The 54,285-nt window shown below is 72.4% G+C and carries 62 protein-coding genes and 1 tRNA gene (2 of these 63 cut by a window edge); 12 read left to right on the top strand and 51 right to left on the bottom strand.

Annotation, left to right across the window (positions count from 1 at the left end):
- A protein-coding gene (locus ASD10_RS14435; RefSeq protein ID WP_056609590.1) for a hypothetical protein crosses the window boundary here: on the top strand, positions 1-115 show its 3' end. The gene continues 224 nt to the left of window position 1, outside the view; the window shows 115 of its 339 coding nt (coding positions 225-339); its start codon lies off the left edge, out of view; the stop codon is at positions 113-115.
- A 69-nt stretch (positions 116-184) separates the two neighbouring features.
- Here ASD10_RS14435 and ASD10_RS14440 read toward each other — a convergent pair whose 3' ends face one another.
- The 5 genes from ASD10_RS14440 to ASD10_RS14460 are packed head-to-tail and all read right to left on the bottom strand — an operon-like array spanning position 185 to position 5,177.
- Positions 185-1,627, bottom strand: a complete 1,443-nt coding sequence (locus ASD10_RS14440; RefSeq protein WP_056609592.1) for an SDR family NAD(P)-dependent oxidoreductase — start codon at positions 1,625-1,627, stop codon at positions 185-187.
- Between the two features lie 43 nt (positions 1,628-1,670).
- Positions 1,671-2,336 carry a hypothetical protein gene (locus ASD10_RS14445; RefSeq protein WP_056609594.1) on the bottom strand — a complete coding sequence of 222 codons (666 nt, stop codon included), beginning with the start codon at positions 2,334-2,336 and terminating at the stop codon, positions 1,671-1,673.
- Positions 2,336-4,021, bottom strand: coding sequence for a dihydroxy-acid dehydratase (gene ilvD, locus ASD10_RS14450; RefSeq protein WP_056609596.1), 1,686 nt, complete (start codon positions 4,019-4,021; stop codon positions 2,336-2,338). Before ilvD ends, ASD10_RS14445 begins: the two co-directional genes overlap by 1 nt.
- A 41-nt stretch (positions 4,022-4,062) precedes the next feature.
- Positions 4,063-4,605: a hypothetical protein gene (locus tag ASD10_RS14455; protein ID WP_056609598.1), complete on the bottom strand. Its 543-nt coding sequence runs from the start codon at positions 4,603-4,605 to the stop codon at positions 4,063-4,065.
- Positions 4,602-5,177: a hypothetical protein gene (locus ASD10_RS14460; RefSeq protein ID WP_056609600.1), complete on the bottom strand. Its 576-nt coding sequence runs from the start codon at positions 5,175-5,177 to the stop codon at positions 4,602-4,604. The genes ASD10_RS14455 and ASD10_RS14460 overlap by 4 nt, the downstream gene beginning before the upstream one ends.
- 121 nt (positions 5,178-5,298) lie before the next feature.
- On the opposite strand from ASD10_RS14460, the gene ASD10_RS14465 reads away from it, so the two are divergent.
- Complete coding sequence (locus ASD10_RS14465; RefSeq protein WP_056609602.1) at positions 5,299-6,150, top strand: RimK family alpha-L-glutamate ligase; 852 nt, start codon at positions 5,299-5,301, stop codon at positions 6,148-6,150.
- A gap of 21 nt (positions 6,151-6,171) precedes the next feature.
- On the opposite strand, the gene ASD10_RS14470 is transcribed toward ASD10_RS14465, so the two are convergent.
- A complete protein-coding gene (locus tag ASD10_RS14470; RefSeq protein ID WP_056609603.1) occupies positions 6,172-6,612 on the bottom strand; it encodes a hypothetical protein in 441 nt (146 codons plus the stop codon).
- Between the two features lie 111 nt (positions 6,613-6,723).
- Between ASD10_RS14470 and ASD10_RS14475 the strand changes: the two genes are divergently transcribed.
- Entirely contained in the window at positions 6,724-7,608 is an 885-nt protein-coding gene (locus tag ASD10_RS14475; protein ID WP_056609605.1) for an alpha/beta fold hydrolase, read from the top strand.
- A 30-nt stretch (positions 7,609-7,638) separates the two neighbouring features.
- Here ASD10_RS14475 and gatB read toward each other — a convergent pair whose 3' ends face one another.
- The 3 genes from gatB to gatC are packed head-to-tail and all read right to left on the bottom strand — an operon-like array spanning position 7,639 to position 10,956.
- Entirely contained in the window at positions 7,639-9,135 is a 1,497-nt protein-coding gene (gatB, locus tag ASD10_RS14480; protein ID WP_056609607.1) for an Asp-tRNA(Asn)/Glu-tRNA(Gln) amidotransferase subunit GatB, read from the bottom strand.
- Positions 9,132-10,646 (bottom strand): Asp-tRNA(Asn)/Glu-tRNA(Gln) amidotransferase subunit GatA, encoded by a 1,515-nt coding sequence (gene gatA, locus ASD10_RS14485; RefSeq protein ID WP_056609609.1) that lies wholly within the window; start codon positions 10,644-10,646, stop codon positions 9,132-9,134. Before gatA ends, gatB begins: the two co-directional genes overlap by 4 nt.
- Before the next feature lies 1 nt (position 10,647).
- Positions 10,648-10,956 (bottom strand): Asp-tRNA(Asn)/Glu-tRNA(Gln) amidotransferase subunit GatC, encoded by a 309-nt coding sequence (gene gatC / locus ASD10_RS14490; RefSeq protein WP_056609611.1) that lies wholly within the window; start codon positions 10,954-10,956, stop codon positions 10,648-10,650.
- Positions 10,957-11,093: 137 nt separating this feature from the next.
- Between gatC and ASD10_RS14495 the strand changes: the two genes are divergently transcribed.
- A complete protein-coding gene (locus ASD10_RS14495; protein ID WP_056609613.1) occupies positions 11,094-11,933 on the top strand; it encodes an alpha/beta fold hydrolase in 840 nt (279 codons plus the stop codon).
- On the opposite strand, the gene ASD10_RS14500 is transcribed toward ASD10_RS14495, so the two are convergent.
- From ASD10_RS14500 to ASD10_RS14510, 3 genes are read right to left on the bottom strand one after another with little or no spacing between them, the layout of a single operon-like run.
- Positions 11,930-12,355: a GtrA family protein gene (locus ASD10_RS14500; RefSeq protein WP_056609616.1), complete on the bottom strand. Its 426-nt coding sequence runs from the start codon at positions 12,353-12,355 to the stop codon at positions 11,930-11,932. The two genes, ASD10_RS14495 and ASD10_RS14500, sit on opposite strands and share 4 nt — an antisense overlap.
- On the bottom strand, positions 12,352-12,735 hold the full coding sequence (locus tag ASD10_RS14505) for a hypothetical protein (protein WP_157432614.1): 384 nt from the start codon (positions 12,733-12,735) through the stop codon (positions 12,352-12,354). The genes ASD10_RS14500 and ASD10_RS14505 overlap by 4 nt, the downstream gene beginning before the upstream one ends.
- 42 nt (positions 12,736-12,777) lie before the next feature.
- Positions 12,778-14,445 carry an FAD-dependent oxidoreductase gene (locus tag ASD10_RS14510; RefSeq protein ID WP_056609620.1) on the bottom strand — a complete coding sequence of 556 codons (1,668 nt, stop codon included), beginning with the start codon at positions 14,443-14,445 and terminating at the stop codon, positions 12,778-12,780.
- A 32-nt stretch (positions 14,446-14,477) separates the two neighbouring features.
- Between ASD10_RS14510 and ASD10_RS14515 the strand changes: the two genes are divergently transcribed.
- On the top strand, positions 14,478-14,825 hold the full coding sequence (locus ASD10_RS14515) for a DUF2568 domain-containing protein (protein WP_056609621.1): 348 nt from the start codon (positions 14,478-14,480) through the stop codon (positions 14,823-14,825).
- Here ASD10_RS14515 and ASD10_RS14520 read toward each other — a convergent pair.
- The 16 genes from ASD10_RS14520 to ASD10_RS14595 all read right to left on the bottom strand — a co-directional run bounded on the left by ASD10_RS14520 (position 14,813) and on the right by ASD10_RS14595 (position 30,296).
- Positions 14,813-15,646 carry a pseudouridine synthase gene (locus ASD10_RS14520; RefSeq protein ID WP_200938328.1) on the bottom strand — a complete coding sequence of 278 codons (834 nt, stop codon included), beginning with the start codon at positions 15,644-15,646 and terminating at the stop codon, positions 14,813-14,815. The two genes, ASD10_RS14515 and ASD10_RS14520, sit on opposite strands and share 13 nt — an antisense overlap.
- Before the next feature lie 98 nt (positions 15,647-15,744).
- Complete coding sequence (locus ASD10_RS14525; RefSeq protein WP_056609625.1) at positions 15,745-16,359, bottom strand: hypothetical protein; 615 nt, start codon at positions 16,357-16,359, stop codon at positions 15,745-15,747.
- Positions 16,356-16,604 (bottom strand): DUF1272 domain-containing protein, encoded by a 249-nt coding sequence (locus ASD10_RS14530; RefSeq protein ID WP_056609627.1) that lies wholly within the window; start codon positions 16,602-16,604, stop codon positions 16,356-16,358. Before ASD10_RS14530 ends, ASD10_RS14525 begins: the two co-directional genes overlap by 4 nt.
- A 76-nt stretch (positions 16,605-16,680) precedes the next feature.
- Positions 16,681-17,715, bottom strand: a complete 1,035-nt coding sequence (locus tag ASD10_RS14535) for a hypothetical protein (protein WP_056609629.1) — start codon at positions 17,713-17,715, stop codon at positions 16,681-16,683.
- Positions 17,716-17,770: 55 nt separating this feature from the next.
- Positions 17,771-18,703 carry an NAD(P)-dependent oxidoreductase gene (locus ASD10_RS14540; RefSeq protein WP_056610599.1) on the bottom strand — a complete coding sequence of 311 codons (933 nt, stop codon included), beginning with the start codon at positions 18,701-18,703 and terminating at the stop codon, positions 17,771-17,773.
- 45 nt (positions 18,704-18,748) lie between these two features.
- A complete protein-coding gene (locus ASD10_RS14545) occupies positions 18,749-19,132 on the bottom strand; it encodes a VOC family protein (RefSeq protein ID WP_056609631.1) in 384 nt (127 codons plus the stop codon).
- Positions 19,132-21,285 carry an NAD-dependent DNA ligase LigA gene (ligA, locus tag ASD10_RS14550; RefSeq protein ID WP_056609633.1) on the bottom strand — a complete coding sequence of 718 codons (2,154 nt, stop codon included), beginning with the start codon at positions 21,283-21,285 and terminating at the stop codon, positions 19,132-19,134. The genes ASD10_RS14545 and ligA overlap by 1 nt, the downstream gene beginning before the upstream one ends.
- Positions 21,286-21,322: 37 nt before the next feature.
- Positions 21,323-22,219: a ribokinase gene (locus tag ASD10_RS14555; RefSeq protein WP_056609635.1), complete on the bottom strand. Its 897-nt coding sequence runs from the start codon at positions 22,217-22,219 to the stop codon at positions 21,323-21,325.
- Positions 22,216-22,995, bottom strand: coding sequence for an SDR family NAD(P)-dependent oxidoreductase (locus tag ASD10_RS14560; protein WP_056609637.1), 780 nt, complete (start codon positions 22,993-22,995; stop codon positions 22,216-22,218). The genes ASD10_RS14555 and ASD10_RS14560 overlap by 4 nt, the downstream gene beginning before the upstream one ends.
- A gap of 27 nt (positions 22,996-23,022) precedes the next feature.
- Positions 23,023-23,805 (bottom strand): SDR family NAD(P)-dependent oxidoreductase, encoded by a 783-nt coding sequence (locus ASD10_RS14565; protein ID WP_056609639.1) that lies wholly within the window; start codon positions 23,803-23,805, stop codon positions 23,023-23,025.
- Positions 23,802-24,779 carry a nucleoside hydrolase gene (locus ASD10_RS14570; protein WP_056609642.1) on the bottom strand — a complete coding sequence of 326 codons (978 nt, stop codon included), beginning with the start codon at positions 24,777-24,779 and terminating at the stop codon, positions 23,802-23,804. Before ASD10_RS14570 ends, ASD10_RS14565 begins: the two co-directional genes overlap by 4 nt.
- 4 nt (positions 24,780-24,783) lie before the next feature.
- Positions 24,784-25,728: an ABC transporter permease gene (locus tag ASD10_RS14575; RefSeq protein WP_056609644.1), complete on the bottom strand. Its 945-nt coding sequence runs from the start codon at positions 25,726-25,728 to the stop codon at positions 24,784-24,786.
- Between the two features lie 2 nt (positions 25,729-25,730).
- Entirely contained in the window at positions 25,731-26,813 is a 1,083-nt protein-coding gene (locus ASD10_RS14580) for an ABC transporter permease (RefSeq protein WP_056609646.1), read from the bottom strand.
- The gene (locus tag ASD10_RS14585) at positions 26,810-28,351 is read right to left on the bottom strand and encodes an ABC transporter ATP-binding protein (protein WP_157432615.1); all 1,542 of its coding nucleotides are present in this window, start codon (positions 28,349-28,351) and stop codon (positions 26,810-26,812) included. The genes ASD10_RS14580 and ASD10_RS14585 overlap by 4 nt, the downstream gene beginning before the upstream one ends.
- 8 nt (positions 28,352-28,359) lie before the next feature.
- Entirely contained in the window at positions 28,360-29,403 is a 1,044-nt protein-coding gene (locus tag ASD10_RS14590; RefSeq protein ID WP_056609648.1) for a BMP family protein, read from the bottom strand.
- Between the two features lie 68 nt (positions 29,404-29,471).
- On the bottom strand, positions 29,472-30,296 hold the full coding sequence (locus ASD10_RS14595; protein ID WP_082556221.1) for an alpha/beta fold hydrolase: 825 nt from the start codon (positions 30,294-30,296) through the stop codon (positions 29,472-29,474).
- 161 nt (positions 30,297-30,457) lie between these two features.
- On the opposite strand from ASD10_RS14595, the gene ASD10_RS14600 reads away from it, so the two are divergent.
- The 5 genes from ASD10_RS14600 to ASD10_RS14620 are packed head-to-tail and all read left to right on the top strand — an operon-like array spanning position 30,458 to position 34,241.
- Positions 30,458-31,141: a GntR family transcriptional regulator gene (locus ASD10_RS14600; RefSeq protein WP_056609652.1), complete on the top strand. Its 684-nt coding sequence runs from the start codon at positions 30,458-30,460 to the stop codon at positions 31,139-31,141.
- A gap of 13 nt (positions 31,142-31,154) precedes the next feature.
- Positions 31,155-31,739: an amino acid synthesis family protein gene (locus ASD10_RS14605; protein ID WP_200938278.1), complete on the top strand. Its 585-nt coding sequence runs from the start codon at positions 31,155-31,157 to the stop codon at positions 31,737-31,739.
- Entirely contained in the window at positions 31,736-32,293 is a 558-nt protein-coding gene (locus tag ASD10_RS14610; RefSeq protein ID WP_056609656.1) for an amino acid synthesis family protein, read from the top strand. Before ASD10_RS14605 ends, ASD10_RS14610 begins: the two co-directional genes overlap by 4 nt.
- A gap of 24 nt (positions 32,294-32,317) precedes the next feature.
- Positions 32,318-33,238, top strand: coding sequence for a polysaccharide deacetylase (locus ASD10_RS14615; RefSeq protein ID WP_056609658.1), 921 nt, complete (start codon positions 32,318-32,320; stop codon positions 33,236-33,238).
- 4 nt (positions 33,239-33,242) lie between these two features.
- Positions 33,243-34,241: an asparaginase gene (locus ASD10_RS14620; RefSeq protein ID WP_056609660.1), complete on the top strand. Its 999-nt coding sequence runs from the start codon at positions 33,243-33,245 to the stop codon at positions 34,239-34,241.
- Between the two features lie 6 nt (positions 34,242-34,247).
- On the opposite strand, the gene ASD10_RS14625 is transcribed toward ASD10_RS14620, so the two are convergent.
- From ASD10_RS14625 to ASD10_RS14645, 5 genes are all read right to left on the bottom strand, one after another.
- The gene (locus ASD10_RS14625; protein WP_056609661.1) at positions 34,248-35,222 is read right to left on the bottom strand and encodes a methionine synthase; all 975 of its coding nucleotides are present in this window, start codon (positions 35,220-35,222) and stop codon (positions 34,248-34,250) included.
- Between the two features lie 123 nt (positions 35,223-35,345).
- Positions 35,346-36,434, bottom strand: coding sequence for a tRNA 2-thiouridine(34) synthase MnmA (gene mnmA, locus ASD10_RS14630; RefSeq protein ID WP_056609663.1), 1,089 nt, complete (start codon positions 36,432-36,434; stop codon positions 35,346-35,348).
- A complete protein-coding gene (locus ASD10_RS14635) occupies positions 36,431-37,636 on the bottom strand; it encodes a cysteine desulfurase family protein (protein WP_056609665.1) in 1,206 nt (401 codons plus the stop codon). Before ASD10_RS14635 ends, mnmA begins: the two co-directional genes overlap by 4 nt.
- Positions 37,637-37,689: 53 nt before the next feature.
- Positions 37,690-38,736 (bottom strand): Gfo/Idh/MocA family protein, encoded by a 1,047-nt coding sequence (locus tag ASD10_RS14640; RefSeq protein WP_056609667.1) that lies wholly within the window; start codon positions 38,734-38,736, stop codon positions 37,690-37,692.
- A complete protein-coding gene (locus tag ASD10_RS14645) occupies positions 38,733-39,836 on the bottom strand; it encodes an LLM class flavin-dependent oxidoreductase (protein WP_056609669.1) in 1,104 nt (367 codons plus the stop codon). Before ASD10_RS14645 ends, ASD10_RS14640 begins: the two co-directional genes overlap by 4 nt.
- Positions 39,837-39,860: 24 nt before the next feature.
- Between ASD10_RS14645 and ASD10_RS14650 the strand changes: the two genes are divergently transcribed.
- On the top strand, positions 39,861-40,298 hold the full coding sequence (locus tag ASD10_RS14650; protein ID WP_056609671.1) for a hypothetical protein: 438 nt from the start codon (positions 39,861-39,863) through the stop codon (positions 40,296-40,298).
- Between the two features lie 18 nt (positions 40,299-40,316).
- Here the strand turns inward: ASD10_RS14650 and ASD10_RS14655 are convergent, their stop codons facing one another.
- Positions 40,317-40,562 carry an RNA-binding S4 domain-containing protein gene (locus ASD10_RS14655; RefSeq protein WP_056609673.1) on the bottom strand — a complete coding sequence of 82 codons (246 nt, stop codon included), beginning with the start codon at positions 40,560-40,562 and terminating at the stop codon, positions 40,317-40,319.
- A gap of 23 nt (positions 40,563-40,585) precedes the next feature.
- Here ASD10_RS14655 and ASD10_RS14660 point away from each other — a divergent pair, with 23 nt between their 5' ends.
- Positions 40,586-40,951 carry an RNA-binding S4 domain-containing protein gene (locus tag ASD10_RS14660; protein ID WP_056609675.1) on the top strand — a complete coding sequence of 122 codons (366 nt, stop codon included), beginning with the start codon at positions 40,586-40,588 and terminating at the stop codon, positions 40,949-40,951.
- Here the strand turns inward: ASD10_RS14660 and ASD10_RS14665 are convergent.
- The 17 genes from ASD10_RS14665 to ASD10_RS14745 form a co-directional block, all read right to left on the bottom strand.
- Positions 40,948-41,574, bottom strand: coding sequence for an alpha/beta hydrolase (locus ASD10_RS14665; RefSeq protein ID WP_056609677.1), 627 nt, complete (start codon positions 41,572-41,574; stop codon positions 40,948-40,950). The two genes, ASD10_RS14660 and ASD10_RS14665, sit on opposite strands and share 4 nt — an antisense overlap.
- A gap of 10 nt (positions 41,575-41,584) precedes the next feature.
- On the bottom strand, positions 41,585-42,001 hold the full coding sequence (locus ASD10_RS14670; RefSeq protein WP_056609679.1) for an NUDIX domain-containing protein: 417 nt from the start codon (positions 41,999-42,001) through the stop codon (positions 41,585-41,587).
- Positions 41,998-42,588, bottom strand: a complete 591-nt coding sequence (locus ASD10_RS14675; RefSeq protein ID WP_082556223.1) for a TIGR00730 family Rossman fold protein — start codon at positions 42,586-42,588, stop codon at positions 41,998-42,000. The genes ASD10_RS14670 and ASD10_RS14675 overlap by 4 nt, the downstream gene beginning before the upstream one ends.
- 131 nt (positions 42,589-42,719) lie before the next feature.
- Positions 42,720-42,793 (bottom strand) — tRNA-Pro (locus tag ASD10_RS14680).
- Positions 42,794-42,927: 134 nt separating this feature from the next.
- On the bottom strand, positions 42,928-44,253 hold the full coding sequence (gene der, locus ASD10_RS14685) for a ribosome biogenesis GTPase Der (protein WP_056609681.1): 1,326 nt from the start codon (positions 44,251-44,253) through the stop codon (positions 42,928-42,930).
- Positions 44,246-44,947: a 1-acyl-sn-glycerol-3-phosphate acyltransferase gene (locus ASD10_RS14690; RefSeq protein WP_056609683.1), complete on the bottom strand. Its 702-nt coding sequence runs from the start codon at positions 44,945-44,947 to the stop codon at positions 44,246-44,248. The genes der and ASD10_RS14690 overlap by 8 nt, the downstream gene beginning before the upstream one ends.
- Entirely contained in the window at positions 44,944-45,606 is a 663-nt protein-coding gene (cmk, locus tag ASD10_RS14695; RefSeq protein WP_056609684.1) for a (d)CMP kinase, read from the bottom strand. Before cmk ends, ASD10_RS14690 begins: the two co-directional genes overlap by 4 nt.
- 77 nt (positions 45,607-45,683) lie before the next feature.
- Positions 45,684-46,775 carry a prephenate dehydrogenase gene (locus ASD10_RS14700; RefSeq protein WP_056609687.1) on the bottom strand — a complete coding sequence of 364 codons (1,092 nt, stop codon included), beginning with the start codon at positions 46,773-46,775 and terminating at the stop codon, positions 45,684-45,686.
- Entirely contained in the window at positions 46,772-47,500 is a 729-nt protein-coding gene (locus tag ASD10_RS14705) for a pseudouridine synthase (protein ID WP_056609689.1), read from the bottom strand. Before ASD10_RS14705 ends, ASD10_RS14700 begins: the two co-directional genes overlap by 4 nt.
- A complete protein-coding gene (gene scpB, locus ASD10_RS14710) occupies positions 47,493-48,206 on the bottom strand; it encodes an SMC-Scp complex subunit ScpB (protein WP_200938279.1) in 714 nt (237 codons plus the stop codon). The genes ASD10_RS14705 and scpB overlap by 8 nt, the downstream gene beginning before the upstream one ends.
- The gene (locus tag ASD10_RS14715; RefSeq protein ID WP_056609691.1) at positions 48,199-49,089 is read right to left on the bottom strand and encodes a ScpA family protein; all 891 of its coding nucleotides are present in this window, start codon (positions 49,087-49,089) and stop codon (positions 48,199-48,201) included. Before ASD10_RS14715 ends, scpB begins: the two co-directional genes overlap by 8 nt.
- The gene (locus ASD10_RS14720; RefSeq protein WP_235501895.1) at positions 49,086-49,445 is read right to left on the bottom strand and encodes a hypothetical protein; all 360 of its coding nucleotides are present in this window, start codon (positions 49,443-49,445) and stop codon (positions 49,086-49,088) included. The genes ASD10_RS14715 and ASD10_RS14720 overlap by 4 nt, the downstream gene beginning before the upstream one ends.
- Positions 49,442-50,290 carry a ParA family protein gene (locus tag ASD10_RS14725; RefSeq protein ID WP_235501897.1) on the bottom strand — a complete coding sequence of 283 codons (849 nt, stop codon included), beginning with the start codon at positions 50,288-50,290 and terminating at the stop codon, positions 49,442-49,444. Before ASD10_RS14725 ends, ASD10_RS14720 begins: the two co-directional genes overlap by 4 nt.
- A 129-nt stretch (positions 50,291-50,419) precedes the next feature.
- Entirely contained in the window at positions 50,420-51,349 is a 930-nt protein-coding gene (gene xerD, locus ASD10_RS14730) for a site-specific tyrosine recombinase XerD (RefSeq protein ID WP_056609697.1), read from the bottom strand.
- Entirely contained in the window at positions 51,346-51,954 is a 609-nt protein-coding gene (locus ASD10_RS14735; protein ID WP_056609699.1) for an NUDIX domain-containing protein, read from the bottom strand. The genes xerD and ASD10_RS14735 overlap by 4 nt, the downstream gene beginning before the upstream one ends.
- Positions 51,951-53,639: a CTP synthase gene (locus ASD10_RS14740; RefSeq protein ID WP_056609701.1), complete on the bottom strand. Its 1,689-nt coding sequence runs from the start codon at positions 53,637-53,639 to the stop codon at positions 51,951-51,953. Before ASD10_RS14740 ends, ASD10_RS14735 begins: the two co-directional genes overlap by 4 nt.
- Before the next feature lie 127 nt (positions 53,640-53,766).
- On the bottom strand, positions 53,767-54,285 hold the 3' portion of the coding sequence (locus ASD10_RS14745; protein ID WP_056609703.1) for a copper transporter. It continues 357 nt past the right edge of the window; only the last 519 of its 876 coding nucleotides appear in the window; its start codon lies off the right edge, out of view — the gene reads right to left on this strand; it ends in the stop codon at positions 53,767-53,769.

Here is a 54,285-nt window from a genome sequence, read left to right on the forward strand (position 1 = left end):
CGACTACAAGCCCACCGACGAGGACACCAAGGCGCAGGGCGACGCGGCCACCGAGATCGGCAAGTGCATCACGCCGAGCACGCCGGCCCCGTCGGCCACGACGCCGGCCCCGTAGCCAGACCCCAGCACCGACACGACGGCCCGGCGAGCACGCTCGCCGGGCCGTCGTGCGTCCGGCCGCGGCTCACCAGGGCGAGGCCGCGTAGTCCTTCAGGAAGACGCCGTGGACGTCGTCGCCCGCCTCACCGCGGATGATCGGGTCGTACACGCGCGCGGCCCCGTCGACCAGGTCGAGCGGCGCCTTGAAGCCCTCCTCGGCCAGGCGCACCTTGGTCGGGTGCGGGCGCTCGTCGGTGATCCAGCCCGTGTCGACGGCCGTCATCAGGATGCCGTCCTGCTCGAGCATCTCCCCCGCGCTGGTGCGGGTCAGCATGTTGAGCGCGGCCTTGGCCATGTTGGTGTGCGGGTGGCCCGGCCCCTTGTAGCGGCGGCTGAACTGGCCCTCCATCGCCGAGACGTTGACGACGTACGTGCGGCGCGCCGCGGCTGCCGCCATCGACGGCCGCAGCCGGCTGACGAGGATGAACGGCGCCGTCGTGTTGCACAGCTGCACCTCGAGCAGCTCCAGGGCGTCGACCTCGTGCACGCGCTGCGTCCAGCTGTTGACGTCGACGGTGTCGGGCACCAGTCCCCCGGCGTCGATGCGCTCGAGGTCGGCCGAGCCCGCCGCCATCGCCAGCGACGTCAGCTCGTCGGCGGTGTAGGCGTCGCCGGCCAGGACGGGGTGCGCCGACACCGATCCCACCAGCGCGGCGGGGTGCGCGTCGCTGGTGTGGCCGAACGTCAGCAGCTCGGGCAGGGGGCCGTCGGGCAGCGGCGCCGACTCGGCCTCGGCCAGCGGCGCGTAGGCGCCCGGCGTGCGCCGGACGGTCTGCGCGGCGTTGTTGATGAGGATGTCGAGGGGACCCTGCGCCGCGACGGAGTCGGCCAGGCCCACGACCTGCGCCGGGTCGCGCAGGTCGATGCCGACGATCCGCAACCGGTCGATCCAGTCGGCACTGTCGGGCATCGCGGTGAACCGGCGCACGGCGTCGTGCGGGAACCGGGTCGTGATGGTGGTGTGGGCGCCGTCGCGCAGCAGGCGCAGCGCGATGTACATGCCGATCTTGGCGCGACCGCCCGTCAGCAGGGCGCGCTTGCCCGTCAGGTCGGTGCGGGCGTCGCGCCGGGCCCGGTTCAGGGCGGCGCAGTCGGGGCACAGCTGGTGGTAGAACGCGTCGACGACGGTGTACTTCTGCTTGCAGATGTAGCAGGGCCGGGGCACCAGCAGGGTGCCGGCCGATGCGCCGGCGGCGTTCGAGACCAGCGGGATGCCCTCGGTCTCGTCGTCGATGCGGGTCGGCGAGCCCGTGGCCGTCGTGGCGACGACGGCGCGGTCGGCGGCGGCGACCTCGGCGCGCTTGGCGAGCCGGCGCTGCTTCTTGACGTCCTTGTAGAACTTGCCGCAGGCGTGACGCAGGGCGACGTAGGCCGCGTCCTCGTCCTCGAGGAACTGGGCCTCGCCAAGGACCTTCAGCGCGGTCGCGAGCTCGTCCTCGGTGAAGGACGCGGGACGTGGAGATGGCATTCCTCCATTGTCCCCGAGGCCCCGTGACAGGGCCCGCGCGGGCTCAGCGGCGCCAGAACCGCGTCCGACGGCGGGGCCGCAGCACGTGACGGTCGCCGATGGCGGCCCGGACCTCCTGCGGCACCGACGCCAGCGGCAGCACGCGGACCGTGACGACGGCCAGGTCGGCGGGCCCGGCGGCGGTCAGGAGGGCCGTCTCGAGCGCCCGCCCGACGGCGGACGGGTCGGCCGACCCGTCCGCGACCCACGCGAGGCAGCCGATCGGCGGGCTGTCGTCGACCGTGTACATCAGCGCGTGCAGCTCGCGGACGCCCTGCTCGTCGGCCGCCTGCGCGACGGCTGCCAGAGCGCCGTCGGGGATCTCGTCCCAGGTCGTGACGCGGACGGCCGCGTCGACCGGGAACGGCTCGGCGAACCGCCGGATGCCGGCCACGTAGGCGGCGGACGCCGTCATGCCGGACGTGCGCTCGGGGTCGACCTGGACGCCGACTCCCGCCGGCAGCAGCGGCAGGAGGTCACGGACCAGGATCGGCCGCAGCTCCCACGACTCGACGTGCAGCGCCTGCTCGGCGATCTCGGCGCTCGTCCACACCGCGACCATCTGCTGCCCCGGCGCCGGCTCGCTGCCCGAGAACACCCCGGTCGTCCGGTCGACGCCGATCAGCACCGACGCGAACAGGAAGTCCCACCGGGTGGCGAACGCCTGCATCAACCGCAGACGGCGCCGTCGGCGGCCGAGCTGACGAGCTTGCGGTACTTCGCGAGCACGCCCTTGGTGTACTTGGGCGGCAGGGGCTCCCACCCGACCCGGCGGGCCTCGAGCTCGTCGGCGTCGACCGCGACGTCGAGGCGCTTGTTGGCCACGTCGAGGGTGATCTGGTCGCCGTCCTTGACGAACGCGATCGGTCCCCCGTCGACGGCCTCCGGCGCGACGTGCCCGACGCACAGGCCGGTCGTGCCGCCCGAGAACCGTCCGTCGGTCATGAGCAGGACGTCCTTGCCGAGGCCGGCGCCCTTGATCGCGCCGGTGATCGCGAGCATCTCGCGCATGCCGGGACCACCCTTGGGGCCCTCGTAGCGGATCACGACGACGTCGCCGGCGACGATCGTGCCGTCCTCGAGGGCGTCCATCGCCTTGCGCTCGCCGTCGAAGACACGGGCCGTGCCGGTGAACACGTCGGAGTCGAAGCCGGCGCTCTTGACGACGGCACCCTCGGGGGCCAGCGTGCCGTGCAGGATCGTGAGGCCGCCGGTCTTGTGGATCGGCTGGTCGAGGCCGCGGATGACGTCGCCGTCGATGCGCTGCTCGATGTGCGCCAGGTTCTCGGCCATGGTCTTGCCGGTGACCGTCAGGCAGTCGCCGTGCATGAGACCGGCGTCGAGCAGCGCCTTCATGATGACGGGGATGCCGCCGACCTTGTCGACGTCGTTCATGACGTAGCGGCCGAAGGGCTTGAGGTCGCCGAGGTGCGGCACCTTGTCGCCGATGCGGCTGAAGTCCTCGAGCGTCAGGTCGACCTCGGCCTCGCGCGCGATCGCCAGCAGGTGCAGGACCGCGTTGGTCGAGCCGCCCAGCGCCATGACGACGGTGATGGCGTTCTCGAACGCCTCCTTGGTCAGGATCTGGCGGGCCGTGATGCCGCGGCGGAGCAGCTCGACGACGGCCTCCCCGGACGCGATCGCGTACTCGTCGCGGCGGCTGTCGATCGCGGGCGGGGCCGATGAGCCGGGCAGGCTCATGCCGAGGGCCTCGGCCGCCGACGCCATCGTGTTGGCGGTGTACATGCCACCGCAGGCCCCCTCGCCGGGGCAGATCGCGCGCTCGATCTTGTCGACCTGCTCGCGGGACATCTTGCCGGCCAGGCACGCGCCGACGGCCTCGAAGGCGTCGATGATCGTGACGTCCTTGCCGTCGACGTTGCCCGGCATGATCGATCCGGCGTAGACGAACACGCTGGCCAGGTCGAGGCGGGCGGCGGCCATCAGCATGCCGGGCAGGCTCTTGTCGCAGCCGGCCAGCAGGACCGATCCGTCGAGGCGCTCGGCCATCATGACGGTCTCGACCGAGTCGGCGATGACCTCGCGGCTCACGAGCGAGAAGTGCATGCCCTCGTGGCCCATCGAGATGCCGTCGGACACCGAGATCGTGCCGAACTCGAGCGGGTAGCCGCCGCCGGCGTGCACGCCCTCCTTGGCGCGCTTGGCCAGGCGGTCGAGCGACAGGTTGCAGGGGGTGATCTCGTTCCAGCTGGACGCGACACCGATCTGGGGCTTGGGCCAGTCGTCGTCGCCCATGCCGACGGCGCGCAGCATGCCTCGTGACGCGGTGGCCTCGAGGCCGTCGGTGACGGTGCGGCTGCGCGGCTTGATGTCGATCTCGTTCTCGGGGGCCATGGCCACAGATTACGACTTCGTCCGACCAGCCCGGGCAGCGGTCAGGCGTCGAAGGACACGCGAGCCGCCTCGAGGGGTGCGAACCCCGTGGCCACGTAGGCGCACAGAGCCGCCCACAGGACGCTGACGAGGGTGCCGATGATGAAGCGCTCGGCGGTGGCCGGTCGGTCGCCGCTGCGCAGCTCGGGGTAGCGGCCGAGGCCCTTGACGGCCAGGGTCAGCGCGACCCCCGACGGCATGCCGGCCACGAGCGAGCCGAACACCGCGAGCCGCTCCAGCGCCCCGACCCACGTGCCACCGCGCAGGATGTGGCCGGCCGCCTCGAGCGACTCGGTGCGATCGGTCGAGCGGTCGTCGATGACGTCGAACACCGCCGTCGTGACGACCGATCCGCCGGCCACGGCCAGCACGGACGCGACGATGCCGAGGACGCCCTGGTCGACCGAGACGCTCGCGACCACCCGGACGATCACCGCGGCGGCCAGCAGGACGGTGGCGACGGCCGCCGCGAGCACGCGGTGACGACCGGTCCAGCCGGCGACCACGGGCACGAGGGCCGCCGCGACGAGGACGAGCAGGATCATCGGGCCGCCTCCAGCAGGTGGGTCACGAGGGCACGTCCGCGCCGCTCCTCGACATAGCCTGCCACCCGGAGCCGACGGTTCATGGCCTGCGGCGAGATGCCGAGCGATGCCGCGGCTCCGGCCTGGGTATCGGCGGTCGCCATGGCGTCGACGGCCTGCCAGCCGGCGTCGCTGCGACGGTCGACGATGCCGGCGACGAGCAGCAGGGCGGTCTCGGCGTGCTCGCCACCGGACGACTCGGCCTCGACCGCGACGTGCAGGGGTGACGACTTGGCCCGCTCGACCGCCTGGCGCGCCGCGACGAACGCCGGTCCGCGGTTGGCCCTGACCGAGTCGGCGAGGGGCCGCTCGACCTCGCCGACGCCGATGCCGATCGACCATCCGCCGTCCCGCGCGAGCGTCAGCGCCATGTCGACGACGGCCTCGGGGTCGTCGAGGAGGCCCTGGACCTCGTCGCCGGCCGTGCGCTCGAACGGCCGGACCGTGCGGTCGGACGGCAGGAGGAGGTCGAGCGCCGGCACCGCGTCGGGCTCGGACCGGCTGCGCCGCTGATCGATCGTCATGACGAACATGACGGCAGGGTATCAACTTCCAGACGTTGATACCACATAATCAACGACTCATCATTGATGTGACGGGATCAGGCCCACGGCGTTGATCTGCGAGGGCGAGGCCCCGTGCCACGATGGCAGTGTGACCATCGCACTCGCCACCAGCTCGACCGCCCGCGACGTCGACGCCGACCTGCCGCTCGTCGTGGAAGCCGCCGCCGCACGCGGCACCACCGCCGAGATCGTGGTCTGGGACGACCCGACCGTCGACTGGAGCGCCTACGACACCGTGGTCGTCCGGTCGTGCTGGGACTACACGACCCGGCGCGACGAGTTCCTCGCCTGGGCGCGATCGGTGCCCACCCTGCAGAACGACGCCGCCGTCCTGGCGTGGAACACCGACAAGACGTACCTCCGACAGCTCGAGTCGGCCGGCGTCCCCATCATCGAGACGCAGTGGGACGTCGCCCCGGGAGACGACATCGGCGAGCACGACGAGTGGGTCGTCAAGCCGACGATCTCCGCGGGCTCGAAGGACACCGCCCGGTGGGGCACGCGCGACGAGGTGTGGGCGCACAGCGCAGCGCTCGTCGCGGCCGGCCGCACGTCGATGACGCAGCCGTACATCTCGTCGGTCGACGACGAGGGCGAGACCGCGATGCTGCTCTTCGCGGGCACGTTCTCGCACGCGATCCGCAAGGGTCCGCTGCTGGAGAGGGGCGAGGGCGTCCGGCAGGACCGCGACAGCCGCGAGAGCATCACGCCGCGCACCCCGAGCGACGCGCAGCGCGAGGTGGCCGAGCGAGCCGTGGCCGCCGCGTGCGACGCGATGGGCGTCGACCGCGCCCCTCTGTACGCGCGCGTCGACCTCGTGACGGCCGCCGACGGCTCGCCGTTGGTGATCGAGCTCGAGCTGACGGAGCCGAGCCTGTTCCTCCCCCACGCCGACGGCGCGGCGGGTCGCCTCGTCGATGCGGTGCTGGCGCGCACCTGATCCCTAGCGGCCGTCGCAGAACTAAGTCGTCTCCGCGGCACCATCCGGCAGGCATCGCCCGTCCACGAGCTGCCGTCGCCCGACGGGATCCTCGAGATCGACGACGTAGGGCAGCGCGCGGTTGCCCGGGCAGCGGGCAGCGCCCGGCTCGCCCGGCGTCACCTGGAACGTGACGACGATCCGGGTCCGCGACGTCCTCACGACGGGGTCGACCACGTCGCCGGTGACGCCGTCATTGCAGCCGAGGCGGGTGACGAGGGCCGTGAACGAGGTCGAGGTCGTGCTGATGGGCTGACCCGGCCCGAGCGCCCACACAGCGTCGGCGGCGCCCTCGACCTCGTGCCCCCACGACCTCGTGCCGTCCGAAGCCGCGTCTCCCTGCCCGTCCGGTGCCGCCGTGCACGACGCGACCGCGACCGCGGCGATCAACGCCGCGACCGCACGGGTCAGGAGACAGGGCATGCCGTGAACCTACAACGGCGGTGAACCGTCCCGACAGTCTTCGCGTGCCGGCGGCCACCGCCCGACGCGATTGGCATTGCAGACCCCCCGCGCCCCGTGGACAATCGGCGCGTGACCACACCGACCGCGGCCCTCGTGCGCTACTACGACGTGACGAGCGCCGACGGCACCCGCATCCGCGCCTGGACCAACGACGGCGACGGCCCCACCGTGCTGGTCTCCAACGGCCTCGGCACCAACCCGCACGCGTGGCCCTCGCTGCTGCGCGCCGGCAGCGGCGTCCGCGTGATCGGCTGGAACCACCGCGGGACGGGCGGGTCCGCGCGCCCCGACGACGGCCGCGTCGACCTCGAGTCGTTCATCGAGGACGCCATCGCCGTGATGGACGACGCAGGCCTCGACCGCGCCGTCGTGGCCGCCTGGTCGACCGGTGTCACGATCGCCTTCGAGCTGGCCACCCGTCACCCCGAGCGCGTCGCCGGCATCCTCGCCGTGGCCGGCGTCCCGGGCAACACGTTCTCGACGATGCTCGCTCCCCTCCACGTGCCGCCGCCGGTCGCGCGGGCCCTGATGGTGGGCCTGGCCCACTCGGCGACCGTCACGGGTCACGCCCTGGCGCCCGTGACCCGCAAGCTGCCGTGGACCAACTTCACGACGGACCTGGTCCGCCGGGCCCGCATCATCTCGCCCGCGGCCGACACCGCCGAGCTGCGGACGCTCCTGCAGGAGTTCTTCACGACGCACCCCGCCTGGTACGCCAAGCTCGCGCTGAGCGTGGCCGAGCACGCCCGCGTCTCGCTCAGCGACCTCGACATCCCGGTCACGTTCGTCGCCGGCCGGTGGGACGTCTTCACGGGCGCCCGCGACATGCTGACGGCCTCGCAGCGGGTCAGGGGTTCGCGTTACCGCGAGCTGCGCGGCACGCACTTCATCCCGGTGGAGTTCCCGGACGTCGTGCGCGAGGAGCTGCTCGACCTGCTGGCCCGCGTCGGCTGAGCCGGCGGTCGCCCGGCCGGCCCAGCCGGGCTACGACAGCTTCTCGAGGATCAGCTCGCGGACGCGGCCCGCGTCGGCCTGTCCGCGCATCTCCTTCATGACCGCACCGATCAGGGCCCCGGCCACGCCGAGGTTGCCGGCGCGGATCTTGGCGGCGGCATCGGGGTCGCCCTCGATCGCACGGTCGACGGCCGCACCGAGTGCGCCGTCGTCCGAGACGACCTCGAGCTTGCGCGAGACCACGACCTCCTCGGGCGTGCCCTCACCGGCGATGACGCCGTCGAAGACCGACCGCGCGAGCTTGTCGTTGATGCGCTTGGCGTCGATCAGCCCCTGGATCTCGGCGACCTGCTGCGGCGTGATGCCCAGCGCGTCGAGGTCGTGCCCCGACTCGTTGGCGCGACGCGCCATCTCGCCGAGCCACCACTTCTTGGCGGCCTGCGGCGTGGTGCCGGCCTCGACCGTGGCGACGATCAGGTCGAGCGCACCCGCGCCGATCGTGTCGCGCATGTCGAGGTCGGAGAAGCCCCAGTCGGCCTGCAGGCGCGCGCGGCGGACGGCCGGCGGCTCGGGCAGCGTGGCCCGCAGCTCCTCGACCCACTCGCGCGACGGCGAGACGGGCGCCAGGTCGGGCTCCGGGAAGTAGCGGTAGTCGTCGGCGTCGGACTTCTCACGGCCCGAGAGCGTCGTGCCGGTGTCCTCCTGGAAGTGCCGGGTCTCCTGCACGACCCTGCCCCCGGCGTCGAGGATGCCCGCGTGACGCGAGATCTCGAAGCGGACGGCGCGCTCGACCGACCGGAACGAGTTGACGTTCTTGGTCTCCGAGCGGGTGCCGAGCGTCGTGGAGCCCTTGGGCTTGAGCGACAGGTTGACGTCGGCGCGCAGCGATCCCTGGTCCATGCGGACGTCGGAGACGCCGAGGCCGCCGATGAGGTCGCGGACGTGCGACACGTAGGCGCGGGCGACCGCGGGCGCCTTCTCGGGCGGCACCTCGATCGTGCGGGTGACGATCTCGATCAGCGGGATGCCGGCCCGGTTGTAGTCGACCAGCGAGAAGTCGGCGCCGTGGATGCGTCCGGTGGAGCCGCCGACGTGCAGGGCCTTGCCGGTGTCCTCCTCCATGTGGGCGCGCTCGATCTCGATGCGGAAGGTCTCGCCGTCCACCTCGACGTCGACGTACCCGTCGAAGGCGATGGGCTCGTCGTACTGCGACGTCTGGAAGTTCTTCGGCATGTCGGGGTAGAAGTAGTTCTTGCGCGCGAAGCGGCACCACTGCGCGATCTCGCAGTTGAGCGCCAGGCCCATGCGGATCGCGGACTCGACGGCCTTGGCGTTGACGACCGGCAGGGCGCCGGGCAGGGCCAGGCACACGGGGCAGACCTGCGTGTTGGGCTCGGCGCCGAACTCGGTCGGGCAGCCGCAGAACATCTTGGTCGCGGTGTTGAGCTCGATGTGGATCTCGAGCCCCATGACGGGGTCGTAGCGGGTGAGGGCTTCCTCGAAGGGAACCAGCGTCTCGACGGTCATCGGATGGCCTCCAGCTCGGGTGCGCGGGACAGCAGCGTGCCGCCCCACTTCTGCTCGAGCAGCTGCTCGAGTGCGGCCGCCGCGTTGTAGAGGCGGTCGTCGGCCTTCTGGGGGGCCAGGAACTGCAGGCCCACCGGCAGGTCGTCCTCGTCGGCCAGGCCGACCGGCAGCGACAGGCCCGGGATGCCGACGAGGTTCGCCGGGATCGTGGCGACGTCGCCGAGGTACATCGCCAACGGGTCGTCGAGCTTGTCGCCCAGCGGGTAGGCGGTGGTCGGGGACGTCGGCGAGACCAGCACGTCGACGTCGGCGAACGCCGCCGCGAAGTCGCGCGACAGGATCGTGCGGACCTTCTGCGCCGAGCCGTAGTAGGCGTCGTAGTAGCCGCTCGACAGGGCGTAGGTGCCGAGGATGATGCGGCGCTTGACCTCGTCGCCGAACCCCGCGTCACGGCTCGAGGCCATGACCTGCTCGGCGCTGGGGTCGTCGACGCCGGCGGGGGGCACGCGCACGCCGTAGCGCATCGCGTCGAACTTGGCGAGGTTGCTGCTCGCCTCGCTCGGCATGACGAGGTAGTACGCGCCGAGCGCGTACCTCAGGCTGGGGATCGACACCTCGACGACCTCGGCGCCCGCGGACGTCAGGAGCTCGACGGCCTCGGTGAAGCGGGCCTCGACACCGGGCTGGAAGCCCTCGCCGCCCAGCTCGCGCACGATGCCGATGCGCAGCCCCTTGACGTCGGCCCGGCGGGCCGCGGCGACGACGGCGGGCACCGCGTCGGGGATGCTCGTGGAGTCCATGGGGTCGTGACCCGCGATCAGCTCGTGCAGCAGAGCGGCGTCGAGCACCGTGCGGGTGACGGGCCCGGCCTGGTCGAGGCTGCTGGCCATCGCGACGAGGCCGTAGCGGCTGACCCCTCCGTACGTCGGCTTGACGCCGACCGTGCCGGTCAGCGCGCCCGGCTGACGGATCGAGCCACCGGTGTCGGTGCCGATCGCGAGCGGGGCCTCGAAGGCCGCGACCGCGGCGGCCGACCCACCGCCCGAGCCGCCCGGGATGCGGGTCGTGTCCCACGGGTTGTGGGTCGGCCCGTACGCGGAGTGCTCGGTGGACGAGCCCATCGCGAACTCGTCCATGTTGGTCTTGCCCAGGATCGGCAGGCCGGCAGCCTTGATGCGGGCCGTCACGGTCGCGTCGTACGGCGGGATCCAGCCGTCGAGGATCTTCGAGCCGCACGTCGTCGGCATGCCCTTGGTCGCCAGCACGTCCTTGATCGCGATCGGCACGCCGGCCAGGTACGGCAGCTGGTCGCCGTCGGCGCGGCGCCGGTCGACGTCGGCGGCCGCGGCCAGCGCGCCCTCGGCGTCGACGTGCAGGAACGCGTGGATCGATCCGTCGACGGACTCGATGCGGTCGACGAGCGCCCGGGTCACCTCGACGGAGGAGACCTCCTCGGCCGACAGGGCGCGTGCGAGCTCGTCGGCGGTCTTGCGGGTCAGGTCGCTGCTCATGTCAGCCCTCTCCCAGGATCTTCGGGACCAGGAACCGCTGCTGGTCGGAGGCGGGTGCCGCGGCGAGGGCGTCGGCGGGCGCGAGACTCGGACGGACGACGTCCTCGCGGAAGACGTTGTCGACCGGCACCGGGTGGCTCATGGCCGGGACGTCGTCGCCGGCGGCCTCCTGGACGCTCGCGACGTGCTCGAGGATCGCGGGGAGCTCGGTGGCGAGGTGGTCGAGCTCAGCGTCGCTGAGGTCGATGCGGGCGAGGCCGGCCAGATGGACGACGTCCTCGCGGGAGATACCCGTGACGGGCTCAGACATACAGGTCCTTCGAGATGAGTGGACTCGCTGGTGGGTCGAGCTGGTGACGTACTCGCCCATCCTAGTGACCCGGCCGGACACCCTCCACGGGGTGTCGTGGGACCGCGGGATGCCCGATTCTCTGTCAGGATCGGCCCATGGAACCAGCGCGCATCTCCCGGGTCGACCACGCCGGACTGACCTTCGACGTCATCGACTCCGGCCCGCTCGACGGCGTCCCCGTCGTCCTCCTGCACGGCTTCCCGCAGCGGGCCACGTCGTGGGCCGCGGTGTCGGAGCACCTGCACGCCGCGGGGCTGCGGACGTACGCGCTCGACCAGCGCGGCTACTCCCCCGGCGCACGCCCCCTGTCGCGCTTCGCGTACGGCATCGACGAGCTCGTGGCCGACGCCAAGGCCCTGGTCGACGAGATCGGCACGCCCGTCCACGTCGTGGGCCACGACTGGGGATCGGCGGTCGCATGGGCCGTCGCCGCCGCGCACCCCGCCGACGTCCTGTCGCTGACGGCGGTCTCCGTCGCGCACCCCGCCGCCTTCATGCGGTCGATGGTCAGCAGCTCGCAGCTGCTGAAGTCGTACTACATGCTGGTGTTCCAGCTGCCCGTCCTGCCCGAGCGGATGCTCAGCCGCCGTGGCGGCCTGGGCGAGCGCATCCTGCGCGCGTCCGGCATGGACTCCCGCATGATCGAGACGTTCCGCGACGAGATCGTCGCCGACGGCGCGCTGCGGGGCGGTCTCGGCTACTACCGCTCGATCGTCCGGTCGGCCGGGTCGTTCGGCCGCACGGTCCCGGTGCCCACGACGTACGTGTGGAGCGACGGCGACACGGCCCTCGTGCGGCGCGGGGCCGACCTGACACCGCAGTTCGTCACGGGTCCGTACGAGCTCGAGGTCATCGCGGGCGCGACGCACTGGATCCCCGACCAGCACCCCGCCGAGCTCGCCGACATCGTCGTGCGCCGGGTCGGCTCGGTCTAGACGACGTCGCAGACGTCCTCGTCGCGCCGGAACGAGAACGACCGGTGCCCCACGAAGCTCAGCAGGGTCGTGATCAGCACGACGACCCCTTGGGCCAGCACGGGCGGCACGCCCACGACCTCCACCAGGACCGGCAGGACGGCGGCGTTGACGCCGATCGAGACCGCGTAGACCGACACGAACCGCACCAGGTCGCGCAGGACGTGACCGTGCACGACGAACACGAGGCGTCGGTACAGGACGAACGCGACGGAGATGCCGACCGCGTACGAGCACAGCAGGCTCAGCAGGTAGCCGAAGCGCACGTCGTGGAAGACCCAGAGGGTCAGGGCACCGAACGTCAGGTAGCCCAGGACGGTGTTGAAGCCGCCGACGAGCACGAAGCGCACCTTCTGGTCGGCGAGGAGACGCCTGATCGTCATGACGCGCGCACCAGTCGTCGCACCGCGGCGAGCCGGTCGTCGCTCGCGTGCAGCTCGCTCCACCGGTTGCGCGGCGACCACCGGCGGAAGCGGCCGCACGGCGTGACCGACGTCGACCTCCCGGCCTCGACGTCGCGCAGGCACGCCTGGCAGCACCCGCGGTGGTGGATGCTCGCGTGCCGGCACCGCAGGCACCCCTCGTCGTCCGCCACCTCGCGCGGCCACAGCATCCAGAGCGCGGCGATCAGCGGCGGGCCGACCAGGAGCCCGGCCCACCCCCACCACGACCACAGCCCGACACCCACGACGGCGACCTGGACGAGCACCAGCGCCGTCGTCACGGCTCGCTCGGCCCACGCCGGCACGACAGGTCTACGCACCTCGCAATGCTAGTGGTTCCCCCGCTCCGGCGAGGAGCGGAGTCAGTCGGGGACGGGGGCGAGGTGCGCGTGCACCTGGGCGACGGCGCCCGCCCCCTCGCCGCTGGCCGAGGCGACGCGCTTCATCGACCCGGCCCGGACGTCGCCCGCGGCGAAGACTCCCGGCACGGTCGTCTCGAGGGGTGCCGGGGGCAGTCCGTCGCGCCACCTGTCTCTCGGGATGTCGCGACCGGTCAGGACGAACCCCCGCTCGTCGCGTGCCACGTCGTCGGGCAGCCAGTCGCACTCCGGCTCGGCCCCCAGCAGCAGGAACAGGCCGTCGGCCGGCAGCCGCTCCGGCTCGCCGCCGGCACCCTGCAGCGCGATCCACTCGAGGTGCCCCTCGCCGTCGCCGTCGACGACCCGCGAGCCGACCCGCACCGTGATGTCGTCATGGGTGGCGATCTCGTCGACCAGGTAGGCCGACATCGTCTCGGACAGCGACGCCCGGCGCACGACGATCGTCACGCTGCGGGCGAAGCGCGCGAGGTGCAGCGCGGCCTGCCCCGCCGAGTTGCCACCCCCCACGACGAAGACGTCACGCCCCTCCATCTCGCGCGCGACGCTGGTGGCGGCGCCGTAGTGCACCCCCGTGCCGACCAGACGCTCGAGGCTCGGCACGCCGAGCCGCCGGTAGCGCACGCCGCACGCCACCAGCACCGCCCGGGCGCGCAGGACGCCGTCGTCGTACGCGACCTCGTGCAGCGTGCCCGGCGTCAGGTTGGTCGCGGCCCGCCCGGTGAAGATGCGCGCGCCGAACCGCGTCGCCTGCAGGCGGGCACGGAAGGCCAGGCGCATGCCGGAGACGCCGCGCGGGAAGCCCAGGTAGTTGCGGATCATCGAGCTCGTGCCGGCCTGACCACCCACCGCCTCGGGATCGAGCACGACGGTGCGCAGCCCCTCGGACGCCCCGTACACGGCTGCCGCCAGGCCGGCGGGCCCGGCGCCGATGATCAGCAGGTCGGCCACGTAGTCGTCGCCCAGGTCGCGCGGCGACCCGTAGTAGGCGCTGGCCACGAGCCGGTCGGTGGCCCCGGCGATCGTCGGACGCCCGTACGCCGACACGAGCGGCAGGGGCGCGTCGTCACCGACCTCGTCGAGCAGCTCGCGGCCGACCGGGCTGTCGGGGCGGTAGCGGCTCCACGGCGAGCCCATGCGGTCGAGGAAGTCACGGATGCCCGCGACGGCGGGCTGGGTGCCGTCGTCGACGATGCGGACGCCTGCCACCTCGGGCCGCGACGTCGTGGTCGCCCACTCCGACAGGTACTCCGTGATCGCGGTGTGGAACTCCTCGTCGCGCGGACCCTGCGGGATCAGCAGGTACGTGTCGAGACGGCCGACGGCCAGGGCGGGTCGCAGCACCTCGAGCGCCGCCTGGAACGTGCCGGCCGGCACCAGGACGACGCGACGGCTGCTGGGCGACAGACGTCGCAGCTCGTCGACGAGGTCGAGCGCGCTGCCGTCGAGGGCGTGGTCGACGCCCAGGAGCGCGATCTGGCGGCCGTCGTCGAGCAGCGAGACGGCCTCGTCCACGACCACCTCGGGCCCCAGCAGGGTGCGCACGTCGTAGTCGCGGGAGTACCGGCTGCGGAACTCGTCCTCCAGCACGTCACGGCTGTCGGCGGTGGCAGCGAGCAGGATGACGGGCTTCTGGCGCGCAGACTCGGTCATGCGCGAAAAGTAGCAGTCCCTAGGCTGTGCTCATGCCACCTCAGAAGCCGACCGACCTGGGCCCGCTCGACGCCGCGGCGTTCCTGTGCGAGGTCGCGATGGTCGTGCTCCTCGTGCTGGCGGGCCACGGGTTCGCCGACGGCTGGCGCGGGTGGGCCGTGGGCGTCTTCCTGGCGCTCGTCGCGATCGCGATCTGGGCGCAGTGGATGTCGCCCACCTCGGTGCGCCGGCTCGAGCTGCCGACCCGGCTGGTCGTGCAGATCATGCTGTTCGTCACGACGGCGCTCTACGCCGCGGCCGGCGGGCTCGTGTGGGCCGGCCTGGGCTTCGCAGCGATCGCGACGGCGGTCTTCGTCGCGCTGTCGCGTCAGGACGCCTGACCCGGCGGCAGCGGCAGGCGCCGCACGCTGCCGAACCACCGCTCCGTCCGGTCGATCGGATCGGTGAACGCGATCTCCTGCGCGAGCAGCTGCAACGGCGTCGTGAAGTCGTCGATCGCGACGTCCCGGACGACCGGGTACAGCGGGTCGTCCACGATCGGGATGCCCAGCCCGGCGAGGTGCACCCGCAGCTGGTGGGTGCGTCCGGTGCGGGGCGTCAGCCGGTAGCGACCGAGGCCGCCCTCGCCCGCGTCCACCAGCTCGACGAGCGTCTCGGCGTTGACCGGCGCACCGGGCACGACCTCGGCCTGCCAGCTGCCACGCCGCTTGACCAGGTGGTTCGTGACCGTGCACGGCAGCTCGAGGTCCGCGCGCACGGGCGCCAGCGCACCGTACGTCTTGCGGACCGTCCCCCGCTGGAACATCGTCTGGTACGGCCCCCGCCACCGCCGCTCGGTCGCGAGCATGAGCAGCCCGGACGTCACCCGGTCGAGCCGGTGCAGGGGCGACAGCTCCGGCAGCCCGAGCTCGTCGCGCAGGCGCACGACGACGCTCTGGCGGATGTGCTGGCCGCGCGGGATCGACGACAGGAACGCCGGCTTGTCGACGACGACGAGCCGCTCGTCGCGGTGGACGACGTGGATCTCACCCGGCACCTCGACCTCGTCGGGCAGGTCGCGGTGGAACCAGACGAACGTGTGCGGCGTGTACGGCTCGTCGTCGCGGACGGGCGTCAGGTCGTCGTGCACGAACCGGCGCTCGGCCAGCATCGCGGCGATGTCGACGCGCTCGGGCAGGCGGTCGCGCAGCCACGCGCCCATCGTCGGCCACGGGTCGGGGCGGGGCACGCCGCGATCGGGCGTGCGCAGCCAGGCGGCGGCGAGCCCGTGGCGTGGCGGCAGCGGCGAACGGGGAGGCACTACTGCGGCGACAGCCGGCTGCGCAGCGGCGGCAGCTCGGGACGGATCGAGCTGTGGAAGGCGCCCCGGAACAGCACGACGTGGTCCTCGTCGTCCCACCGCGCTCCGACGACCTCCTCCAGCGCGCCCATGGCGTCCGGCCGTCCCGACACGAACCGGCGCCACTGCTGGGGCGTCGCGTGCAGCAGGAAGATCTCGCCGTCGTCCTCGACGACCTCGACGACGCCGTGCCGCACGAGATTGGCGTTGCCGTACGAACGACGCAGGGCCTCCTCGACCTCCGGCACGTCGACGGGGGGCCGCGGGCCCGGCTCGACGGTCTCGTGGACGATCGACGACCGCCACCGGGCCAGCGCGAACGTCGCGTACGACCCGGCGTCGTCGAGCCCGCTGGCCACCCGCCAGGCCCGGTCGAACAGCAGCCGCGACGTGACCGTGTCGTGGCCGTCCTCGACCGTCAGCAGCAGGTCGTCGAACCCGTCGTCGCCGCGCACCACGCGCAGCGCGGTGATCCGGTACTCGTCGCCGTACCCGTCGCTGCGGTCGAGACCGTCGGCGACGGCGTCGGCCGCGAAGATGGCCCGCAGCGCCTCGACGAGCTCGTCGTCCGTCACGCCGGCACCGGCCGGCAGCCGGGGTTGAACACGCGCACCGTCGACGGCGGGTCGTCCACGAGCCGCGACGCCGACGGGACGGGCCGGCGGGCGAGGCCCCCACCGCAGTTGGGGCACACGCCGCGCAGGACGGTGGTGGCGCACTCCAGGCACCACGTGCACTCGTAGCTGCAGATCAGGACGTCCGGCGACGACGGGTCGAGGTCGGTGTCACAGCACTCGCAGCTCGGGCGGATGTCCAGCATGGGTCCAGTATGGGGCTCGCGGGCGCGGGCGCGGGCAACGACGCATCGCGTCAGTCGCGGGCAGCGGCGCATCGCGTCAGTCGCGGACGCCGAGCAGGCGCACGACCTCGTCGGAGGCGTAGAACGGTGCCAGCTCGGCCCTCAGCACCCGCTCGAGCTCGCCGGACTCGACGAGCGTCCCGACGACGGCGGGCGCGAACCGCACGACGTCGGCCACGAGGTCGGCTCGGTCGAGGTCGAGCTGCTCGAGCAGCTCACCGGGCGTGTAGCCGCCGAACGCCTCGAAGAACCCGTCGACGACGGCGTGGCCGAGCGCCACCACGCGGGGGTGGCCGAGGACGGAGACCGTCAGGTCGTGGGCCGCGTCGACGACGCCCGACACCTGCTCGACGTCGGCGTCGTCGCCGAGACCGCGCACGGGCTCGGCCGCGACGAGGTCCCACACCTGCAGCACCGCGTCGCGGGTCGTCGGATCGCGCAGGGTGTCGACGATGATGCGGTTCAGTCGGCGCACCGCCAGCGTGCCGCCCTTGCCGGCCGTGTCGGCCAGCAGGCCGTCGAGCTGCTTGTCGGCCGCGCCGACCATGCCCGCCGCCGCCTTGGTGCCCATCGACAGCAGGGAGCCGAGGCCGGGCACCTTGTCGGCGACCGCCTGGTTCGCCGCGATCGCCTCGCCCACGATGCGGCCCATGAAGCGGGTCGCGGTGGCGCCGACCAGCGGGCTCGCGGTGAGCCGCTCCAGCGCGCGCTCGAGCACGGGCGTCAGCGCCAGCGTCTCGTCGAGCAGTCGCTCGACCTGCTCGCGGTCGACGACGTCGCCGAGTGGGAAGGCCTCCGCCGGGCCCGCGACCGCGAGCTCGCGGCCGAGCTCGATGAACGCGGCGACGGCGGGGCTGCCCGGCACGTCGGTCAGCGCCCTGCCGACGACGACCTTGACGGCCTCGGGGTCGACCAGGTCGGCGAGCTGATGACCGTCCGCCGCGTCGAGCACCGCGGTCGCGATCCGCGTCACGGTCACGGTCAGCTCGTCGCCCGTCAGGCGGGCGAGGTGGAAGGCGACCTGGGCGTCGAGCAGTCGGTCGCCGAGCGGCACGGCGTCGTCGGTGGGCACACCCCGACGGTACGTCACCCGCGCCGTCCGGGTGGGCCGATCGGCGGGCCGCGGGTCAGGCGGTCGTCAGGCCCTCGCGCACCTCGTCGAGCGCCGTGTCGATCGTGACGCGCGGCGACCAGCCCCAGGCCCGCGCCCGGTCGGCGACGATGCGACCGGTCCAGGCGGGCCCGTCGTCCCACACCGGCGCGACGTCGACCGCGTCGGCGACGACCTGCACGTAGTCGCGCATCGGCACGGCACCGGCGGCGACGTTGACGGGCGTGCACCCGCCGAGCACCGGGCCCTCGGAGGCGTCGTCACCCGGGGTGACGACGCCGACCGCGACGTCCGCGGCGAGGGCCGCGAGGTCCGTGACGTGCACCCAGGCGAACGACTGGTCGGCGAGCGCGTGCCGGTGCTCCTCGTCGTCGCGCATCCCGGCGGGCCGCAGCGTGTTCCAGACCGACGACTCGCCCGTTCCGAGGATCGCCGGGGGCCGCAGCAGCACCCGCGTGATGCCGTCGACCCGGGCGAGGGCGGCGTCGGTGTCGCGCTTGGTGACGCTGTAGTCGTTCGCGTCGTCGCCGACCAGGGCCGAGCCCTCGGACACGTCGCCGACGCCCGGCGACCTGTCGTAGACCGCAGCGGTCGACACGTGCACCAGGATGGCGACGCCGGCGTCGGCCGCGGCCTGCGCGATCGTGCCGGTGCCGACGACGCCGATCTGCTGCTGGGCCTCGCGGTCGGACTGCATCGGGTGCACCGTCGTGACGACGGCGTCGGCACCCCGGACCGCCTGCGCGGCGACGGTCGGGTCGGTGAACTCCCCGACGACCTCCTCGACGCCCGGGAGGGACGGTGCGGTGCCGGCCCGGCGCACGACGGCGCGCACCGTGGCGCCACGTGCCACCAGGGCGTCGCACACCCGGGCGCCGACGAAGCCGTTGGCGCCGGTCACGACGACGGTGGGGCGGGGGGACGTGTCAGGGCTCGAGGGGGACGTCATGCGCTCCACTGTGCCACCGGCCGACCACTCCCACCGGTCGACGGCTCACGCCGACTGGATGAGGTCCCAGCCGTTGCCGTAGAGGTCGTCGAACACCGCGACGGTGCCGTAGGCCTCGTGGCGCGGCTCCTCGCGGAAGCGCACGCCGGCCGCGACCATGTGGCGGTGGTCGCGCTCGAAGTCGTCGGTCTCGAGGAAGAACAGCACGACTCCCCCGCCCTGGCGACCGACCGCGGCCCGCTGCTCGTCGCCCAGCGCGGGCTTGAGCACCAGCGCGGCCCCCGCGCCGCCCCGCGGGGCCACGACGGTGCGGCGCCGGTCGGGCCCGATCTCGTCGGAGACGACCTCGAAGCCGAGCATCTCGCGGAAGAACGTCAGCGCCTCGTCGATGTCGTGGACGAGGTAGTTGATCGACGCGATCGACGGCATCAGGCGTCGTCCCCCTCGGCGTCCGGCTCCGGATCGGCCTCGGGCGGCGGCCCCTCGGCGAGCAGCTTCTCGAAGCCGGCCTCGTCGAGGATCGGGCGGCCGAGCTCCTCGGCCTTGTCGGCCTTCGAGCCGGCGTTCTCGCCCACCACGACGAAGTCGGTCTTCTTCGAGACCGAGCCCGACGCCTTGCCGCCCCGGGCGATGATCGCCTCCTTGACGGAGTCGCGGGTGAACCGCTCGAGCGAGCCCGTCACGACGATCGTCAGCCCCTCGAGGGTGCGGACGATCGACGCATCGCGCTCGTCGGCCATCACGACACCCGCCTCGCGCCATTGGCGGACGATGTCGGCGTGCCAGTCGACGGCGAACCAGTCGACGACGGCCTCGGCGATCGTCGGGCCGACGCCGTCGACGGCCGACAGCGTCTGGACCGGGTCGTCGACCGCCAGGACGTCCTGGATCGCCTGCATCGTGCCGAAGTGCGTCGCGAGCGCCCGGGCCGCGGTCGGGCCCACGTGCCGGATCGACAGGGCGACCAGCACCCGCCACAGCGGCTGCGTCCTGGCCTTCTGCAGGTTGTCGAGCAGGGCGAGGCCGTTGGCGCTCAGCACCCGGTCACCCGCTCCGTCCTCGATCTCCTTCTTCCTGGCCGCGCGCGTGTAGAGCGGCACCGTGAGCAGCTGCTCGGCCGTCAGTGCGAACAGACCGCCCTCGTCGACCAGCACACCGGCCTCGAGCAGGGCCGTGGCGCCCTCCCAGCCGAAGACCTCGATGTCGAAGGCACCTCGACCGCCGACGTGCGTCAGCCGCTCCCGCAGCTGCGACGGGCACGAGCGGGTGTTGGGGCACCGGATGTCCTTGTCGCCCTCGCGCGACGGCGCGAGCGGCGTGCCGCACGACGGGCAGTCGGTCGGGAACACGAACTCGCGCTCGGACCCGTCGCGCAGCGCCACGACGGGGCCGACGATCTCGGGGATCACGTCGCCGGCCTTGCGGAGCACGACCATGTCGCCGATCAGGACGCCCTTGCGGGTGACCTCGTACTGGTTGTGCAGCGTCGCCATCTCGACGGTCGACCCGGCGACGCGGATGGGCTCCATCACGCCGTAGGGGGTGACCCGTCCGGTGCGGCCGACGTTGACGCGGATGTCGAGCAGTCGGGTGTTGACCTCCTCGGGCGGGTACTTCCAGGCGATCGCCCACCGCGGCGCCCGAGACGTCGACCCGAGCCGACGCTGGCGGTCGACCTGGTCGACCTTGACGACGACGCCGTCGATCTCGTGCGACACGTCGTGCCGGTGCTCGCCGTAGTAGGCGATGAACTCCTCGACCTCCGTCAGGTTCTCCACGACCTTCGCCCGATCGCTGGTGGGGAGCCCCCACGCGTGCAGCGCCTCGTAGGCCTGGCTCTGGCGCACGGGGCTGAAGCCCTCGCGGTAGCCGAGGCCGTGGCACACCATCGACAGCGGACGGCTCGCGGTGACCGAGACGTCCTTCATGCGCAGGGTGCCGGCCGCGGCGTTGCGGGGGTTGGAGAACGGTGTCCTGCCCGACTCGGCCCAGGCGGCGTTGAACTCCTCGAACGCCTTGGTCGGGAAGAACACCTCGCCGCGCACCTCGACGTAGGCGGGGACGGGGAACTCGTCGGACGGCTGCAGCTCGTGCGGGATGACCGAGATCGTGCGGACGTTGTTGGTGACGTCCTCGCCGACGCGTCCGTCGCCGCGCGTCACGCCGCGGGTCAGGCGGCCGTCCTCGTACGTCAGCGAGATCGCGAGCCCGTCGACCTTGAGCTCGCACAGGAACTCGGCGTCGTCGACCCCCTCGCGCACGAGTCGTCCGTGCCAGGCCTCGAGCTCCTCGGAGCTGAAGGCGTTGTCGAGGCTGTACAGCCGCTCGCGGTGCTCGTAGGCCTCGAACGACGACGACGCGCGTCCGCCGACGGTCTGGGTCGGCGAGTCGGGGGTGCGCAGCTCGGGCAGCTGCTCCTCGATCTGCTCGAGCTCGCGCATGAGGTCGTCGTACTCGGCGTCGGCGACGGTCGGCGAGTCGTCGACGTAGTAGCGCTCGCGGTGCTCGACGAGCGTCTCGGCCAGCGCCTTGTGCTGCTGCCTCAGCTCGTCGTCGGTCGCGTCGTTCGCGTCGTTCGCCATGCGCCGACTTTATCGCCGCACGGGGACAGTGCCGCGCTCAGCGGTCGGGCAGGGCGAACGACGGGTAGCCCGACCCCGCACCCGGCGACTCGACGCTGAGCGATCCGGCCACGGCCGCCGCCTCGACGCACTCGCGCAGGCCCAGACCGCGCGCCAGCCCCGCGGCCAGCACCCCCACGAACGCGTCGCCGGCCCCCGTCGTGTCCACGACCCGGCGAGGGGCCGGCGAGGGCACGTGGCGGACGCCGTCGGCGGTCACGAGCACGGCACCCTGCGCACCGAGCGTCACGACCGCGCTCCGGCACCGCAGCAGCAGGGCGTCACGGGCGTCGACGACGTCGTCCGCGTCGCGCACGGTCCGCCCCAGCAGCTCGGACGCCTCGTGCTCGTTGACGACCAGGGGGTCGGCGACCGCGACGACGTCCGGCACGTCGCGGTACGGGGCCAGGTTGACCACGACGCGGGTGCCGGCGTCGGCCGCGGCGCCGACCGCCTCGGCCACGACGACCTCGGGCACCTCGCTCTGCACCACGAGGACGTCCGCCGAGCGGACGCGCGAACGTCCTGACCCGTCGAGCACGACCTCGGCGTTGGCGCCCATCGCGACGACGATCTGGTTGCGTCCCTCGGCGTCGACGAAGACGTAGGCCGTGCCGGTCTCGGCGTCCGGCGACGTCGTGACGTCCGTGACGTCGACCCCGGCGTCGGCGAGGGCGGCCCGTAACGTCTCGCCGTGGGTGCCGTCTCCCACGGCCCCGACGAGCGAGACCGCCGTGCCGGTGCGGGCGACGGCCATCGCCTGGTTGGCGCCCTTGCCACCGACGCCCTCGCGCCGCCCCGTCGCCGCGATCGTCTCGCCCTCGCCGGGGAGCCGCTCGACGCTCACGACCTCGTCGCGGTTGATGCTGCCGACCACCACCACCTCGTGCGTCATCGCACCAGTGTCCTGCCACCGTCGATGACCAGGACGTGGCCCGTCACGAAGCCGCCGGCCTCGCTCGCGAGGTACTGGAACCCCGCGGCGATGTCGTCGGCCCGTCCCACCCGGCGGACCGGCTGACCGGATGCGGTGTCGGCGACCCCGTCCGGTCCGAGCGAGTTGACGGGGTCCAGCGTCTGCGGCGTCTCGATGATGCCCGGAGCGATGGCGTTGACCGTGATGCCCGACGGCCCGAGCTCGGCCGCGAGCGCCCGCACCATGCCGGTGATCCCGGCCTTCGCCGCGGCGTAGTGCGCGTGCGCGTCCCAGGCCTCGATGACGCCGACCGTCGACGTCGTGGCCAGCATCCGGCCGGATCCCGCGGCTCGCATGGCCGGCAGTGCTGCCCGGAACAGCCGCCACACGCCCGTCAGGTCGACGTCGATCGTGTCGTTGAAGTCGGCCTCGGTCATCTCGGCGAGCGGGGCGATCCGGGCGATCGCCGCGTTCGCCACGACGACGTCGACCCGTCCGAAGCGATCGACGGCCGTCGCGACGAGCCGCTCGACGTCGGCCTCGCTGCGCACGTCCACGCCGACGACCTCGACGGCCGCGCCGGCAGCCGTCGCGTCGGCCACGACCGCGCTCATGTCGTGGCCGTCGACGGCGTGGTCGGCGAGCACCAGGGATGCGCCCGCCTGGGCGAACCGGCGGGCTGTCGCCGCCCCGATGCCCGATCCGGCGCCCGTGATGACGGCCACCTGGCCCTTCAGGCTGAACACGTCGCTCATCGTCTCTCCTCCATCGATCTGTCAGGTCTAGTACGCGGTCCAGCCACCGTCGACCGACAGCACGCTGCCCGAGACGAAGGTGCTGTCGTCCGACGCCAGGTAGAGCGCCGCCCCGGCCACGTCCTCGGGACGTCCGAGGCGCGGGAACGGGGTGCGCGACAACGAGAACTCCGTCGCCGCGTCGACCGTGCCCTCGTCGAGGTACGCGCGCTCCCCCGGGTGGTCGCCGGTGATGATGCGTCCGGGGGCGATCGCGTTGACCACGATGCCCCACCGCGCGTAGTCCACCGCGAGCTGCCGCGTGAGCTGGATGACACCGGCCTTCGCGACCGCGTACCCGAGGGCCGCGGGCGGAGCGGTGATGCCGAGCTGCGATGCCATGTTGACGACCCTGCCCCGCACCCCTGTGATCTCGTCCTGGTCGACCATGGCGCCGACGAACGTCCGGCACATCACGAACTGCGACGTGAGGTTGAGCGCGAGGTGGAAGTCCCACTCCTCGTCCGTGGTGTCGAGCAGCGTCGACCCGCCGAACCGGCCGGCGTTGTTGACCAGGACGTCCACCCGTCCGTGGATCGCCAGCGCCGCCTCGAGGGCCGACTCGGCGCCCTCGGTGCGCGTGACGTCGCACCTCACGGCCGTCACCGAGGCGTCCGGACCGTGCAGGTCGGCGACCCGGGAGGCGATGTCGTCGCGGATGTCGCACGCCACCACGTGGGCGCCCTCCGCCAGGAAGCGTGCCGTGATCGCGGCGCCGAGGCCCGCGGCCGCCCCCGTGACGACCGCCGTCCTGCCGCGGAGACGGGTCATGCGGGGGTGCCTGCGGTCAGCGCCGCCACCAGCACCTCGGGGAAGCCGCCGTCCGTCTCGAGCACGACCCGGCAGTTGCCGCCGGTGATGTCGGTGAACCCCCGGTAGCGGGTGCGCGTGTCGCAGATCGTCGCACCGCGCCCCGGGCCGTCCGTGCAGTCGACGACCACGTCGATCACGGGGGCCGTCACCGGCACGACGTCGCCCGTCAGCACCCCTGCGGCCAACGCGTCGTGGCACGGGGAGCTGCGGTGGCCGTACGACTCCGTGCCGTAGGCGGCGAAGTAGAACTCGGTCGCGGCCGAGACGAACGCGGCCTCGGGAGAGCCGTCGGCGTCCAGGGCGGTCCGGTGGTCGTCGGTGAGGACCTCGCGCATCGTGACGTCGAGCGGCACCAGCGTCGTCTCCCACGCGGCCGAGATGACGGTCTGCGCGCCCTCGGGATCGTGGATGATGTTGGCCTCGGCCGCGGGCGACTGGTTGCCGGGCGCGTCCGCGGCACCGCCCATGATGACGACGTCGTGGACGCGGTCGGTCAGTCCGTAGATCGCCTCCAGCGCGTGGGCCAGGTTGGTGAGCGGGCCGATCGCCAGGATCCTGAGCTCGCCCGCGTGCTCGGTCGACAGACGGTCGATCAGCTCGACCGCCGTCTCCTCGACGGGTCGGGCCGTCACGTCGAGCGGCAGCCCCGCGTCGCCGAGGCCGTCGCTGCCGTGGACGTGCGTGGCCAGGTAGGTGACCTCGCCGACGAGCGGGCGCTCGGCCCCCACCGCCACCGGGACGTCCGTGCGACCGACCAGCTCGAGCACACGGAGGCTGTTGACCGCGCACTGTCGCGCCGTGTTGTTGCCGAACACCGTCGTCACGCCGACGAGCTCGACGTCGTCGTGGGCCGACAGGTACAGCAGTGCCATCGCGTCGTCGATGCCGGTGTCGCAGTCGACGAGCACAGGGGTCTTGCGGGGGTGCGTCATGGGGTCAGCCCTTCGGGATGATGGCGGGGACGTACGTGGTCTCGGAGACGTCGTACCGGTCGCGCCGGGTCAGGCCGATGGCCTGCACCGAGAGCGCCACGACGGTCGCGACGTAGGGCAGCGCGTGGACGAGCTGCTGGATGCCCAGGTCGGTGCCCTGGAGCCGGATCGACAGCGACGTGGCCGCTGCGAACAGCAGCGAGGCGAGGACGGTCCCCCACGGAGTCGCTCGGCCGAAGATCACCGCCGCGAACGCGATGAACCCGAGGCCGCCGGTGAGCTGGGAGTTGAAGGACGCCACCGAGCTGGTCGAGAGGTAGGCGCCGCCGACCCCCGCGCACGCGCCACTGATGAGGATCGTGACGGTCCGCACGAGGATCGGCTTGATGCCCACCGCGAGCGCGGCCTCGTCCGACTCGCCGACGGCCTTGACGTGCACGCCGAACCGGGTCCGGTTCAGCACGATCGCCGCCACGACGGCCAGGACGACCGTGACGTAGAGCAGCGCGCTCTGGCGGTCGAGGGCACGCCCCAGGACGGGGATGTCCGCGAGCGGTCCGAGCGGCACGCGCGGCACCAGGTCGACACCTGTGGGCGAGTAGGTGCCGGGCGAGTCCAGCACGTTCTGGACGACGAGGAGCGTGACCCCGGTAGCCAGCAGGTTGGCGGCGATGCCGGCGATGATCAGGTCGCAGCGCAGGAAGAACGCGGCGAACGCGAGGATCGCCGAGTACGCCGCACCGGCCGCGACGGCGACGAGGACGCCGATCCACGGGTTGCCGCTCTTCGCGCCGGCGACGATGGCAGCGAGGGCGGCGACCAGCATGCAGCCGTCGAGTGCGATGTTGCTGGCCCGGGCACGTTCGGCGAACATGCCGCCGACCGCGGCGGCGAGGATCGGGACGAGGCTCGTGAGGAGGATCGCGAGGAAGTCCGCTGTGGCGTTCATGGTCAGGCCTTTCCGCCGGTGCGCTGGCTCGTGATGAGCAGGATCAGGACGCCCTGCAGGACGAACACGAGGGCGAACGGCACGTCGGTGGTGGACTGCATCGCGGTCGCGCCGGTCATGAGGGTCGAGTACAGGAAGGCGGCCAGCAGGATCCCGACGGGTCGCAGCCGTCCGATCAGGGCGACCGTGATCCCGAGGAAGCCGTACTGCGGCGAGAAGCCCGACACGTAGGCATGGGTGATGCCCAGGATCGCGACGCCGCCGGCCAGGCCGGCGAGCGCGCCGCTGCCGAGCAGCGAGCAGAACAGGTACCGGTGGGAGCGGATGCCCAGGTACTCGGCGAAGGCCGGCTGCATGCCCGAGGCCTCCATGCGGCGCCCTGTGCGCGTGCGGTCGAACAGCACCCACATCGCGGTGACGATGACGATCACGAGGACGACACCCACGTTGGCGGCGGACGGGGGCAGGATCCGCTCGAGCCACATCGACTGGTCGAGCGGCGGCGTCTCGACGGCGCCCGACGTCTCGTCGCGGAAGTAGCTGTTGACGAGGTACAGCGCGAGATCGGCCGCGATGTAGTTGAACATCAGCGTCGTGAGGATCTCGTTGGTGCGGTACCGCACCCTGAGGATCGCCGGGATCGTGATCCAGAGCGCGCCGGCGACGGCGGCGGCGACCAGCGCGACGGCCTGGCCGACGAGGCCCGTCACCCCGAGGTGCTGGGCGGTCACGGCCGCCACCAGCCCGCCCAGGACGAGCTGGCCCTCGGTGCCGATGTTGAACGCGCCGGAGCGGAACGACACCGCGGCGGCCAGTGCGGTCAGCACCAGCACCGTCGCGATCGCGATCATGCTGCCGAACGAGTAGGTGCTGCGGAAGGTCCCGACGATGAACGAGTCGAACGCTGCCAGGGGGTCGGACGCGACCAGGAGGATCACGACGAAGCAGATGGCCAGGCCCAGCACGATCGCGATCAGCGACTGCCGGAGGCCGAGGGGGACGACGCGGCGAGCCGTGGCCGTCATCCAGCTGCCGGCCCGGGGCGTCCCGGCCTCGTTCTCGGAGCCGGTGAGTTGGTTGGTCATGACTTGCCTTCCAGCATGGCTCGACCGACCTCGGCCTCGCTCGGGCGGTGGTCGGCGTACTCCGCCACGATGCGACCCGCACTGATGATGAGCACGCGGTCGGCGACCTGCGTGACCTCCTCGATCTCGCTGGACACCAGGAGCACGGCACCACCGGCGTCGCGGCGGGCGACGAGCTCGCGGCGCACGAAGTCGGTCGCCGCGATGTCCAGGCCCCGCGTCGGCTCGGCACACACCACGACATCGGGTTGCCGCGAGAGCTCTCGGGCCAGCACCATCTTCTGCGCGTTGCCGCCCGACAACCGGCGGGCCAGCTGCCGTCCGGACGAGGCACGCACGTCGAACTCCTTCATGAGCCGCGCCGACAGGGACGAGGCCTTCGAGTCCGAGAGCAGACGCCCGCCGACCTCGTCGGTGTCGAGGTATCCGGCGGTGATGTTGTGATCGACCGACCAGTAACCGGCCATGCCGCGTCCGATCCGGTCCTCGGGGATGTGCCCCACGCCGGCGGCGCGGACCGTCCCAGGGCTCGCGCCGGTCGTGTCGACGCCCTTGACGGTGATCCGACCGGCGGTCGGCTTCCTCAACCCGGTGACGGCCTCGACCAGCTCGGTCTGGCCGTTGCCCGCGATGCCCAGCACGCCGACGATCTCACCGGCGGCGACCCGGAGGCTGACGTCGTGTACGACCTCGACACCACGGCCGTTGCGCAACGTCAGTCCTTCGACCTCGAGCACGGTCGCGCCGGGGGTCCCGCGCTGCACCTCGCTCGAGACAGGGCGTGTCTCACCGGTGATCAGGGCGGCGAGGTCGGCATTCGTGACGTCACCGATCGCCTCGTGGGCGACCCTCTTGCCCAACCGCAGCACCGTCACCCGGTCGGCGACCTGCCGCACCTCCTTGAGGTGGTGGCTGATGAGGACGACCGCGAGGCCCCGTGCCGCGAAGCCTCGCACGACGTCGAAGAAGCGCTCGGTCTCGGCGGGGGTCAGGACAGCGGTGGGCTCGTCCAGCACGAGGATCCGCACGTCCTTGGCAAGGGCCCGCAGGATCTCGACACGCTGCTGCGCGCCGACCGACAGCGACCGCACCTTCTCGTCGGGGCGGACGTCGAGGCCGTACTCGTCGGCCAGCCGGGCGACGGTCTCCTCGGCGGTCCTGGTCTGCACGAAGGGGCCCGTGTGCGGCTCGCTGCCGAGGAACACGTTCTGCGCGACGGTCAGGGACGGCACCAGCTTGAAGTGCTGGTGCACCATGCCGATCCCGAGCTCGAGGGCGCGGCGCGGTGACGTGACGTCCACCGGCAGGCCGTCGAGCAGGATGGTGCCCTCGTCGGGCTGGACCAGCCCGAACAGGCAGTTCATCAGGGTCGACTTGCCCGCCCCGTTCTCGCCGAGCAGCGCGTGGATCTCCCCGGCACGGATCTCGAGGTCGACCGTGTCGACGGCGGTCATCGTGCCGAAGCGCTTCACGATGCCTTCGAGCCGGAGGACGGGCGGGTCCTGCGCGGGGGCGGCGGGAACGGGGCGGTCAGTCACGGTGGCTCCTAGAGGGCGCTCTTGACGGTGATGTCACCGTCGATGACCTGCTGGCGCAGGTCGTCGACCTGCTTCTGGATGTCGGCGGGCACGAGCTCGTCGTTGAAGGCGATGCCCACACCGTCGTTGTCGATGCCGCCGTTGATCGTCGTGCCCATCTCGAGCTTCCCGTCGACGAACTGCTCGATCGCGAGGTGGACCGTCGTCCCGACGGCCTTGAGCGCGCTGGCGACGGTCGAGTCGGGCTGCAGGCCGTTCTGGTCCGAGTCGGTGCCGATCGCGTAGCGACCGCTCTCCTCGCCGGCCTTCAGGACGCCGAGTCCGGCCGCTCCCGCGACCTGGTAGACCACGTCCGAGCCGTCGTTGTACATCGCGGTCGCGAGGTCGAAGGCACCCTGGGCGCTCTCGAAGTCGCCCACGAACCGGACGTCGACCTCGATCGAGGGATCGATCGCCTTGGCGCCCTGCTCGTAGCCCACCGCGAAGTCCCGGATGACGGGGATGTCCATGCCGCCGACGAGACCGATCTTGCCCGTGCCCTTGGCCCGCGGGAACTGGTCGGGGTTCTTCGTGACCAGGGCTGCGAGCGCGCCCACGAGGAACGCGCCCTCGTTCTGCGCGTACGAGATGCCGGTGACGTTGTCGCCGACCGAGGGCGAGTCGAAGATCAGGTACTTCTGCTCGGGGAACTGGGCGGCCACCTTCTTGAGGGTCGAGGCCATGACGGTTCCGCCCGTGACGATCAGGTCGTTCTTGCCGCTGGCCGACGCCTCCGTCAGGTTGCGCTCCCAGGCAGGCGCGTCGTCGGCGCCCGCCTCGATGACCTTGACCTTGACCCCGAAGTCCTTCGCGGCCGACTGGAGCCCCTCGTTGGCCGAGTCCATGAAGCTCTTGTCGCCGAGCTGCCCGCTCAGCGGCGCGGAGATGTTGATGGTCTTGGTGCCGTCGGCCGAGCCCTCGTCGCCGCTGCTGCTGCCGCCGCCGCACGCGGCCAGCGTCAGCGCGACGACGGTGGTCAGCACCGCCGAGGTGATGATCGTCCTCTTCTTCATGGTTTTCTCTTTTCTGGGGGTGGGGGTGGAGGGATGCCGGGGATGGGAGCCGCGACGCGGCGTGACCGTCACGGGTCGACGCGCCGGACGAAGTCGGTGACGAGATCGGCCAGCTCGGCGGCGCGCTCGATGTGCAAGTAGTGCTTGACTCCCGGGACGATGACGAGCGTCGCTCCGGCGATGTGCTCGTGCAGCTGGCGCGACATCGCCGGCGTGGAGCCCTCGTCGTGCTCACCGGTCACGATGAGGGTCGGCACCCTGACGTGATGTGCCTGGTCGATGAGATCCGTCGTGGCGAGCACCTCGTAGGTCGCCGCGTACGACGGGTGGTCCACGGCCGCGACGATCGAGCGCTCGGCCTCGACCAGGTCGGGGCGACGGTCGATGAAGTCGGCCGTGAACCATCGGCGGATGCTGCCCGCCGCCGACTCCGCCGGTGGCGTCCGGCGGATCACCTCGAGGCGCGCGAGCGCGCGGTCCCGCTCCTCGGCCGACCGGCCGGCGATCGAGCTCAGCAGCACGACGGACCGGGTGCGATCCGGGTGTGCCACGGCGATCGCCTGCGCGAAGATCGCCCCGACCGAGAACCCGATGACGTGGGCCGAGCGGATGCCCAGCTCGTCGAGCAGGCGCACGTGGTCGTCCACGAACATCGACAGGTCGCACGTGCCCGTCACGGGGTCGGACGCGCCGTGGCCGCGGTAGTCGATGGCGATCAGGAAGAGGTCGCCGTCGAGGTGCGACTGCAGCTCGAGCCAGGTGGACGCGGAGCTGCCGACCCCGTGCAGGAGCACGACGGGCGTGCCCGTCGCCGGGCCGCGGAGGGTGTAGGCCAGGCGGGGGTTCGACGTGGTGAACGCGCGATCAGCAGGGCTGTGAGGTGTCTGTTGCATGGTAGAGATGAGTATTGGCAATGGCTTGGATGCATGTCAACCCCTCGGACGCAGTCGCCGAAGACCGTTACACAGCCGTAATAAGCGGCTCAGATGTGACAATCTTGCATACATCCGTTAGATCGTTGACAGCCTTGAGCCATCGCACTAGCGTCTGTGCCATGCAAGAAGCATCCGCATCACGCAGCATGCAGCTCACGGTCGCCGACAGCATCCGCGCGCAGATCATCAGTGGCGACCTCGAGTCGGGCGCCGCCCTGTCCGAGGTCACCCTGGCCGCCGAGCACGGCGTCAGCCGCACACCGGTCCGCGAGGCACTCAAGCAGCTGCAGACCGAGGGTCTGGTCGAGATCCGACCCCGGGTCGGCACCTTCGTCACGACGCCCTCGCGCGCCGAGATCATCGAGCTGTTCCAGATGAAGGAGGTGCTCGAGGGCGCCGCGGCGCGGTTCCTCGCCCAGCGCGGGGAGGTCCCCGAGCTGAAGGCCCTCCGGGTCAACATCGCGCGGTCCGACGCGGCGCTCGCCGCCAACGACGTGGCTGCCTACACCGACCTCGTGGGCGAGTTCCACCAGCTCATCGTGGAGGGCGCCGGCAACTCCAAGCTCGTCCAGCACTACACGACCCTGATGAACCAGCTCGCCTACACCCGACTCGTGTCGACGTCGCTGTCGCTGCCCGGGCGGTTCGCCGAGAGCGAGAACGAGCACCGGCACATCCTCGACGTCATCGAGACCCGCGACGCCGCGGGGTCCGAGCGCCTGATGCGCCATCACGTGCAGGCGAGCCAGGACGCCCTCCTCGAGGTGCTCTCGCCCGCCGCGCCGCGAGGATCGGAGCGCTGAGATGGCCGCACAGGTGCGCCAATTCCACACCCTCGTCGAGGAGACGGTGACCGAGGGCGGCGTCACGCTCCCCCGCGTCGTGCGACGGGTCGTCGTCGCGGCCGTCGTGACCAACCCCTGGGCGGGACGCGCGCACGTCGACGACCTGAGCACGTTCGTGCGCCAGAGCTGTCCGGCGCTCGCTCGCGACGTCATGGCGCGGATCCTGCCCCATCACGCCGGCGACGACCGCGTCGAGGCCTTCGGCAAGGCCGTCGTCGTCGGGCTGGCGGGCGAGGTGGAGCACGGCGCCGCCCTGGTGCACAACCCGTTCTTCTCCGACGTCGTCCGCTCCGCCGTCGCCGGCACGTCGGTCATCGCCTCGACCGAGGCCCGCGGGGAGGCCGGGACGACCGTGCACGTCCCGCTGTGCCACGTCACGTCCGCGAGCACCCGATCCCACTACCAAGGGTGCGCGGTCAGCGTGCCCGACGCCCCGCACCCGGACGAGATCGTCGTCGTCGTCGCCACCTCGTCCGCCGGCCGTCCGATGCCCCGCATCGGCGACCGCCTCACCGACCCGCCGTTCGATCCCACCCCCTGGAGAGTCCCGTCATGAACATCCGCAAGTCCGTCGTCATCATCGAGGAGATCCACGCCGAGGGCGGTCGAGAGGTCGCACCCGCCGCACGGGTCGCGATCGCCGTCGCCGTCATCGCCAACCCCTGGGCCGGGCAGGGATTCGTCGAGGACCTCGGTCCCGGCATCGCCGCCGTCGCACCCGAGCTCGGGACGTTCCTGGCGACCCGCGTCGTCGACGCCCTCGGCGAGCCCGCCGAGGCCTACGGCAAGGCCGCGATCGTCGGACAGAACGGCGATCTCGAGCACGGGTCGGGGTTGATCCACACGCTCGCCTTCGGCAACCGCCTGCGCGAGCGGACCGACGCGACGACCTTGCTGCCGGCCGTCGAGAAGCGCGCCGGCGCGGGTGCCACGTTCGACATACCCCTCAAGCACATCACCGACGCCACGATCCGGTCCCACCACCAGAGCGTCGAGGTCCGTGTCGCCGACGCGCCCGGTCCCGACGAGATCCTCGTCGCGCTCGCCCTGGCCGCGCAGGGACGCCCGCACGCGCGACTCGCCGCCTTCTCCCCCACCAGCGAGGCCTGAGCCCGCTTCACCGAAAGGCACGACATGAGCAAGGACTTCAAGGTCAGCTTCGGCGTCGACGTCGACGCCGTCTCCGGATGGCTCGGATCGTACGGCGGCGAGGACAGCCTGCAGGACATCCAGCGCGGTCTCTTCGCCGGCGACGTGGGCGTGCCGCGCCTGGTCAAGCTGTTCGACCGGTACGACATCCCGGCGACGTTCTTCACCCCCGGGCACTCCATCGAGACCTTCCCCCGCGCGATGCAGATGGTCGTGGACGCCGGGCACGAGATCGGTGCGCACGGCTACTCGCACGAGAACCCCCGCGACATGTCCCCCCAGCAGGAGGAGGACGTGCTCAACCGCTCGCTCGAGCTCATCGAGGGGCTGTGGGGCCGCCGCCCGTCCGGCTACATCGCGCCGTGGGGAGAGATGACCACGATCCAGGCGGACCTCCTGCTCTCCAACGGCATCGAGTACGACCGCACGCAGGTGCTCCACGACTTCCAGCCCTTCTACGCCCGCACGGGCGACAGCTGGACGAAGATCGACTACTCCAAGACCGCCGACGAGTGGATGAAGCCCTTGGTCCGCGGCACGGAGATCGAGCTCGTCAGCCTGTCGTTCAACTGGTACCTCGACGACCTCCCGCCGATGATGTTCGTCAAGTCGAGCCCCAACAGCTACGGCTTCGCGAACCCCCGCGACATCGAGACCATGTGGCGCGACCAGTTCGACTGGGCCTACCGCGAGTATGACTACGCGACGTTCCCGATCTGCCTGCACCCCGACGTCTCCGGACGTCCGCAGGTGCTCCTGATGCTCGAGCGACTCATCGAGTACATGGCGAGCCACGACGGCGTGAGCTTCGAGACCTGCGAGTCGGTCGTCCACGACTTCAAGCGGCGGTACCCGTTCGCGACCGACAGCCGGTTCCCGTTCGACCGAGAGTTCGGGGCGGTCTAGGGCGATGACACGACTCCCGTCGATCGCCGTCCTGTCGCTCGGCGGGACGATCGGTGCACGGGTCGACCACCGTGGCTCCGGCGCGACCCTCGACGCCGGCGCGCACGACCTGGTGGCGGGGATCCCCGTGCTCGGCGAGATCGCCGATCTGGAGGCCCGGACGGTCGTCAGCACGATGTCGGCCGATCTCGACATCGTGGACGTCGTCGACCTGGCCGACCGGATCGGGCGGCTGGTGGAGGGCGGCACCGAGGGTGTGGTCGTCACACAGGGCACCGACACCCTCGAGGAGACCGCCTACCTGCTCGACCTGCTGCTCGCGGTCGACGTCCCCGTCGTCGTGACGGGCGCCATGCGCAACCGGGGACGTCCCGGCGAGGACGGTCCCGGCAACCTGGTGACGGCGGTGCGGGTCGCAGCGGCCGGGTCCGCCCGCGGGCTCGGCGTGCTCGTCGTCCTCGACGACGTGGTCCTGCTCGCGCGGCACGCGCACAAGGCGCACACCTCCGCGACGGGGGCCTTCGCGGCGGCCGGTGCCGGACCGATCGGGTTCGTCGTCGAGGACCGGGTGCGCATCACGGTGCGTCCCACGGCCCGATCACCTCATGTGCCGATCGCGGCGGGTGCACCGATCGCATCGGTCGAGCTGGTGACCTTGACGCTCGGCGCCGACGACCGGCTGCTGCGGGCGGTGCCCGGGTTGGGTCACGACGGGCTCGTGGTCGCCACGTACGGCGCGGGGCACGTGCCGGCACGGCTGGTGCCGGCTCTGGCCGATCTCGCCGACCGCATGCCGGTCGTGTTCTCGTCGCGCACGGGTGCCGGCGAGCTGTACCGGCGGACGGGCGACTACCCGGGGTCGGAGCAGGACCTCCTGTCACACGGACTCGTGTCGGCCGTCGGGCTCGATCCCCTCAAGGCCCGCCTCCTCCTCACCCTGCTGCTCACGTCCGGCTCCCCGGTCGGCCGGCTGCCGGACGTGTTCGAGGCGGCGAGCGGCTAGTCCGGGTCAGCCCTCGAGGCGCTCGGCCGCGGCGGCGGCCAGCGTCAGTGCACGGGCGGCCCACTGGGGCGAGGCCCCGGCCAGGCCGCACGTCGGCGAGACCACGAGGCGGTCGGAGTGCTGCTCGACGTCGAAGCCGAAACGGTCGAGGAACGTCCGCACCCGGGCCGCGAGGTCCTGGTCGGACGACGCCGCGGCATCGGTCGACGGGACGACCCCGAACCACAGGTCGACGCCCTTCTCGAACGACTCGGCCCACACGTCGTCGGGCCGCACGAGCGACAGGTCGAACGCGATCGCCGTGAACCCCGCTCCCGCCAGCAGCTCGACCGGGACGTCGGGCGCGCACGAGTGCACGACGGGCCGGGCTCCCCCGGCGACGATCGCGTCGACGACGGTGCGCAGGATCGCGTCGGCCTCGGGCGGGTGGACGCTGCGGTGTCGCGAGAACCCGCTGGCCGTGGGGATGCCGCCCGTCAGCACCGCGGCGATCGCGGGCTCGTCGACCTGCACGACGAGATCGGCGTCCGCGAACCGGCGGCGGACGTCCGCGACGTGACCCCGCAGGCCCTCGGCCAGCGACTCGCCGATCTCGCGCCGGGCGCCGTGGTCGGCGAGCATCTTGTCACCGCGGGGACGCTCGACCGTCGCGGCGAGCGTCAGCGGGCCCGTGACCTGGATCTTGAGCGGGCCGGTGTGCCCCTGCGCGAGCTCCTCGGCGACGTCGAGGTCCTGCGCGAGCAGCGACCGCGCCCGCCGCACGTCGCCGCCCTCGCCGACGCCGACGCGCCAGCCGTCGGGCTGCAGATCGGCCTCGAGCCCCGACAGCAGCGACAGCGTCCGGCCGATCATGCCGGCGTGGATGCCGCGCCCCGGCAGCTCGGGCACGAACGGCAGGTCGCCGACGGTGTCGAGCACGACCCGCAGCGACTCGGTGAAGTCGGTGCCGGGCATCGAGCCGATGCCGGTGGCGAGCGCCATGGTGGTCCTGTCTGTCGGAGGGGCGGTGACGGTGCGACGTGTCCCGGCCGCGGCCGGTGAGCCGGCGACGTGTCGAGGCCTGGGACAGGTCGCCGGCACACCGCCTCGCGGCGGGAAAGGACGCTAGGGCACCGCCACGCGGGCGGTCGACGCGATCGTGGCGGAGCCGACGACGCGCGTGCCGTCGTAGACGACGCACGCCTGGCCCGGTGCGATGCCACTGGCGGGGTCGAGCAGCTCGACCGACACCCTGCCGTCGACGACGCCCAGCCGCGCCCGGTGCTCGTCACCGTGGGCGCGGAGCTGGACCGTGCAGTCGAGCGTCCCCGTGGGCGGGGTGCCGCACCACAGCGGCTTGACGCACTCGAGGGCGTCGACGAGCAGCGCCTCGCGCGAGCCGACCGTCACGGTGCCGCTGACGGGCTCGATGTCGAGCACGAACCGGGGCTTGCCGTCGTCGGCGGGCACGCCGAGACGCAGACCGCGCCGCTGGCCGATCGTGAACGCGTACGCCCCGTCGTGCTCGCGCAGCACCGCACCGTCCTCGTCGACGATCGTGCCCGGCCTCGGCCCGAGCTTCTCGCTGAGCCAGCCGGCGTTGTCGCCGTCGGGGATGAAGCAGATGTCGTGGCTGTCGGGCTTCTGCGCGACCTGGATGCCGCGGGCCGCCGCCTCGACGCGCACGACGTCCTTGGTCGTGTCGCCGAGCGGGAACAGCGAGTGAGCGAGCTGCTCCTGCGTCAGGACGCCCAGGACGTACGACTGGTCCTTGCCGTGGTCGATCGCGCGGTGCATCTCGATCGTGCCGTCCGCGGAGGTGCGCAGCTGCGCGTAGTGGCCCGTCGCGACGGCGTCGAAGCCCAGCGCCAGCGCGCGGTCGAGCACGGCGGCGAACTTGATCTTCTCGTTGCAGCGCAGGCACGGGTTGGGCGTGCGACCCGCCGTGTACTCGGCGATGAAGTCGTCGACGACGTGGTCGGCGAACTCCTCGCTCATGTCCCACACGTAGAACGGGATGCCGAGCGCGTCGGCCGCGCGCCGGGCGTCGCCGGCGTCCTCGATCGAGCAGCACCCGCGGGCCCCCGAGCGGTACGAGCGGGGGTTGCGGCTCAGCGCGAGGTGCACGCCCGTGACGTCGTGCCCCGCGTCGACCGCGCGCGCCGCCGCGACCGCCGAGTCGACGCCGCCCGACATCGCCGCGACGACCCTCATGACCCGCTCCGGACGAGCGAGGCCCGGCGCGCCCGCTGGTGCACCGCCGGCAGCGCCGCCAGCACGCGGTCGACGTCGGCCTCGGTCGACGTGTGACCGAGGCTGAACCGCAGCGACCCGCGGGCCGCGACGTCGTCGTAGCCCATCGCGAGCAGCACGTGGCTGGGCTGCGGAACCCCCGCGGCGCACGCCGAGCCGGTCGAGCACTCGATGCCCTGGGCGTCGAGCAGCATCAGCATCGCGTCGCCCTCGCAGCCCGGGAACGTCACGTGCGCGATGTTCGGCAGCCGGTGGTCGACGCCCGGCTCGGGGTCGCCGTTGACGATCGCGTCGGGCACCGTCTCGACGATGCCCTCGACCAGCCGGCGGCGCAGCCGCTCGATGCGCTCGACGGTCTCGCGCTGCCGCGACACCGTGACGTCGACGGCCGCGGCGAACGCGGCGATCAGGGCGACGCTGACGGTGCCGGACCGCAGGTCGCGCTCCTGCCCGCCACCGTGCAGCAGGGGCGTCGCGTCGAGCTCGCGCGCGATGACCAGCGCACCGACACCGACGGGGCCGCCGAGCTTGTGGGCCGTGACGGTCATGGCGTCCAGACCCGTGCCGGCGAAGTCGAGCGGCACGTAGCCGGCCGCCTGCACGGCGTCGCTGTGGACGGGGATGTCGTGGGCGCGGGCGATCGCGACGACGTCGGCGATGGGCTGGATCGTGCCCATCTCGTTGTTGGCCCACATCGTCGTGACGGCCGAGACGCTGGCCGGGTCGCGCTCGACCGCGGCGCGCAGGTCGTCGACCACGATGCGTCCCTGCTTGTCGACCGGTGTCATCTCGACCTCGGCCCCCTCGTGCTGGGCCAGCCACGTGACGGGGTCGAGCAGGGCGTGGTGCTCGATCGAGCTGAAGACGATCCGCTGGCGCGCCGGGTCCTTCGCGATGCGCGACCAGTACATGCCCTTGATGGCCAGGTTGTTGGCCTCGGTGCCGCCCGAGCAGAACACGACCTCGCTGGGGCGGGCGCCGAAGCGCTCGGCGATCAGCTCGCGGGCCTCCTCGACGGTGCGGCGTGCGGCCCGGCCGGACGCGTGCAGCGACGAGGCGTTGCCCGTCACGCCCATCTGCTCGGCCATCGCGGTGATCGCCTCGGGCACCATCGGCGTGGTCGCCGCGTGGTCGAGGTAGGCGGTGGTGGGTGTGGACGTCATGGCACGACCAGCGTAGTCCGCGCCCCGTAGGACGTCAGCCGCCGCACTCGCCGCTACTCGTCGAGCCCCGCCGCGGCGAACGAGATGCCGATCTGACGCCTGATCTCGTCGGACGCCTCGAGCGACGCGATCGAGGCGCTGAGCGGACGGACCGGCGTCTCGCGCTCCCCCGCCGCGATGCGTCGCGCGGCGTCGGTGGCCTGGAAGTGCAGTCCACCGACCTGGTCGCCGTGGGGCTCGTCGTACGTCAGCGTCGCGCTGCGGTCGGCGGAGGTGACCGTGATCGGGCCCGGCGAGTTGTGCAGGGCCTCGACCGTCACGACGCCCTCGCTGCCGATGATCGTGATCTCGTTGCGCGGCCAGCCGTGCAGCGTCGTCGCGACGACCGACATCGTGCCGCCGTCGTGCAGCATCGTCGCGCCGAGCTGTCCGTTGACGCCCCGGTCGTCCGGCACGCCGGCGGCCGCCACGGACGTCGCCGGCCCGAGCAGCGACGTGACGTAGGCCAGCGGGTAGGTGCCGAGGTCGAGCAGGGGCCCGCCCGCCAGCGACGCGTCGAAGATGCGGTGGTCGTCGGGGAAGAACTCGCCGTAGACCGTGTGCACGGACCGCAGCCGACCGATCGCATCGGCGTCGAGCAGCTGGCGCAGGACGTCCCACTTCGGCAGGAACAGCGTCCAGAGGGCCTCGGCGCAGAACACGCCCGTGCGCTCGGCGACGGCCGCGATCTGCCGGGCCTGGTCGGCGCTGATCGCGATGGGCTTCTCGACCAGCACGTGCTTGCCGGCCTCCATGCTCATGACCGCGTGCTCGAGGTGCGACGGGTGGGGCGTCGCGACGTAGACGATGTCGACGTCGTCGAGCGCGACGAGCTCCTCGTACGAGCCGACGGCCGTGGGGATGCCGTACCGGTCGGCGAAGTCACGGGCCCGGTCGGCCGATCGCGAGCCGACCGCCGCGACGACCTGCGTCGTGTGGGCCTGCAGCGACTCGACGAACCGCTCGGCGATCCACCCCGGACCCATGACGGCCCAGCGCAGCGGCGGCGCGTCGCGCGGGTCGGGCGTGCGGGGCGTGGGCAGGACGGTCGGGAACGTCATGGGGTGCCTTTCGCGGCGGTGTGGTCGTGGGGGTGCTCCTGCAGCGCGGCGTGCACGAGCGGCGCGACCTCGCGACCGTACAGCTCGATGCTGTGCATCAGCGTCTCGTGCGGCAGCGCGCCGTTGCTGAACTTCAGGTCGAAGCGGTCGAGGCCGAGGATGCGGACGTTGCGAATGATCTTGTCGGCCACGGTCCGCGGCGATCCGACGTACACCGCGCCCTCGGGCCCGGCCGCCGCCTCGAACTCACCGCGCGTCGGCGGGGGCCACCCGCGCTCGCGACCGATGCGCTCGCGCTGCTTCGCGAAGTGCGGCCAGAGCTCGTCGCGCGCCTGCTCGTCGGTGTCGGCCACGTGGCCCGGCGAGTGCACGCCGATCGGCAGCCGCGGCTGTCCGAGCTGGTCGAGCGCGCGCCGGTACAGGTCGGTGAACTGGGCGAACTGCGCCGGCGGCCCGCCGATGATCGCGAGCATCAGCGGGATGCCGTAGCGCGCGGCCCGCACGACCGACTCGGGGCTGCCGCCCACGCCGATCCACGTCCGCAGCGAGCCCGCCGCGGTCTTCGGGAACACGTGCTGGTCGACCAGCGGCGGCCGCAGACGCCCCTGCCACGTGACGGGACCCTCGGTGCGCAGCGCCGCGAACAGGTCGAGCTTCTCGCTGAACAGCTCCTCGTACTGCGCGAGGTCGAGCCCGAACAGCGGGAACGACTCCGTGAACGAGCCGCGTCCGAGGATCACCTCGGCCCGTCCGTCCGACACGGCGTCGAGCGTCGCGAACCGCTCGTACACGCGGATCGGGTCGTCGGAGCTCAGCACCGTGACGGCGGTGCCGAGCCGGATCTGCGTCGTGCGCGACGCGATGGCCGCCAGCACGACCTCGGGGGCGCTGACCGCGAAGTCGTCGCGGTGGTGCTCGCCGACGCCGAAGAACGACAGACCCAGCCGGTCGGCGAGCACGGCTTGCTCGACGATGTCGCGGATGACCCGGTCGTACGGCAGCGGACGGCCGTCGGGCCCCGCCGTCACGTCGCCGAAGGTGTCGAGACCGAGCTCGAGGCGGGCCGGCGCCGTGCCGGACGGACGATCAGCAGGTGGCATGCGTCCATCGTAGGGAGGCGCCTGGTGCAGACTGACGTCGTGCTCGAGATCGTCATCATCGTCATCGCGGGTCTGCTGCTGGGCATGCTCGCCTTCGCCCTGGTGGGCCTCACGCGCGTGCGGTCGTTGCGGACCCGCCACCGCCAGCGGCTCGCGACCATCGACCCCCGACACTCCGAGCCCGCGAGCCTCGTGGGCCTGGCGTCGGAGGGACGGCTGCAGACGCGCGGCATGGGCACGCTGGCCGTCGGCGACTCGCACCTGCTGTTCGCCCAGCTGCTGCCCGAGCGCGACATCCTCGTGCCGCGCGACGCGATCTCGTCGGCGCGCGCGACGCGGCACTTCCTGGGCAAGACCACGGGGGCCGATCTCCTGGTGGTCACGTGGGACGTCGACGGGCTCGCGGACGCCGCCGCGTTCTCGGTGCCCGACGTCGCGGCGTGGCGCGACCGCCTGGCCTGAGCGCCGCCCCCCGACGCGTCAGCCGACGCGCGCCACGTGCGTCTCGGCGGCGGTGCGCACCTCGACGACCATGCCCTTGGCGAGCTGACGCCCGCGGCGGGTCTCGACCGTCCCGTCGACCAGCACGTCGCCGTCGCCGATGATGGCGCCGGCGTGGGCGCCCGAGTCGGCGAAGTTCGCGAACTTCAGGAACTGCCCGAGCCGGATCATGTCGCCGCTGATCTCGATGACCTCGATGTCGTCGTCTCCCGCTCCGGTTCCCATGCGGGCCAGTCTAGAGTCGGGGCATGGACACCTCAGCGCGCGCCGACGTGTGGGTGTCGGCCGTCCGGCTCTACAAGAACCGGTCGATCGCGTCGAAGGAGTGCCGGGCGGGCCACGTGCGCATCAACGGCGCGAAGGCCAAGCCGTCGCAGCCCGTCAACATCGGCGACCGGATCGAGGCCCTGACCGAGGGCGGCCTGCGCGTCGTCGTGGTGAGCCGCATCATCGTCAAGCGGGTCGGGGCGCCCGTCGCGGTGCAGTGCTACGTCGACAAGACCCCTCCGCCCCCGCCGAAGGAGGAGGTCGCGGTCATGCCGCGGCGCGACCGCGGCGCCGGACGCCCCACCAAGCGCGACCGCCGGGCGATGGACCGGCTGCGCGGACGCTAGTCGGTCAGGGCGGACGCGACGAACGCGTGGACGTCCGCGAGCTCGGCCGCCGAGATGCCGTGCGCGAGCCCCTCGTACGTCCTGTCGGTGACGTCGGCGTGCTGAGCGAGCCAGGCCGACGCCCGCTGCGTCGCATCGGGCGCGATGACCGGGTCGGCGTCGCCGTGGCCGAAGAACACCGGCACGCGACGGTCCGCGAGCGTCGCGTCGCCCGCTGCCGGCCGGTCGAGCACGAAGCCCGACAGCACGAGCCCTGCGACGAACCGCTCGGGACGGGCGCGCAGCAGCTGCGTGACCATCAGGCCGCCCTGGGAGAAGCCGAGCGGGACGACGACGCGCCTAGGTGCGACGTGCTCGTCGAGCCAGGCCAGCAGCGCGTCGGTCGAGGCCTCGACGACGGCCGGGTCGGGGCGTCCCGGCACCGCGATCGGCACCCACGCGTACGACCCCGGCCCGAGCGTCAGGGGGGCCCGGACCGATGCGAACGCCAGCCCGCCCGGCAGGTGTGGCACGAGGCTCGGCAGGTCCTGCTCGTTCGACCCGAAGCCGTGCAGCAGCAGCACCAGGGGGTCGGTGTCGGTGCCGCCGCGGACGGTGCGGGTGTCGTCGATCTGCGTCGTCATGGCACCGATCCTAGATGCCGGTTGAACCGTCAACCAGGATCGGGAGCAGCGACTGCGAGCTGAGCGGCGCCAGCTCGACGTCGCCGGGGTCGCGCGGGTCGACCCAGCGGCACTCCGCGATCTCCGCGGCCGCCGAGGGAGCGGCGGCGTCGACCGTCACGGAGTACACCTCGGCGCGCACGACGTGGCCCGGCTCGTTGGCCGCGTCCTGCTCGAACGTGCCGACCCACGCGAACGCCTCGGCGGGCAGGTCGAGACCGAGCTCCTCCCCCAGCTCGCGGCGCAGGGTGTCGAGGGGGTGCTCCCCCGGCTCGATCTTGCCGCCGGGCTGCATGAAGGCACGGGTGCCGATCTTGCGCACCATCAGCGCGCGACCGCGGTCGTCGACGGCCAGGGCCGCGGCGACGTGGATGACGGGTGCGCTCACGGCTTCGGCACGGTGGCGACGCCCCACTTGTCGGTCCACGACGGCGGGGCGGCGAGCGCCTCGAGCAGCGCGTCGAGGTCGTCGTCGAACGTCACGATGCCCGACTGCTCGGCACGCACGAAGCCCGACGAGACCATCGTCTCGAGCATCTGGCGCATGGGCGCCCAGAAGCCCCCGACGTCGAGGAAGCCGCTGGGCTTGGCGTGGATCGTCAGCTGCGCCCACGTCCACTGCTCGGCGATCTCCTCGAGTGTCCCGGCACCACCGGGCAGCGCGATGAAGGCGTCCGACAGGTCGGCCATGAGCTGCTTGCGCTCGTGCATCGACTCGACCACGTGCAGCTCGGTGACCCCGCGGTGCGAGAGCTCGCGATCGTCGAGCTGGCGCGGGATGACGCCGACCACGCGGCCGCCCGCCTCGATCGCGGCGTCGGCGACCGTGCCCATCAGGCCCACGTGGCCGCCCCCGTAGACGACGCCGATGCCGCGCTCGGCCAGCGTGCGTCCGGTCAGGCGTGCCGCCTCGGCGAACGCGGGGTCGGTGCCGAGGCTGGAGCCGCAGAAGACGGCGACGGCGGACAGTGTCATGGGTGCTCCGAGCTGGGGGACGGTGACGACGCACCACGATAACGTCCGGAGCCGGAGGCCCCGGACGTGAGAAGTCCCGGACCCGCGTGAGCGGATCCGGGACCTCTCGATCTCCATGGAGATCACGAACGTCGGGCTGACAGGATTTGAACCTGCGACCCCCTGACCCCCAGTCAGGTGCGCTACCAAGCTGCGCTACAGCCCGTTCGTACCGAGGTGAGACTCTACCGCAGCCTCCGCCTCCCCCTCACCACCAGCCCCGATGTGCGGAGGACCGGACCGGCTCGGACCGCCGAAAAGGTCCGGAACCCCGCACTTCGGACCCGGGGTGAGGAAGGCTCAGCGGCGCTCGCGCTTCTTGCGCGGACGCTGCTGCAGGTGGATCGGCGAGCCGACGAAGCCGAACTCCTCGCGCAGGCGACGCTCGATGAAGCGCATGTACGACGCCTCGAGCTTGCCGGACGTGAACAGCACGAACGTCGGGGGCGCCGTCGACGCCTGCGTGCCGAACATGATCTTCGACTGCTTGCCGCCGCGCACGGGGTGCGGGTGCTCGGCCACCAGGCGGCCCAGGAAGGCGTTGAGCATGCCGGTGGGCACGCGGGTCTCCCAGCCCTCCAGCGCCGCGTCGAGCGCGCGCACGAGCCGGTCGACGTGCCAGCCCGTGCGGGCCGTGATGTTGATCGTCGGCGCCCACGGCACCTGCACGAGCTCACGCTCGATCTCGCGCGACAGGTAGTACTGGCGCTCCTCGTCGACGAGGTCCCACTTGTTGAACGCGATGATCATGGCGCGGCCCGCCTCGGCGACCGAGCTGATGATGCGGGTGTCCTGCTCGGTCAGCGGCACGCTGCCGTCGATGATCACGACGGCGACCTCGGCCCGGTCGATCGCCGAGCTGGTGCGCAGGCTCGCGTAGTACTCGTGCCCCGAGGCGTCGCGCACGCGACGGCGGATGCCGGCGGTGTCGATGAAGTTCCAGGTGCGGCCACCGAGCTCGACGATCTCGTCGACGGGGTCGACGGTCGTGCCGGACGCGTCGTCGACGACGACCCGCTCCTCGCCGGCCAGGCGGTTGAGCAGGCTCGACTTGCCGACGTTGGGCTTGCCGACGATCGCGACGCGGCGCGGACCCTGGGGTGCGTCGAAGTCCTCCGGCGGCGGGGACGGCAGCGCGTCGATGACGGCGTCGAGCATGTCGCCGCTGCCACGACCGTGCAGGGCCGACACCGGCCACGGCTCGCCCAGCCCCAGGTTCCACAGACCCGCGGCCTCGACCTCGGTGCGCTGGTCGTCGACCTTGTTGGCCGCCAGGACGACGGGCTTCTTGGCGGCGCGCAGCAGACGGACGACCTTCTCGTCGACGTCGGTGATGCCGACCGTGGCGTCGACGACGAACAGCACGGCGTCGGCGACCTGGATCGCGATCTCGGCCTGCGCGGCGATCCGCTCGGCGAGACCCCGGGCGTCGGGGTCCCAGCCGCCGGTGTCGACGACGGTGAACGCGCGACCGTTCCAGACGGCGTCGTACGAGACGCGGTCGCGGGTCACGCCCGGCACGTCCTCGACGACGGCCTCGCGTCGGCCGATGATGCGGTTGACCAGCGTCGACTTGCCGACGTTGGGTCGCCCGATCACGGCGAGAACGGGAACGACGTCAGACATCAGGGGATCCTGTCGGAAGGGGGCCGGGGAGGTCGCGCTGCAGCGCGTCCTTGGCCCAGGAGACATGGGCACGCAGATGACCGTGGATTCTGGCCCCTGCGTCCTCCAGCATCCCACGATCTCGCGGCCAACCCTGCATCGGCAGCCGGATCGGCTCGCCGTAGACGATGTCGAGGCGGGTGCGGGGTGCCGGACGGGCGCTCGGCCCCTCCCCCGGCTGCCGCGTGCCGAACAGCGCGACGGGCACCACCGGGGCGCCCGTGACGAGCGCGAGGTACGCGACGCCGCCCTTGAAGGTCGTGAGCTCGCCGTCGCCGCGCCGGCCCTCCGGGTAGATCAGGACGCCCTGCCCGGCCGACAGCGCACGGACCGCCTGCCGCAGCGCGCCGCTGTCGGTGCGCTGGCGGGCGATCTTGATCTGGCCCGCGAACCGCAGGAGTCGTCCGGTGCGGCCGACGAACTCCTCCTCCTTGGCCATGGCGTGCAGCGGACGCGGCGCGGTCGCCACCAGCAGCGGCCCGTCGAGCCAGCCGATGTGGTTGCTCGCGACGATGACGGGCCCCGCGGACGGGACGTGCTCGAGCCCCCGCTGGTGGATCTCCCACCGACGGTGCATGTATCCGGCCGCGCGGCCCCGCAGGAGCCGCAGGCCCCGTTCGGGCAGTCCGGCTGCGGGGCCGAGCGGGACGCTCACGTGGCCTGGTCGACGATCCCGACGATGGTGTCGATGACCTCGTCGAGCGTGAGGTGGGTGCCGTCGACGACGACCGAGCCCTCCGACTGCACGAGCGGCGACGCCGCCCGCGTCGAGTCGATGCGGTCGCGGGCGGCGAGCGCAGCCTCGGTGGCGGCCGCGTCGGCACCGCCGTTCTCGGCGGCACGGCGTGCGGCGCGCGCCGCGGGATCGGCGACCAGGTAGATCTTGACCCGTGCGTCGGGGGCGACGACCGAGCCGATGTCGCGCCCCTCGACCACGATGCCGTCGCTGCCCGCGATGACGCGGCGCTGCAGGTCGACCAGCAGCTCGCGCACGTGCGGCACCGCCGCGACGAGGCTGACCGATCCCGTCACCTCGTCGGTGCGGATCGGCTCGGCGACGTCGGTGCCGTCGACGTGGATCGTCGGGTCGAGCGGATCGGTGCCCGACGCCAGCGTGACGGCGCCGGACGCCGTCGCGACGGCCTCGGCGTCGGCCAGGTCGACGCCCCGGCGCAGCAGCGCCCACGTCATGGCCCGGTACATCGCACCGGTGTCGAGGTAGTCGAGACCGAGGCGGTCGGCGACGCCGCGGGACGTGCTCGACTTGCCGGAGCCGGACGGCCCGTCGATCGCGATGACGAGGGGGGAAGTCACTGGAGGTGCACCTTCTTCGGGGAACGGGTCTGCGGGGAACGGGTCTGCGGGATGACGGGTGGTGGGTCTCGGGTCGTTCACGGGTACGCGGTCCAGCCGCGGGACGTCAGGGCCCGCACCAGCGCCTCGCCGACGCCGGCCGCGACGGCGATCTCGGCCAGGCCGACGGGACGTCCGAGGTCGTGGTCGAGGCGCAGGTCCTCGATGTTGACGCCCGCCTCCTCCGTGTGCGCCATGAGGCGCGACAGCTCGCCGGGGCGGTCGGCGACCTGGACGTGCACGACGTCGACGTCGGACGCCGACGAGCCGTGCTTGCCGGGGATCAGGGCCGTGCCGCGACGGCCCGACTCGAGCACGCTCGCCAGGACGTCGTCGTCATCGGCGGCGTCGTCGGCGTCCAGCGCCCCGATGACGCGGTCGAGGTCGTCGCGCACGCGCTCGAGGACGGCCTTGACATCACGACGGTTGGTGCCGAGGATGTCGCGCCACAGTGCGCTGTCGCTCGCGGCGATGCGGGTCGTGTCGCGCAGGCCCGCGCCCGACAGCGCCAGCGAGTTGCCCTCGGCCTCGTGGAGCCGCGCCGCGGTCAGGGTCGACATGACCTGCGGGACGTGCGAGACGAGCGCGACGGCCCGGTCGTGGGCGGCGGACTCCATGATGATCGGCACCGCACCGACGTGCAGCGCCAGGTCGACGACGGCGTCGAGGGCGTCGGAGCGGGTGGCCGGCCCGGGGGTGACGGCCCACGGACGTCCCTCGAACAGCTGGGCCGACGCCGCCATGGGCCCGGAGCGCTCGCTGCCCGCCATCGGGTGCCCGCCGGCGAAGCGCTCGGCGCCGTCGAGGCCCTCGACGGCCTGCTGGATGCCCGACTTGACGCTCGTGACGTCGGTGACCAGCGCGTCGCGCCAGCGCGCCAGGGCGTCGGCCACGACGGCACCGGACGCCGACGGCGGCACCGCCACCACCACGAGGTAGGGCCGCACGGCGTCGTCGAGCGGCCGACCGGCACCTCGCGAGACCGCGACCTCGACGTTGCCCGGCAGGGCGTCGTGCAGCACGACGTCGACGTCGTGCGACCGCAGCGCCAGGCCCACCGAGGTGCCGATGAGCCCGCAGCCGACGACGAGCACGGGCCCGTCGAGGGCGTGCGGCGAGAGTGCCGTCATGCGTCGTCCACGCTGTCGAGCAGCGCGCCGAGCTCGTCGCGCGTCAGGTCGCGCATCGCCCCCGACGACAGGCCGCCGACGTGCAGGGGCCCGAAGGCCGACCGGTTCAGCTCGCGCACCGGGTGGCCCGCGGCGTCGAGCAGCCGCCGGACGATGCGGTTCCTGCCCATGTGGATGTCGAGCTCGACGAGCGAGCGGCCGCGCGAGCGGTCCTTGACGATGAAGCGGTCGACGCGCGCCGGGCCGTCGTCGAGCTCGATGCCGGCCTTGAGCCGTGCGCCCACTGCGTCGGGCACGTCGCCGTCGACCAGCGCGACGTACGTCTTGGTGATCTCGAACGACGGGTGGGCCAGCTTGTGCGCGAGGTCGCCGTCGTTGGTCATGAGCAGCAGCCCGGACGTGTCGGTGTCGAGCCGCCCGACGTGGAACAGCCGGTCCTCGCGGCCCGCGACGAACGTCGACAGGTCGGGGCGCCCCTGCTCGTCGGACATCGACGTGACGATGCCGCGCGGCTTGTTGAGCAGGACGTACGCGTGCTCGCTCGCCACGGGGATGCGCTTGCCGTCGACGCGGATGACGTCGGTGGCGGGGTCGACGCGCGCCCCCATGACGTCGATCGTCTCGCCGTTCACCTCGACGCGGCCGTGCGCGATCATGTCGTCGCAGCGGCGGCGGCTGCCCAGGCCCGCCTGGGCCAGGGCCTTCTGCAGACGGATCTCAGCCACGGTCGTCCTCCTGGTCGGTCACGTCGGTCGGCGTCGGGTCGTCGTCGATCGCGTCCTGCTCCTGCGTGAGCCCCTGCTCGGCCGCGAGGGCCCCGAGGACGTCGTCGGCGCCGGCGCCGGCGAGGCCCTCGTCCTCCATGTCCTCCATCTCGGGCAGGTGCTGCGCGATGTCGGGCAGCTCGCCGATCGACCCGAGGCCCATGCGCTCGAGGAAGTAGCTCGTCGTGCGGTACAGCACGGCACCGCTCTCGGCGTCGTTCCCGCCCTCCTCGATCAGCCCGCGCGTCACGAGCGTGCGGACGACGCCGTCGACGTTGACGCCGCGGATCGCCGAGATGCGCGAGCGGCTGATCGGCTGGCGGTAGGCCACGACGGCCATCGTCTCGAGCGCCGCCTGCGTCAGTCGTGCCTGCTGACCGTCGAGGATGAACCGCTCGACGGCGCCCGCGAACTCCTCGCGGGTGAAGAACCGCCAGCCGCCCGCGACGTTGCGCAGCTCGAACCCTCGCCCCTGCCGGGTGTACTCGTCGGCCAGGGCACCGAGCGCGTCGGCGACGTCGGTCGGCGGGTGGCCCACGGCCTGGGCCAGCGTCAGGTGGTCGAGCGGCTGGTCGGCGACCATCAGGACCGCCTCGAGGGCGGGCCGCAGCTCGAGCATCTCGAGCTCGAGCTCGTGGGGGCCGGACGGGAAGCGCTGCTCAGTCATCGGTGCTCTCGGGGTCGGTGGTCGTGTCGGCGTCGGGTTCGACCAGGCTCGCGTCGATCAGGACGGGCTCGTCGTCGGCGACCGACGGCGCGTCGAACTCCCCGCCCACGTCGATGTCGCCGTCGTCGGTGCCGGTCCAGCGGATGTGCAGGTCGCCCAGCGGGGTGGCCTGCTCGAACGAGATCGCGCCCTCGCGGAACAGCTCGAGGACGGCCAGGAACCGGGCGACCTTGGTGGCCAGGTCGGGGGCGTCGGCGGTCAGCGCCCGGAACGTCATGCCGCCCTTGCGGCGCAGCTGGTCGACCACCAGGTGCGCCTGCTCGCGGACGCTCACCTGCGGCGCGTGCAGGTGGGCCAGCGACAGGATCGGGACAGGCTTGTCCTCGAACGCCGTGGCGGCCAGCAGGGCGAGCTCGTCGGGGCCGACCGAGATCAGCACCTCCGGCAGCAGGTCGGCGAACCGCGGCTCGAGCGTGACGACCCGTGGGAAGCGGCGCGCCTCGCGGGCCAGCCGCTCGGCCATGATGCCGGCGACCTGCTTGAACGCGCGGTACTGCATCAGGCGGGCGAACAGCAGGTCGCGCGCCTCGAGCAGGGCGAGGTCCTCCTCGTCCTCGACCTCGGCCTGCGGCAGCAGCCGCGCGGTCTTGAGGTCGAGCAGCGTCGCCGCGACGAGCAGGAAGTTGGTGGTCTGCTCGAGGTCGTCGCCCAGCGCCTTGATGTAGGCGATGAACTCGCCCGTGACGGCCGACAGCGCGACCTCGGTGATGTCGAGCTCGTGCTTCGAGATCAGCTGCAGCAGCAGGTCGAAGGGACCCTCGAAGTTCGTGAGGTTGACCTGGAACCCGGTCGGCGCGGACTCGTCGACGTCCGCGACGCTCACGACTCGCTCAATCGCCGTGCGACGTCGCTCTGGGTGCCGCGGGACTCCAGGTCGGCCAGTGCCACCGCGAGGGCGGCCCGGACGAACCGTCCGCGGTCGACGCTGCGGCCCAGCTCGGCGCGCAGGCCCAGCCGCGCCTGCTCGACGGCCATCAGCTCGGCCGCCGTCACGTAGACCGTCATCTTCTCGTCGTGCTTGACCCGTCCGCTCGCCGCGACGGGCGCCTCCGGCTCGGCCTGCGGCTCCGGCTCGACGTCGTCCGCGCGCGCCGACCGGGCCGGGGCCGTCGCCCGGAACAGCTCGTCGGCACCGGGCATCGACGGTCGCTTGCCGCCGCCGCCCGACGGGGTCGTCACGCGTCGGGGCATCGAACGAGGACCTCCCGCGCGAGCTGGCGGTACGACGTGGCGCCCGGTGACGTCGTGGCGTACTCGGTGATGGGCTCGCCGGCGACCGTCGAGTCGGAGAACTTGACGGTGCGCCGGATGACGGTGTGGAACACGAGGTCGCCCCAGCCCTCGACGAGGGTCTGCAGCACCTCCTTGCCGTGCAGGGTGCGGCTGTCGTACATCGTGCCGAGCAGGCCGATGATCTCGAGCTCGTCGTTGGTGCGGTCGCGCACCTTCTCGATCGTGTCCTTCAGCAGCGCGACACCGCGCAGGGCGAAGTACTCGCACTCCAGGGGCACCAGCACGCCGTTCGCGGCGGTCAGCGCGTTGACCGTCAGCAGGCCCAGCGACGGCTGGCAGTCGATCAGGATGACGTCGTAGTCCGAGCGCACGGGCTTGAGCACCCGCGCGAGCACCTGCTCGCGTCCGACCTCGGTGACCAGCCGCATCTCGGCGGCCGACAGGTCGATGTTGGAGGGCACGAGGTCGAGCCCCTCGACGGCCGTCGGCAGGATGAGGTCCTTGATCGCGATCTCGCGGTCCATCAGCACGTGGTAGATGCTCTGCTCGAGCTCGTGCGCGTTGACGCCGAGCCCGACCGTCATCGAGCCCTGGGGGTCGAAGTCGACGAGCAGGACCTTGCGGCCGAGCTCGACCAGCGCGGCGCCCAGGTTGATCGTCGTCGTGGTCTTGCCGACGCCGCCCTTCTGGTTGCACAGGGCGATGATCGTCGCGGGCTTGGACGGGTCGCGAGGCTTCGGCTCGGCGAACACGGGCATGGGTCGCCCGGTGGGGCCCAGTTCCGCGGTCATGCTGTCTTGCTCATGTGCTAACCCCTGCAGATCGACCCGGCGGACGACCGACACTCTACCGCCAGAAGTCGACATGGCGACCATCCGTCGGCCGATGACGGCCCGTTCCCGGCACCTGCCCCTGCGGTGTCAGTCGCGGGCGGCCCGGGGATGCGCCGTGGCGTAGATCTCGCGCAGCTTCTCGACCGTCACGAGGGTGTAGATCTGCGTCGTCGTGACCGAGGCGTGCCCCAGCAGCTCCTGCACGACGCGGACGTCGGCGCCGCCGTCGAGCAGGTGCGTCGCGAACGAGTGGCGCAGGGTGTGCGGCGAGACGTCGGTCGTGACGCCCGCCCGCTCGGCCGCCTTGGTCAGGACGGTCCAGGCGCTCTGGCGCGACAGGCGTCCGCCACGGGCGTTGAGGAACACCGCGGGCGTGCCGGCGCGCGCCGACACCAGCGCGGGCCGCGAGGCCGTCAGGTAGTCGCTCAGCGAGGCTCGGGCGTACGAGCCCAGCGGCACGATGCGCTGCTTGCCGCCCTTGCCGCGCAGCAGGATCGTCGCGTCCTCCAGGTCGAGGTCGTCGACGTCGAGCCCGACGGCCTCGGAGATGCGGGCCCCCGTGCCGTACAGCACCTCGAGCAGGGCCCGGTCGCGCGACGACAGCGTCGTGCCGGGCGCCCCGGCCGCGTCGAGGATGGCCTCGACGTCCGACAGCGGCAGCGCCTTGGGCAGCCGCGACGCCGGTCGGGGCGGCTTGATCGCCGCCGTGACGTCGGTCGCGACGAGCTGCTCGCGCAACCAGAAGCGGTGCAGCCCCCGCACCGCCACGATCGTGCGCGCCGCGCTCGCCGTGCCGAGCGCGACGTGCTCGTCGTCGCCGGTCCGCAGCTCGCCCAGGAACGCCGCGACGTGGTTCTCGGTGACGTCGGACGGATCGGCGATGCCCTGCGCGGCGAGGAAGCCGGCGTAGCGGCGCAGGTCGCGCCGGTACGACCGCAGGGTGTTGTCGGCCAGCCCGCGCTCGACCGTCAGGTGGCTCAGGTAGTCGTGGACGCCGCGTCCGACGTCCTCGCTCATCGGTCGCGCTGCGCCCGCACCGCCAGGATCGACGCCACGGTCTTGGCGTCGGTGATGCGGCCCTCGAGCACCCCCGCGACGGCGTCGTCGAACGGCAGCCACCACTGGGCCATGTGGGCCTCCTCGGCCTCGCGCTCGGTGCGGTCGGCGTCGGCGACGGGGGTCAGGTCGCTCGCGACGTACACCTGGATGCGCTCGGTCGAGTAGCCCGGCGTCATCTGCAGGTGCAGCAGCGGTGCCCACGTGGCCGCGACGACGTCGGCCTCCTCGGCCAGCTCGCGGGCGGCGGCGTCCTGCGGGGCCTCTCCATCGACGTCGAGCGTCCCGGCCGGGAGCTCGAGCAGCCGACGTCCGGTGGGGTGCCGGTACTGCTCGACGAGCAGCAGCCGGTCGGCGTCGTCGATCGCGACGACCGCGACCGCTCCGTTCGGACGGACGACGGCCCGCGCGTGCTCGTCACCGGACGGGTCGACGATCGTGTCGAGCGTCAGGCTCACGTAGGGGCTCTCGAACAGCGCGACGCTGGAGGCGACGGGCCACGACTCGTCGGTGTCGCCGATCGCCGTCGCGGCCAGGAGCCCCGGAAGACCGGGGTGCTCCGTCACGCGTCGACCTGCTCGACGTGCCCGACGGCCTGCTCGACCGGCAGGCGCGTCTCGCGCTGGCGGTCGAGCGCCGCGCCGATCAGCCCGGCGAACAGCGGGTGGGCCTTGGTCGGGCGCGACTTGAGCTCGGGGTGGGCCTGGGTCGCGACGTAGTAGGGGTGCACCTCGCGCGGCAGCTCGACGAACTCCACGAGGGTGCCGTCGGGCGACGTGCCGCTGAAGACCAGGCCCGCCTCGGCGAGCTGCCCGCGGTACGCGTTGTTGACCTCGTAGCGGTGACGGTGGCGCTCGTCGACCGACGTCGAGCCGTACGCCTCGGCGACGACGCTGCCCGCGTCGAGCGAGGCGGGGTACGAGCCGAGACGCATCGTGCCGCCGAGGTCGCCCTCGCCGTCGACGATCGCGAGCTGCTCGGCCATCGTGGCGACGACGGGGTGCCGGGTCGCGGCGTCGAACTCCGAGGAGCTGGCCCCCGCGATGCCGGCGACGTTGCGGGCGTACTCGATCACCATGCACTGCAGGCCGAGGCACAGTCCCAGGACCGGGATGCCGCGCTCGCGGGCGTACGTCAGGGCGCCGAGCTTGCCCTCGATGCCGCGGATGCCGAAGCCGCCCGGCACGCAGATGCCGTCGACGTCGCCCAGGTGCTGGGCCGCGCCCGACTCGGTCTCGCAGTCGTCGGAGCCGACCCAGCGCAGGCGGATGCGGGCGTCGTGCGCGAAGCCTCCGGCGCGCAGCGCCTCGCCGACCGACAGGTACGCGTCGGGCAGGTCGATGTACTTGCCGACCAGCGCGATCGTCACCTCCTCGGCGGGCTGGTGGACGCGTCGCAGGAGCTCGTCCCACTGCGTCCAGTCGACGTCGCGGAACGGCAGGTCGAGGCGACGCACGACGTACGCGTCGAGACCCTGGCGGTGCAGCACCTTCGGGATGTCGTAGATCGACGGCGCATCGCTCGCGGTGACGACGGCCTCCTCGTCGACGTCGCACATCAGCGAGATCTTGCGCTTCATGCTCTCGGGGATCTCGCGGTCGGCGCGGCACACGATCGCGTCGGGCTGGATGCCGATCGAGCGCAGGGCCGCGACGGAGTGCTGCGTCGGCTTGGTCTTGAGCTCCTGCGACGGGCCGATGTAGGGCACGAGCGAGACGTGCAGGAAGAACACGTTGCCGCGACCCACGTCGTGGCGCACCTGGCGGGCCGCCTCGAGGAACGGCAGCGACTCGATGTCGCCGACCGTGCCGCCGATCTCGGTGATGACGACGTCGACGTCGGGCCCGGACATCGCGCGGATGCGCGACTTGATCTCGTTGGTGATGTGCGGGATGACCTGCACGGTGTCGCCGAGGTAGTCGCCGCGGCGCTCCTTGGCGATGACCTCGGAGTAGACCTGGCCCGTCGTGACGTTGGCCTTGCCCGACAGGTCGACGTCGAGGAAGCGCTCGTAGTGGCCGACGTCGAGGTCGGTCTCGGCGCCGTCCTCGGTCACGAACACCTCGCCGTGCTGGAACGGGTTCATCGTGCCGGGATCGACGTTCAGGTACGGGTCGAGCTTCTGCATCGTGACGCGCAGGCCGCGTGACTTCAGCAGTCGTCCGAGGCTCGAGGCCGTCAGGCCCTTGCCGAGCGACGACGCGACCCCTCCGGTGACGAAGACGTGCTTGGTAACCGCGCTACCTGACAAGGTGACTCCCGTGGTCGAGTTCGATGTCGAGCGCTCGTGATGCGGCTGTCCGCATCAGGCCTCCACGGGATTCCAGCCTACCAACGAAACACCCGTCGGGGCCAACGACACCCTCGACGGGCCGCGATCACTGCGGCAGCGCGCCGCCACTGCTGCGCGAGGTGCCCCACGCGCCGGGCTGTCCGCCGGCCTGCGAGGCCACGGCCATGACCGTCACGATGCGACCGGCCGCCGAGTCCGTGACGTCGACGGTCGACACGGACGCCGCGAACGCACCGTCGCGCACCGCCTTGACCGCTCCCCCGTCGGTGCTGGACGACGCGGGACCGGCCACGACGACACCCTTGCCCGTCTCGTTCATGGCACCGGCCAGTGCCGCGACGACCGTGCTGCGATCGGCCGTGCCGGCCCGCTCCGGGCCCGCGACGACGACGGCCAGCGTCGCGAGGTTGGCCGGCTGGTCGTCCGCGCTGATCAGGTCGCCCTCGGTGAACGCCGAGCGGATCGCGGTGGCCGTCTGGTCGGTCGCGGTGGTCTCGTCAGCGAGGTACGCCCGCGCGAGCGCCGCCCCGATGCGTCCGTAGCTGTCGCTGGCGCCGCTGACACCGGGGTCGCCCGCGGCCGACTGCTGGGCCACGCCCTCGGC

Source organism: Aeromicrobium sp. Root472D3 (assembly GCF_001426485.1).
Taxonomy (GTDB): domain Bacteria; phylum Actinomycetota; class Actinomycetes; order Propionibacteriales; family Nocardioidaceae; genus Aeromicrobium.

Excerpts from the sequence above, each read along its gene's own strand:
- ASD10_RS14625 (WP_056609661.1), bottom strand. The coding sequence starts at position 35,222 with ATGGCGCTCGCCACCGGCATCGGCTCGATGCCCGGCACCGACTTCACC.
- ASD10_RS14495 (WP_056609613.1), top strand. The coding sequence starts at position 11,094 with ATGGAACCAGCGCGCATCTCCCGGGTCGACCACGCCGGACTGACCTTC.
- ASD10_RS14540 (WP_056610599.1), bottom strand. The coding sequence starts at position 18,703 with ATGACGTCCCCCTCGAGCCCTGACACGTCCCCCCGCCCCACCGTCGTC.
- gatC (WP_056609611.1), bottom strand. The coding sequence starts at position 10,956 with ATGTCTGAGCCCGTCACGGGTATCTCCCGCGAGGACGTCGTCCATCTG.
- ASD10_RS14700 (WP_056609687.1), bottom strand. The coding sequence starts at position 46,775 with ATGACGGCACTCTCGCCGCACGCCCTCGACGGGCCCGTGCTCGTCGTC.
- ASD10_RS14470 (WP_056609603.1), bottom strand. The coding sequence starts at position 6,612 with ATGCCCTGTCTCCTGACCCGTGCGGTCGCGGCGTTGATCGCCGCGGTC.
- ASD10_RS14440 (WP_056609592.1), bottom strand. The coding sequence starts at position 1,627 with ATGCCATCTCCACGTCCCGCGTCCTTCACCGAGGACGAGCTCGCGACC.
- ASD10_RS14590 (WP_056609648.1), bottom strand. The coding sequence starts at position 29,403 with ATGAAGAAGAGGACGATCATCACCTCGGCGGTGCTGACCACCGTCGTC.
- ASD10_RS14600 (WP_056609652.1), top strand. The coding sequence starts at position 30,458 with ATGCAAGAAGCATCCGCATCACGCAGCATGCAGCTCACGGTCGCCGAC.
- ASD10_RS14515 (WP_056609621.1), top strand. The coding sequence starts at position 14,478 with ATGCCACCTCAGAAGCCGACCGACCTGGGCCCGCTCGACGCCGCGGCG.
- ASD10_RS14580 (WP_056609646.1), bottom strand. The coding sequence starts at position 26,813 with ATGACCAACCAACTCACCGGCTCCGAGAACGAGGCCGGGACGCCCCGG.
- ASD10_RS14575 (WP_056609644.1), bottom strand. The coding sequence starts at position 25,728 with ATGAACGCCACAGCGGACTTCCTCGCGATCCTCCTCACGAGCCTCGTC.
- ASD10_RS14620 (WP_056609660.1), top strand. The coding sequence starts at position 33,243 with ATGACACGACTCCCGTCGATCGCCGTCCTGTCGCTCGGCGGGACGATC.
- scpB (WP_200938279.1), bottom strand. The coding sequence starts at position 48,206 with ATGACTGAGCAGCGCTTCCCGTCCGGCCCCCACGAGCTCGAGCTCGAG.
- ASD10_RS14570 (WP_056609642.1), bottom strand. The coding sequence starts at position 24,779 with ATGACGCACCCCCGCAAGACCCCTGTGCTCGTCGACTGCGACACCGGC.
- ASD10_RS14640 (WP_056609667.1), bottom strand. The coding sequence starts at position 38,736 with ATGACGTTCCCGACCGTCCTGCCCACGCCCCGCACGCCCGACCCGCGC.
- ASD10_RS14665 (WP_056609677.1), bottom strand. The coding sequence starts at position 41,574 with ATGACGACGCAGATCGACGACACCCGCACCGTCCGCGGCGGCACCGAC.
- xerD (WP_056609697.1), bottom strand. The coding sequence starts at position 51,349 with ATGAGCGAGGACGTCGGACGCGGCGTCCACGACTACCTGAGCCACCTG.
- der (WP_056609681.1), bottom strand. The coding sequence starts at position 44,253 with ATGTCTGACGTCGTTCCCGTTCTCGCCGTGATCGGGCGACCCAACGTC.
- ASD10_RS14565 (WP_056609639.1), bottom strand. The coding sequence starts at position 23,805 with ATGACCCGTCTCCGCGGCAGGACGGCGGTCGTCACGGGGGCGGCCGCG.
- ilvD (WP_056609596.1), bottom strand. The coding sequence starts at position 4,021 with ATGGCCCCCGAGAACGAGATCGACATCAAGCCGCGCAGCCGCACCGTC.
- ASD10_RS14530 (WP_056609627.1), bottom strand. The coding sequence starts at position 16,604 with ATGCTGGACATCCGCCCGAGCTGCGAGTGCTGTGACACCGACCTCGAC.
- ASD10_RS14595 (WP_082556221.1), bottom strand. The coding sequence starts at position 30,296 with ATGCAACAGACACCTCACAGCCCTGCTGATCGCGCGTTCACCACGTCG.
- ASD10_RS14455 (WP_056609598.1), bottom strand. The coding sequence starts at position 4,605 with ATGATCCTGCTCGTCCTCGTCGCGGCGGCCCTCGTGCCCGTGGTCGCC.
- mnmA (WP_056609663.1), bottom strand. The coding sequence starts at position 36,434 with ATGAGGGTCGTCGCGGCGATGTCGGGCGGCGTCGACTCGGCGGTCGCG.
- ASD10_RS14445 (WP_056609594.1), bottom strand. The coding sequence starts at position 2,336 with ATGCAGGCGTTCGCCACCCGGTGGGACTTCCTGTTCGCGTCGGTGCTG.
- ASD10_RS14510 (WP_056609620.1), bottom strand. The coding sequence starts at position 14,445 with ATGACCGAGTCTGCGCGCCAGAAGCCCGTCATCCTGCTCGCTGCCACC.
- ASD10_RS14555 (WP_056609635.1), bottom strand. The coding sequence starts at position 22,219 with ATGACGCACGAGGTGGTGGTGGTCGGCAGCATCAACCGCGACGAGGTC.
- ASD10_RS14675 (WP_082556223.1), bottom strand. The coding sequence starts at position 42,588 with ATGACACTGTCCGCCGTCGCCGTCTTCTGCGGCTCCAGCCTCGGCACC.
- ASD10_RS14610 (WP_056609656.1), top strand. The coding sequence starts at position 31,736 with ATGAACATCCGCAAGTCCGTCGTCATCATCGAGGAGATCCACGCCGAG.
- ASD10_RS14500 (WP_056609616.1), bottom strand. The coding sequence starts at position 12,355 with ATGACGATCAGGCGTCTCCTCGCCGACCAGAAGGTGCGCTTCGTGCTC.
- ASD10_RS14460 (WP_056609600.1), bottom strand. The coding sequence starts at position 5,177 with ATGTTCGTCATGACGATCGATCAGCGGCGCAGCCGGTCCGAGCCCGAC.
- ASD10_RS14520 (WP_200938328.1), bottom strand. The coding sequence starts at position 15,646 with ATGGGCGCGTGGCTGCGCGACCGCCTGCCCGAGCGCGTCGACATCGCC.
- ASD10_RS14655 (WP_056609673.1), bottom strand. The coding sequence starts at position 40,562 with ATGGGAACCGGAGCGGGAGACGACGACATCGAGGTCATCGAGATCAGC.
- ASD10_RS14645 (WP_056609669.1), bottom strand. The coding sequence starts at position 39,836 with ATGCCACCTGCTGATCGTCCGTCCGGCACGGCGCCGGCCCGCCTCGAG.
- ASD10_RS14635 (WP_056609665.1), bottom strand. The coding sequence starts at position 37,636 with ATGACGTCCACACCCACCACCGCCTACCTCGACCACGCGGCGACCACG.
- ASD10_RS14545 (WP_056609631.1), bottom strand. The coding sequence starts at position 19,132 with ATGCCGTCGATCGCGTCGATCAACTACCTCGTCCACGACATCGACGAG.
- gatA (WP_056609609.1), bottom strand. The coding sequence starts at position 10,646 with ATGAGCAGCGACCTGACCCGCAAGACCGCCGACGAGCTCGCACGCGCC.
- gatB (WP_056609607.1), bottom strand. The coding sequence starts at position 9,135 with ATGACCGTCGAGACGCTGGTTCCCTTCGAGGAAGCCCTCACCCGCTAC.
- ligA (WP_056609633.1), bottom strand. The coding sequence starts at position 21,285 with ATGGCGAACGACGCGAACGACGCGACCGACGACGAGCTGAGGCAGCAG.
- ASD10_RS14615 (WP_056609658.1), top strand. The coding sequence starts at position 32,318 with ATGAGCAAGGACTTCAAGGTCAGCTTCGGCGTCGACGTCGACGCCGTC.
- ASD10_RS14660 (WP_056609675.1), top strand. The coding sequence starts at position 40,586 with ATGGACACCTCAGCGCGCGCCGACGTGTGGGTGTCGGCCGTCCGGCTC.
- ASD10_RS14725 (WP_235501897.1), bottom strand. The coding sequence starts at position 50,290 with ATGACCGCGGAACTGGGCCCCACCGGGCGACCCATGCCCGTGTTCGCC.
- ASD10_RS14560 (WP_056609637.1), bottom strand. The coding sequence starts at position 22,995 with ATGAGCGACGTGTTCAGCCTGAAGGGCCAGGTGGCCGTCATCACGGGC.